The organism is Bradyrhizobium archetypum (genome assembly GCF_013114835.1).
Taxonomy (GTDB): Bacteria; Pseudomonadota; Alphaproteobacteria; order Rhizobiales; family Xanthobacteraceae; genus Bradyrhizobium; species Bradyrhizobium archetypum.
In genome coordinates, this window is the sequence record NZ_JAAVLW010000015.1 from 1 (window position 1) to 57,450 (window position 57,450).

The window sequence follows — 57,450 nt, forward strand, 5'->3', positions numbered from 1 at the left end:
CGATGGCGCGCCGGCTGCAGGCCGCCCGGCAGCAGAAGATGCTCACCGAGCGCGCCGAAGAGCTCACCACGAAAGCCAAATTCGCGCTCGGCGAAGGCCGCGAGGATCTCGCTGAAGCGGCGCTGTCGCGCCAGGTCGATTTCGAGGCGGAGGCCAAGAAGCTCGACGCGGTCCAGCAACAGGCGCGCGAAGAGGAGCAGCGGCTGGATGACGGCCTCGCCGCGCTCAGCGCCCGCAAGCGCCAGATGGAAGATGCGCTGCAAGCCTACCTGATCTCCCGGCGCGAGGCGGCGCTCGGAGGTGACGGTCCGACCCGCCCGGATCGCTCGGTCGAAAAGAGGGTCGACGCGGCCGAGCAGGCTTTTGATCGCGCCATGGCCGGAGCTGGTGGAATAGGCTTCACCCGCGCCGACGGGGACACGATCAATCGCGTCGCGGAAATTGACAGCATGCAGAGAAGCGCCACCATCGCCGAGCGGCTGGCGGCGCTCAAGGCTCAGCAGGCCGCCTGATGATTCACAAGCCGACAGACTGGCACCGGCTGGACGAAGGCGCGGCGGTCCGAACGGCCCGAACCGCCGCCGCGGTCGCCACGGGAACCGCCAAGGTGGCGCGCCGTGGCGGGCAGGCCGTGATCGGCCTAGTTTGTTACTTCTTCGTGGCGATCTGGGGCTTTGCCGCAATCGCCAGCGGCCTTGCCGGAAGTCTGCCGAGCCTCATTGGCATCGGCGCGATGGCAGCCTTCATGTACTGGCTCGGCCGCCGGGCATTCGCGAAGACACGCGCGACGTCGGGTTGACGGAGCGGGCCAACTGCGGCCGCGCCGGCTTGTTGGCATTTCGCGGATCATCCGCCCGCGAGGCGACGGTGATAACGAGCCCGGCCCGCCGGGGAGAGCACGATATAAGCCGTAAAACCATTGCGCAGGGAATGTCGGATGCCTCCGCTGAACCTGTATGCTCGTGTGCGCCTTTTTGCACACTTTTGCACACGAGACCGCGGGTGCAGCGTGCACCCGGCATTCCCTGAAGCTTCTGACTGGAGGGCAAGGAAATTCGATAGCAAGTCTCGGGCAGATCGGGCCACGAGATCGTGAAGTCGCGTCATGCCTCAGCCACTCCACGCAAGACAGCATCCTTATATGACCCTCATCTGCTAAATAGAATGCCGTCAATCAAAAACAGGCGGCGCGAGACCGCTGGACGTGGAGGAGGCTTTGTCCGTTCGTTACTACGATTGGATCGCCCATTTCGGCCGCCGCACGCCGGACAAGATCGCGGCCATCGATCTCGCGACCGACCGCCGGCAGTCCTACGGCCAGTTCGACACGCGGATCTCGCGGCTTGCCACCCATCTGCGCGAGGCGCTCGGCGTCAAGCGCGGCGACCGCGTCGCGGTGCTGGCGCTCAACACGACCGATACGTTGGAAGTGCAGTTCGCCTGCGGCCGGCTCGGCGCAGTGTTCCTGCCGCTGAATACGCGGCTGACGGTTCCCGAATTGCAGTTCATCGTCGGCGACGCTTCGCCGAGCGTGATGATCCATGACTCCGATCTCGCTGAGATCGCGCTGACGGTTGCAAAGCTCTGCAACGTTTCGTGGACACTGCTGCTCGGCGCCGGCGGCAGCTATGAGGCGGCGATCGCAGCCTCCAAGCCACTCGAGACGTTTGAGCTCGTCACCCACGACGACATCTCGACCATCATGTACACCTCGGGCACGACAGGCCTGCCCAAGGGCGCGATCATCACCCACGGCATGACGTTCTGGAATTGCGTCAACCTCGGCGGTCCAGCCTATGTATCGCCGTCGACGGTGCTGCTTACGGTGCTGCCGCTGTTCCACACCGGCGGGCTGAATTGCTACACCAATCCCGTGCTGCATGCCGGCGGCACCGTGCTGATCATGCGCGCATTCGATCCGGGCCTTGCGCTGCAACTGATCAGCGATCCTGCCTATTGCATTACGCACTTCTTCGGGGTGCCGGCGATCTACCAGTTCATGGCGCAGCATCCTTCATTCGCGACGGCCGATTTCAGTCGCCTCGCGATCGGCGGCGTCGGCGGCGCGCCGATGCCGGTGCCGCTCTTGAAAATGTGGGAAGAACGCGGCGTCGCCCTCCAGCAGGGCTATGGCATGACCGAAACGTCGCCGGCCGTGCTGGCGCTCGACCGCGAGGACGCCGCGCGCAAGGCCGGCTCCTCCGGCAAGCCGGTGTTGCATACGGAAGTGCGGATCGTCCGCCCCGATGGCACCGACGCCGATGTCGGCGAGCTCGGCGAACTCTGGGTCAAAGGGCCGAACGTCACGCCGGGCTACTGGAACAGGCCGGACGCCAACAAGTCATCCTTCACTGACGGCTGGCTGCACACCGGCGACGCTACGCGGGTCGATGAAGAGGGCTTCTACTATATCGTCGATCGCTGGAAGGACATGTACATTTCCGGCGGCGAGAACGTCTATCCGGCCGAGGTCGAAAGCGTGCTGCATCAGCTCACCGCGATTGCGGAGGCCGCCGTTATCGGCATTCCCGACGAGCAGTGGGGCGAGGTCGGCATGGCAATCGTTGCCATCAAACCTGGCCACACGCTGACACCCGCCGAAATTCACGCCCATTGCGCGGCCAATCTGGCGCGGTTCAAATGTCCGCGGCTGATCGAGTTCGTCGACGCGCTGCCGCGCAATGCGACGGGGAAGATTCACAAGCCGACACTGCGACGGCAGTTCAACGCGCCGAAAGCGACGGATAAGCTGGCATCGTGACAGTTGCAGGTAAGCAAAGCCGTTGTCATGCCCCGCGAAGGCGGGCATCCAGTAAACACCGGCTGCGGCAATTGAATCGAGGGGCGCGGCGTACTGGATCGTCCGCCTTCGCGGACGATGACAGTTGAGTGGGGCCGAGGGATCGGAGAGAGCTACCCCGGCAGGAACAGCGCGAATGGTTCATCCGTCGTTCGCCGCAGATGCTGGCGGTACTGCGCGTAGTTGGGATCGTCGGCCGAGACGCGGCCGAATGTCGGGTTCGCCACCATCTTGATCGGCAGATAGGCGATTGGCGCTGCGATCGGCGTCAGCATCGAGCCGCGGCCGGCGAGCAGGGTCGTGATAATGCCGTACATCTCGCCCGAGATCGCCAGCCGCGCCACTGTGATCAGGCGATGCTGACCGTGCCGGTTGGTGACGAGATAGATGTGGCCTGATTGATTCGGCACCGCCACTTCACCGAACTGGGTGAAGGCTGCGTCCTGCCGCTCGCTCTCATGAAACACCAGTGAAGAGGCCGCATTGTCCCAGGTTATTTCCGTGCGGTAGGCAAAGATCGCGTCCCTGTCGCCGAACGACGGTCGCACGGTGACGTAGGTTCCCTCGATCCAGGCCACCGCGCGGCGCGAATAGGCGCCAAGGCCATCGGGCGCCACCTCGCCGTTGATGGCGATCGCCGGCGCCGGCACCGCCTCCGGCGCCTTGCGCAAGGAGACGCCGAGCGCCTGTTCGAGGCGGACGGTGGTGGCGAGGGTGAACGGGCGGCGCCCGCCCAGCACCTTTTCGAGCGTCGAAAGGCTGAGCTTGGCCTGTTCGGCCAGCGCCTGCCGCGAGATGCGGCGACGCGCAATTTCCTCACGAATCTTGTCGGCCACCTGCCGGCTTTGCTCGGCGGAAAGCTGCTTGTCCGGCGCTTGCATCGTCACCCCTGCCTAAACCGCGCCAGTCTAGCAGACGCACAATCCATCACAAACCCGCACAAAGCCGTCTCCGCCTTGGCGACGCCCGGTGGCGGGCGACTGAACAATGCCGATCATTCCGCTCGCGCCAAATCGCTGAATTCCACACGCTTCCCACACGGCGAAATCGCCGTTCGGGAGAGAACGACATGACGACATGCGACGAAATTGAGGCTGACAAACGCAGCGAACAGCCCAGCCTGATCCGGCTCGTGCTGTTCTTTGTGATGCAAGGCGCTGCCGTGATCCTGGTCGGGTTTGCGGCATTATTTTTGAGTTTTGAGCCGGTCTGGTCGGCGGAACGCCTGCAATCCAATTTCCTCAAGCCCGGCGATGCGCGTGCCGGCTCGCTGCTCCTCAAGATCGACGAGGGCTATGCCGATGCGTCACGGCTCGGCGCCGATGTCGATCTCACCGTATCCGGCCCCACGGTTCGCGCGCGCGTCACCCAGATTTTCCGCAATCCATCGAAAGATTGGGTCGAGGCGGTCTACGTGTATCCCCTGCCCGCGGGCGGCGCAGTTGATTCGCTGAAAATGGTGATCGGCGATCGCGTCGTGGTTGGCGACATCAAGGAACGGCAGCAGGCGAAGGCGATCTACGAACAGGCGAAACAGAGCGGGCAGAAGGCGGCGCTGACCGAACAGGAACGGCCGAACATTTTCACCAACTCCGTCGCCAATATCGGTCCCGGCGAAACCGTGCTGGTGCAGATCGAATATCAGGAGCCGGTTCAGCAATCCGGCAACGCATTTTCGCTGCGCGTGCCGATGGTGGTCGCCCCGCGCTATAATCCGGCGCCTGTCGTGCAGAGCGTCGACTTCCGGCCGGGCAGCGGTTGGGGTGCAATCAAATCCGATCCTGTGCCGGATCGCGACCGCATCTCGCCCGAGGTGCTTGATCCCGCGATCAATGCGACAGTCAATCCGACGCGCGTCACCGTGCGGCTGCAAGCCGGTTTCCCGCTTGGCGAGGTCAAGAGCCACCATCACGCGATCAAGACCGAAAAGCCCGATGCCAATACGGACATCATCACGCTTGCCGAAGGCCCGGTGCCGGCCGACCGCGATTTCGAGCTGACCTGGAAGCCGGCAGCCGAAATGGCACCGTCGGTTGGGCTGTTCCGCGAGCGTGTCGGCGACAGCGACTACCTGCTCGCCTTCGTCACGCCGCCCTCAGTCGAGCAGGCGCAGCAGAAACCGCTGCCGCGCGAGGTGATCTTTGTGATCGACAATTCCGGCTCGATGGGCGGCGTTTCGATCATCCAGGCCAAGGCGAGCCTCACTTACGCCCTCGGCCGACTACAGCCGAACGACCGTTTCAACGTGATTCGGTTCGACGACACCATGGACGTGCTGTTCCCATCAGCCGTGCCGGCCGACCGCGCTCATATTGGTCGGGCAACTTCCTTTGTCGGTGCGCTGCAGGCCAATGGCGGCACAGAAATGGTGCCGGCGATGCGCGCGGCGCTGTTCGACAAGGCCGGCGATGCCAACTACGTCCGGCAGGTCGTGTTCCTGACCGACGGCGCGATCGGCAACGAGCAGCAATTGTTCGAAACCATCAACGCGCTGCGTGGCCGCTCGCGCATCTTCATGGTCGGCATCGGCTCTGCTCCAAACACCTACCTGATGACGCGCGCCGCCGAACTCGGCCGCGGCACCTTCACCCATATCGGGTCGGTCGAACAGGTCGAGGAGCGCATGCGCAGCCTGTTTGCCAAGCTGGAGAATCCTGCGGTGACCAATCTGGCCGCCAAATTCTCCGACGCCAGTGCCGACATGACGCCGGCCGCACTCCCCGACATCTATCGCGACGAGCCGCTGGTTCTGGCGGCCAAGCTCGACAAGCTTACTGGCTCGGTCGAGATCAAAGGCCGCGCTGGCGACCGCCCCTGGATCGTCACCTTGCCGCTGACGAGTGCCGCCGAAGGCAAAGGCCTCTCCAAGCTCTGGGCGCGGCGCAAGATCGCGGATGCGGAGGTTGCGCGCACCACGCGGCAGGCAACCCCGGAGGAAGCCGACAAAACCATCCTCGCATTGGCGCTGGAGCATCAGCTCGTCACCCGGCTGACCAGCCTGGTGGCAGTTGACAAGACACCGAGCCGTCCTGAAGGAGAGCCGCTCAAATTTTCGGAACTGCCGATCAATCTGCCGGCCGGCTGGGACATCGAAAAGCTGTTCGGCGAGCGCCCGCGCGTTCCGGCAACGCCGACCGAACGGCACGCGGATACGGATGAGGCGCGACTTCAGGTCGCGGCGCTGAAACGCGTACAGCCTATCGCTACGCAAGCGCCCAACGCGATCGCGCTGCCGAAGACGGCCACCGACGCCGAATTGAAGATGATTGCGGGTGTGATCCTGCTCACGGTCGGCCTGATCCTGCTCGTGTTCAATCGGCGTCAGTTCAATCGACGTCAGATGTCATTGCGCTGACGTCGGCCGAAAGGAGGAGGGACCCCCGACCTCCTCCTTCCAGAGCGCGCGCGGCTCCCACCCGTCCCCAAAGGCCGCGCGCGCCGTTTTTTCCCACCCGGCGTCGTTGCGAAGAGCGAAGCGACGAAGCAATCCATCCCTCCGCACATGCGGCCGCAATGGATTGCTTCGCTTCGCTCGCAATGACGGAGGAGCAAGCTGAAATGCCCCGCTTCGTCCTCCCTCTCCTCCTCGCCCTCATTGGCCTGATCCTGTTCAGCCAAGGCACCTACATCCACGCCAAAGCGCTGCTCGCACAGGTCCTGCTCGAACGCGCCTTTGAGCAAACCATCGCAACCGGGCGCGAGAACAAGCCGTGGTCGTGGGCGGACACATGGCCGGTGGCCCGCATCGAAGTGAAGCGGCTTCGTGCCCGCGCTATCGTGCTTGCGGGCAGCAGCGGCCAGGCGCTCGCCTTCGGCCCGGGGCATGTCGAACGGACGGCCAATGCCAGCGAGCGCGGCGTCGCCGTCTATTCGGCGCATCGTGATACGCATTTTGGATTTCTGAAGAACGTCGCGATCGGTGATGAGATCGAGGTAACGCGCAGCGACGGCAAACACTTCCGTTACCGGGTGGATGCCACTTCCGTCGTGCGTTTCGATGCATCCGGCATCGATCCATTCGCGGATGGATATCAACTGGTGTTGTCGACCTGCTGGCCATTTGACGCGCTGACGTCGGGACCGGAACGCTATCTCGTTCACGCCACCATGATTAGGCCTGATCCGGGGCCGCGCTAAAATTCTCCGCCAGCCGGGAAATCGTGCGCGGCGCGAATGGCGCTCATCGCCCAACGCGTGTTGCCACCCCCATCAAGTCTCAATAAAAAGGGCGCAATCAAAAGAAAGACATGTCGCGACGAGGATTCTCGATCGCCATGGCAAGTAGATAACAGAGTTAGGGACATCCATGGACGCTCAGGCAAGCACCGCATCGCACATGGTCGAAAAATGGTCGCCCTCGCCTGACGCCAGCGAAATCGTCAAAAGCATCCATGCGATGCTGCACCCGCGCAATATCGTGCTGGTCGGCGCGACCGACAAGCCCGGCAACTATGCCGAGCGCATCTGGAACAATCTGATCAAGTATAAGTACGAAGGCGGACTGTTTCCGGTCAACGCCAAGCGCGAAACGATCTGGGGCGTGCCCTGCTACAAGGATTTTGCCAGCCTGCCCGAAAAGCCCGATCACGTGCTGGTGCTGGTACCGGCGCGCTTCGCGGTTCAGGTGATCCGCGATGCCGCGGCGGCCGGCGCGCGCTCCGCCACCATCGTCACCTCGGGCTTCAGCGAGTTGCAGGACGAGGAAAGCCAGCGGCTGGCGGTCGAACTGAAGCAGGCCGTGAAGGAGACCGGCCTTGCCGTCACCGGCCCGAACTGCCTCGGCAATTTAAGCGCGGGCGAAAAGCTGTTCACCAATATCGACGACCGCATCGTCACCATGGAAGCCGGTCCGGTCGCAATCGTAGGGCAATCCGGCGCGATCGTGATGGCGATCCGCCAGACGCTCGAGGACCGCGGGGTCGGCGTCGGCTACATGGTGACGACCGGCAATGAGACCGGCCTCGAGACGCCTGATCTGATGACCTATTTCGCGGCCGATCCCTCGATCCGTGTCATCGTGGTCTATCTTGAGGGCGTCCGGAACACGAAAGTGTTCCGCGAGGCCTGCAAGGCCGCGCGCACCGCCGGCAAGCCGGTCATCGCGCTGAAGCTCGGCGCCTCCGAGGGCGGCCGCGCCGCCGCGATGGCGCATACCGGCGCGCTCGCCGGCTCGATCGAAACCTTTGATGCGATCTCGACCCGCGAAGGCGTGATCCGCGTCCGCGGATTGGACGAGCTGATCGAGACCACCGAATGTTTCGTCCATGCCGATCCGCCGAAGGGCAACCGGCTCGCCGCGGTATCGCTCTCCGGCGGCAAGCGTGGCCTCTTGATCGATGCATTCTATTCGGCCGGCCTGAACTTTGCCCCGCTCAGTCCGAATGCGACGGCGCAATTGGCCCAGATGCTCGGTCCCGGCAGCATCGTCGGCAATCCGCTCGATGCAGGGTTTGCCGCCGTGGTCGACCCTTCCGTCTATATCAAGTCGATCAAGATCATGATCGACGATCCCGACACAGACATCGTGATCATCGACGCCGAACTGCCGAAGGCGCCGCACGAAGTGCGCGAGCGCAACCTGCGCCTCGTCAACGAGATGGCGGGCGCCGCCAACAAGCCCGTGGTCTACATCAGCGCGATGTCGATCGGATTTACCGAATTCACCAAGGCCCTGCGCACATCGCTGCCGAACGTTGCAGTCATGCAGGGCCTCGATCGCGCCGTCGGGGCGATCAAATCGCTGATCGAATATGCATCCCTGCGCAAGGAAGTGCCCGATATCGTGTCCAGCTCGAAGGCCTCGGCGCGGGCGATGTTGGAGAAGACGCTCAAGGCGGCCAACGGTGCGGCCGCGCTCGATGAGGTCGCCTCGAAGAAACTGCTCAAGGCCTACGGCATTCCCGTCTCCAAGGAAGAGATCGCGCAGACCGCGGCGGAGGCGGTGAAGATCGCCAAGAAGATCGGCTTTCCCGTCGTGGCAAAAGTCGTCAGTGCCGACATCCTGCACAAATCGGATATCGGTGGCGTCGTGCTGAACCTCAACAGCGCGGCTGAGGTGAAGAAGGCGTTCAACGACATCACGGCGCGCGTGAAGAAGATCAAGGGCAAGCCGAAGCTCGAAGGCATCCTGATTGCGCAGCAAGTCAAGGCCGATCTCGAACTCGTGGTTGGTGCCTCGCTTGACGCCGAGATGGGGCCGGTGGTGCTGTTCGGCACCGGTGGCGTCGATATCGAATTGATGAAGGACGTCGCGCTCGCCGGCGCGCCGCTGGACGAGGCCGAGGCAAAACAGTTGATCGCCAAGACCAAGGCCGGTGTGAAGATGAAGGGCTATCGCGGCAAGCCGGCGCTGCACGAGCCCTCCGCCGTGAAGGCGCTGGTCGGGCTCTCCAACCTGATGGCGGATGCCGATGGCCGCATCGCCTCGATCGACGTCAACCCTTTCCTGATCAACAGCAAAGTCGGCGTCGCCGTTGATGGCCTGATCGTGCTGAATAATGCTGCGGCGAACAAGGCGGCGGGGCATTAGGCTCACTCGTCATGCGCGGGCTTGACCCGCGCATTCCATCTAAAATGAATCTCTTTGAGAAGATGGATTGCCGGTCAACCCGGCAATGACGGGTTGGATATTACAACCCCACGCCCCACTTCTGCGCCGTCTGCAAGATCCAGTCGCGATACAGCGTCAACGGCGTGACGCCGGTCATGCCGCCGCAACCGGCGCTGCCGTTCGGCCCGGTCGACCAGCTCACCAGGCCTATGATCACCGGGCCATTTTGCTTGTCCTCGAACACCGGCGCGCCGGAATCGCCGGTGCACGCGCCGAGCCCCTCGCGCGTGCCCTGACTGACCGGATCGACGAGGCGGATCTGCAGCGTCCCCGGCTTGCCGGTTGCGACCAGGCCGGCAACGCGGACGATACCGCCGCTCTTGCCGTCGCCTCGCACGGTCACGCCGATGCCAGCGATCGTGAAGCGGCTGCCGACATTGATCGGGATTTCGGGCAATCCGAGCGCGGCCGGCATTTTTCCTTTGGGCGATGCGGCCAATCGCAACAGCGCGACGTCTGCGGTCGCCCGGTGCCCCGACATCGCCTGCATATTGAAGCCTGGATGAATAGCGACCGCCTTGACGTCCTGCAGCGACGGCTGCCGGTCGGCGCCATATTCGACGATCTTGTAGTCCGCGCCCGGCTGCACGCAATGCGCCGCTGTCAACACCAGTCTCGGCGCGATCAGCGCGCCAGTGCAGAAATTGCCGCGCGAACCGACGATGGTGATGACCGAGCGCGCCACGCCGTCCGTCGATGGCGCGCCACCGCCGACGATCGCATGCGCGGGAACGGACAGCAGCAGCGCAAGGCCGGCGATCGCACGACGCAGGATTTTCATCGGCGCAGCAATAGCCTGCGGCGCGCATGTCGCCAAGCGCCGTATCGGGCTGGCTCTATGGGGCATTCCGTGTTAGCCGCTCGAAAGACGTTTCTATCAGGCAAGGGAACAATGATCGAGGCAGTGATCTGGGATTTCGGCGGGGTGCTGACCACCTCGCCGTTCGAGGCCTTTACGCGATTCGAGACCGAGCGCGGGCTGCCCACCGACATCATCCGGCGCACCAACGCCGCCAATCACCTGGAGAACGCCTGGGCCAAGTTCGAGCGCGCCGAAGTCGACATCGAGGCCTTCGACGAGTTGTTTGCGGCGGAATCGCTGGCGCTGGGTGCGGCAGTTCGCGGCAAGGACGTGCTGCCGCTATTGTCCGGCGACCTGCGGCCCGAAATGGTCGAGGCACTCAAGCGCGTCAAGGCAAAGTTCAAGACCGGCTGCATCACCAATAATCTTCCAGCCAACGCCATCGGCAGCCAGAGCGGCCGCACGCTTTATGTCGCTGAAGTGATGGCGCTGTTCGACCACGTCATCGAGTCCGCGAAGATCGGCCTTCGGAAGCCCGACCCACGCATCTACCGGATGATGGCCGAGACGCTGCAGGTCGAGCCCAAGAACTGCGTCTATCTCGACGACCTCGGCATCAATTTGAAGCCGGCGCGTGAGATGGGCATGACCACGATCAAGGTGGTCGGTGCGGCGCAGGCGATCGCCGAGCTTGAGGCGGCGACCGGGCTGGCATTGCGCTAGGCGGAAAATACCGCAATTCGCGCTCACGCCATGACCAAACGGCGCTTGTTCTTTGCCGGGAACGCAGGCAGAACACTCCGAAATCTAGCGAATTCGGAGTTGAAACCCCGTGGCTGACATCGGGCCTTCGGCCTCCATCGAGGCAGTGGAAAGCGGTCTTGCGGCGCAAGGCTATATTGCGAGCCGCCAGATCGCCACCGCGGTCTATCTGGCACAGCAGATCGAAAAGCCCATTCTGGTCGAGGGCCCCGCGGGCGTCGGCAAGACGGAACTCGCAAAAGCGATCGCCGCCTGGCGCGGCATGAAGATGATCCGCCTGCAATGCTATGAGGGGCTCGATGAGGCCAAGGCGCTCTACGAGTGGAAATATGCCAAGCAGCTTCTCTATACGCAGATTTTGAAGGACAAGCTCGGCGAGGTGCTTGGCGGCGCGCCAACGCTGGAAGCGGCGCTGAACCAGCTTCACGATTTCGGCGACGTGTTCTTCTCCAAGGAATTCGTCGAGCCGCGGCCGCTGTTGCAGGCGCTGGAGCAGCCGGCCGGCTGCGTGCTGCTGGTCGACGAAATCGACAAGTCGGACGCCGAGTTCGAATCCCTGCTGCTGGAAATTCTCAGCGATTTCCAGGTTACGATTCCGGAACTCGGAACCGTGGTCGCGGTTTCGCCGCCGACCGTGATCCTGACCTCGAACAGCGAGCGCGATCTCGGCGATGCCCTCAAGCGCCGTTGCCTGCATCTGCATATCGGCTTCCCCGAGCAGAAGCTGGAAGAGCGGATCGTCGAAAGCCGCGTGCCCGGGATTTCGCAGACGCTGCGCCGGCAGATGGTGGGCTTCATCAACGAAGTCCGCACGCTCGATCTGAAGAAACTGCCGTCGGTCAGCGAGACGATCGACTGGGCGCGCGTATTGGTGCTGCTGCAGGCCCCCGAACTCGGCCATGGGGTGGTCAAGGACACGCTGAACGTTCTCCTGAAATATGAGGCGGATATCGAGGCCACCATGCCCCAGGTCTCCACCTTCATCGCCAAAGCCTCGCGTCAAGGCGTCTTCGGGTGACGAATGAGAGAGAACCTGCATCGCTTCTTTCGTGCGGCGCGGGGCGCAGGCGTGCGGCTCTCGCCGGCCGAAAGCATCGATGCGATGCGGGCGGTCTCGAAGGTCGGCTTTACCGACCGCGCGATCCTGCGTGACACGTTTCTGCTGACGCTCGCCAAGACGCAGGACGAGAAGAAGGCGCTCGGCGACTGCTTCGATCTGTTCTTCGATCAGCCGGAGCCGGAATCGCCGCCCGACGGCGGCAAGGCGGGCGAGCACGATCGTTCGGGATCCAATTCGGCCTCCGATTCACCTGGTGACGGGGGTGGCAGCGACGCGCAGGCCGAAGGGCTCGGCCAGCTTGCCCAGATGCTGCTGGCGCAGGACCGCAACGCGATTTCGGCGGCTATTGCCAACGCGGCGAGCGCAGCCACGTTGTCGGATATTCGCTACTTCACGCAGCGCGGCATCTTCTCCGGCCGGATCCTCGACCAGATGGGCATCCAGCGCCTGCGCGACGATCTCGACAATCTCGCCGCCACCAACCCGGCGCTGGCCGAGCGGTTGACCAATGCGCTGGACGGACTGCGCGGCACCGTGCGCGACACCGTCTCGCAGGCGCTGATGCTGTACGGGCGCGAGGAAGCGGAAAACCTGCGCAACGAAATTTTGCGCAATGCGCCGCTGTCGCGGATCGAGCCGCGGCAGGTCGAGCAAATGCGCCATCTGATACGCCAGATCGCCCGCCGCCTGCGCGAGCGCTACTCCAAGCCGCGCAAGCGCCAGCGCCGCGGCCATCTCGACGTGCGCCGTACCCTCCGGCGCAACGCTGCCTGGGGCGGCGTGCCGTTTCTCACCGCCTGGAAACGGCGGCACCGCGACAAGCCGAAGATTGTCGCGCTCTGCGACGTCTCCGGTTCGGTGGCGCGGGTTTCGGATTTCTTCCTGCTGTTGATTCACAGCCTGCATGAGGTCGTCGACGACGTCCGCTCGTTCGCCTTTTCGGGGCAGCTGATCGAGGTCAGCGACATCCTGGAATCGAAATCGCCGGAACGGGCAATGGCCGAGATCATGTCCAAGGTCGGCTTCGGCTCGTCCGACTACGGCAGCTCGCTCGCGGATTTCGAGGCTGAATGGATGAGCACGATCACGCCGCAGACCACCGTGATCGTGCTTGGCGATGCCCGCAGCAACAACCTCGATCCGCGCGCCGACATCCTTCGCCGCATCGCCGAGCGGTCGAAGCGGCTGGTCTGGCTCAATCCCGAGGGCCGCATGGCCTGGGGCTGGGGCGATTCGGAAATGCCACGCTATTCGACTTTCTGTACCGTGGTCCGCCAATGCGCCACCGCCAAGCAGCTGGAGCGCGCAGTGTCGGACATCGTGGCGAGCTATCAGTAGCCGCCTTCACGCATCGATTGCTTCCTTGATGCGCTTGCGCGTCAGCTGCAAATTCCGCAGCCGCTTTCCCGTGGCATTGGCAATCGCGTTGGAAATCGAGGCTGCCGCCGGCCCCTGCCCGGTTTCGCCGCTGCCAAGAAACGGCTGCCCCGGCCGGTTGATGATGTGAACCTCGATGCTGTCAGGCACAGCATTGAAACGCAGGATCGGATAGGTCTGCCAGTCGATGCTGGTGATCCTGGTGTCGTCGAACGTCACGCTCTCATACAGCGTCCAGCTCATCGACTGCACGATCGCGCCCTCGATCTGGTTGACCAACCCGTCCGGATTGACCACCTGGCCGCTGTCGACCGCTGCCACCGCGCGCACCAGACGCGGGCGGCCGGTCTCACGATTGACCTCGACTTCGGACGCAATAGCGCAATACGCCGCCAGGTTCTTGTAGCGCGCAAAGGCAAAGCCATAGCCACGATCCTGCGCCGACTTTTGGTCGGCTTTCCACCCGAAGGCTTGCGCGGCCCTTTCGATAACGTCGCGGCCGCGCCGATCGTCGAGATGCCTCAACCTGAATTCGACCGGATCGGCGCCGGCGAGTGCAGCCAGCTCATCCATAAAGCTCTCGATCGAGAACACATTGTGGTAGGCGCCGAGCGCCCGCATCGCCGAAATCCGCACCGGCATTGCGGGGATGAAGTGATGCACCACGCGCGCATTGGCAAAACTGTAGAATGGGATCGCGTTGCGGTCACCGCCGCCTTCCGGCAGCGGCAACGGTTTCGGAGCCGGCACGGCAAAAGGTTGCGTCATGTGCTGCGCGGCCAGCAGCGATCCGGCGCCGCCCGGCCGCATCGAATGCGTATTGCTCCAGACATCGAAATTCCAATCGACAATCCTGCCGTTGCCGTCGAGCGAGGCCTTGAGTTTCGTCACCATCGCCGGGCCGAACGGCTCCCAGGCATGCTCCTGCTCGCGCGTCCATTGTACGCGGACCGGGCGGCCGGGTAGTGCACGGGCAATCAGCGCGGCGTCGGCTGCAGCATCGTCGGCGCCGTTATGGCCGTAGCAGCCCGAGCCTTCGACATGGATCAGGCGAACGCTGGCCGGCGGCAAGCGCAGCATTTCGGCGATCCCCTGACGATCGGGATAGACGCCTTGTGTATGCGTCCACACCGTCATCTCGCCGTCGATGAACTGTGCGACCGCGCAGGACGGCCCGATCGATCCATGCGCCTGATAGGGCCGCGTGTAGATCGCCTCGATGGTCTTGACGCCGGTGGCCGCCGGATCGCCGCGCTCAAAGATAGTCGTGTTCTGCGACGGCAAGCCGGTCAGAACGTTGGGTAGATCATCCTGCTTCGGCAGGCTCGCCGTCTCCTTCCACTTCGCGGCCGCGGCAAGCGCGTTCATCGCCTTGATCGACTGGATTTCCTTTTCCGCGACCACAGCCAGGAAATTGCTGTCCCGCACCACCTTGACAACGCCGGGCATTTTCTCGACAGCGGCGGCGTCGCATTCGGTCAATTGCGCGCCGTAACTTGGCGGCCGTACGACACGGGCATGCACCATCCCCGGCAGCCGCATGTCCTGGACATAGGCCGCGCCGCCGGTCACCTTTGCGGGGATGTCGACGCGGGGTACCGGCTGGCCCACCAGCTTGAATGTCGCAGGGTCTTTCAGTTTGGAACTCGGCTGGGCCTGGACGTGCAACATGTCGGCCGCGACAAGTTCGCCATAGGACAGGCGCTTGCCGTCGGGCGCAATGACCGCACCATTTTCGGTCCGCAGATCAGCCTCGGGCTGATCGAGCCGCCGCGCCGCCTCCGCGATCAAGAGCGCACGGACCTGTGCCGCCGCGTTCTGGATCGCAGTGCCGCTGTCCTTCATGGAGTTGCTGCCTGCCGTGTAGCCCTCGTTGGCGGTCAAGCGGGTGTCGGCCGTCGTTACCTTAAGAGACTCAAATGCAACGTCGAGTTCCTCGGCCGCGATCTGTTGAAACGCGGTCTTGAAGCCCTGGCCGAGCTCGGCCTTGCCGGTGAACACCTCGATGGCGCCATTGGCATCGATCCGGATCCAGGCATCGAGATATGGCGAAGTTTTCAAGCTGCCGGGCGGGTTCGGTGCGGCGGTCGCGGGCGCGTCGTGTTGCTGTGCCAAGGCGCTGCTGAGCGAGAAGCTGACGATCAGCGCGCCGCTGCCTGCAAGCACGCGGCGGCGATCAAGCATCATGGGACCGTTCATCGTGCGCTCCCCTTGGCTGTCGTTGACGCATCGGCCGTATCCATCAACCGCGCCGCCCGGTGTACCGCGCGCAAAATCCGCATGTGGGTGCCGCATCGGCACAGATGCGGCTCGAGTTCGGCGCGAATTTGCTCGTCGGTCGGTTTCGAATTTTTCTGCAGCAAGGCCTGCGCCCGCATCATCATTCCTGGAATGCAATAGCCGCATTGCGCCGCCTGCTCTTCCATGAACGCGCGCTGGATCGGCGCGGGCTCGGCGATCGTGCCGAGACCTTCCAGTGTCGTCACCTGCTTGCCTTCGAGCAGCACCATCGGCGTTACGCAGGACAGCACGGCCTGGCCGTCGACGATCACCGTGCACGAGCCGCATTGGCCCAATCCGCAGCCGAATTTGGCGGCGTTAAGCTTGAGGTCGTCGCGAAGCACGTAGAGCAGCGGCGTATCCGCCTCGGCATCGACCTGGTGCTCGCGGCCGTTGACCTTCAATGTCATCATGGCTTTTCTCGCTGCTGAGGATCGGCCGGCGCGTTGCGCGGCCCGGGCGATGTCTGAAGAAATACGGCCTGCGTGCGTCGGGCGTCGGCGATGGTCTTCTTGAGATCGGTCCATGTCGGTTGCTCGCTGAACCGCGCCCGCAAATAGTTCAGCAAGGCCGAAGCTTGTTCATCGTTCATGCTGGCGGCAAAGCCCGGCATGATCGGGCTGCGCTCGCCTTCCACCGCGTCCACGCCCGACAGCACGATATTGGCTAGATTGCGTGGATCGGGACTTGAGATCGCGGTGCTGAGGCTGAGATTGACACCGCTATAGGGAAGCGGCCTGCGGCCCTCGTGGCATGACGCGCAGGCCGCAGCGTAGATCGACGCGCCAGCGGAATTGGTCTGCGCCGCCCTCCCGGCTCGCGCCAGGGCGGCCTCGTTCGGCTCCGCGCGGGCAGATGCCGGTTTGTCGGACACGCCGGCCATATAGACCGCGATAGCCCGGACGTCGCTTGCCGGCACCGAGGACAGATTGCTGACCACTTTGGCCATCGGTCCGCGCGCAGTGCCGTGATCGGGATGCCAGCCCTCGCGCAAATAGGCGAACAATGCGTCGGCGGTCCAGGGCACGGGTGAGCGGGACTGCTCGTTGATGGCGTAGGCGTGCCAGTCGTCGACATCGCCTCCGGAAAACTGCGCGCTGACGCGCTCCGCGCCGAGCGCATTTCGCGGCGTATGGCAGGCGCCGCAATGCGCGAGCCCTTCGACCAGATACGCGCCGCGGTTCCATTCGGCACTCTGCTTGGGATCAGGCCGATGAGTATCGTGGCGAAGGAAAAGCAATTTCCATCCCGCGATGGCGAGCCGCTGATTGAACGGAAAAGAGAGCTGGTTTTCGGGTGGCGCTGCGCGAACCGGCTGCCGCGTCATCAGGAAGGCATAGAGCGCCCGGTCGTCCTCATCGCTGACATTGGTGAAGTGGTCGTATGGGAATGTCGGATAAAGGTGCTGGCCTTCACGGTTGACGCCGGACCGCATCGCGCGGCGGAATGCCGCTTCCGACCACCGGCCGATCCCGGTGTCCGGGTCCGGGGTGATGTTGGTGGAAAAGATTGTGCCGAACGGGGTCGATACCGGGAGGCCGCCGGCAAAATTCTTGCCCCCGCGCAAGGTGTGACAATCGCTGCAATTGCCGATCGCCGCCAGGTCGCGGCCGCGCTTGACGAGAGCGGTATCGAAGGCTTGCGGTCCGGGAGGATCGATTGTCGCGATTGCCGGGCGCCATGCAATTGCAAAGGCTGTCGCCGCAGTGGCGATCAGCACGACGGCAGCGATGCCCGCGATGATCCGCGCCGATGCCCGCATGCTCTCGCCTCGGTTTTTTGTTGCTTGGGTTGCCTTCTAACACGAATCCATCTGCATCGTCCGCCCCGGGCGCGCCGATCACCGGCTGTTGACTCCCTTTGCTGCTTGCTAAAAGAGCCCGCGGGAACATCAAAATCAGGCATGGACTTGCCACGATGTTTTTGGCCTATTGGAATCTCCTCAATTTCGTGGGTTGCCTGCCCCAAACGGCTGGCGCCGCATGCCCATAACCGGACGATCTCACCTCTATGCATGCTCCCGCAGCCAAGCGCCCTGAATTCGGCAATGCCCCCGACGCGCTGTCGGTGCTCAATTCCGTGTTCGGCCTGCCGGCGTTCCGCGGCGCGCAGGAGGAAATCATCCGGCATGTCACTGATGGCGGCAATTGCCTCGTGCTGATGCCGACCGGCGGCGGCAAGTCGCTGTGCTATCAACTGCCGTCCTTGTTGCGCGAAGGCTGCGGCATCGTAGTGTCGCCGCTGATCGCGCTGATGCGCGACCAGGTCGCGGGGTTGCTCGAAGCCGGCGTCAATGCTGCGGTGCTGAACTCGACGCTGTCGTTTGACGAAGCTTCGGAAGTCGAGCGGCGGCTGCTCGCCGGCGATCTCGACCTGCTCTACGTCGCGCCGGAACGCTTGCTTACCGCTCGCTGCCTCAGCCTGCTCAGCCAGTGCAATATCGCGCTGTTTGCGATCGACGAGGCGCATTGCGTGTCGCAATGGGGGCACGATTTCCGTCCCGAATATATCGGCCTGTCCGTAATCGCGGAACGCTTTCGGAACGTGCCCCGCATCGCGCTGACGGCGACCGCCGACGAGATGACGCGCAAGGAGATCGTGACCCGGCTCGGGCTATCAGGCGCGCCGAGCTTCATCTCGAGCTTCGACCGCCCGAACATCCGCTACGAAATCGTCGAGAAGCAGAACGCGCCGGCGCAACTCAAGGCCTTCATCAGCGAACGCCACGCCGGAGACGCCGGCATCGTCTACTGCCTGTCGCGCGCCAAGGTCGAGGACATCGCTGAAGCCCTGACCAGCGCCGGCATCCCGGCCCTACCCTATCACGCCGGTCTCGACGCCAGCGTTCGTGCCCGCAACCAGGATCGTTTCATCAACGAGGACGGCGTCGTGATCGTCGCCACGATCGCGTTCGGCATGGGCATCGACAAGCCGGACGTGCGCTTCGTCGCGCATCTCGATCTGCCGAAGAGCATCGAAGCCTATTATCAGGAAACCGGCCGCGCCGGGCGCGACGGCAAGCCATCCAGCGCCTGGATGGCCTATGGCCTGACCGACATCGTGCAGCAGCGCCGCATGATCGACGAATCGATCGGCTCCGAGGCGTTCAAGCGCGTATCGATCGGCAAGCTCGACGCGCTGGTGGCGCTCGCGGAAACCGCGGGCTGCCGGCGCAGCCGCCTGCTCGGCTATTTCGGCGAGGAAGTCGCTGGCAACAATTGCGGCAATTGCGACAACTGCCTGTCGCCGCCGCAACTCCGCGACGGCAAGGTCGCCGCGCAAAAACTGTTGTCCTGCGCCTACCGCACCGGGCAACGGTTTGGCGCCATGCACCTGATCGACGTGCTAGTCGGCCGGCTGACCGAGAAGGTCACGCAGTTCGGCCACGAAAAGCTGTCGGTGTTCGGGGTCGGCCGTGACCTCAACGAGAAGCAGTGGCGCGCCGTAATCCGGCAATTGGTCGCGATGGGCCATCTCAAAGCCGACAGCGAAGCCTTCGGCGCACTGAAACTGACGGAGAGTGCGCGCGGCGTCCTGAAGGGCGAGACCGAAGTGATGCTGCGCGAGGCCCCGGCCGGAATACGCATTCGCGCCAGCCGGACCAAATCAAGGCGCGGCGATCTGGCGCCGCGCGCAGAGGCGAAGCCTGCCGACGCCGCGCTGCAGGCGGCGCTGCGCGCATGGCGCTCGGAAATCGCGCGCCAGCGAGGCGTGCCGGCCTATGTCGTGCTGCACGATTCCACCCTCGACGGCATCGCCGCCGTGCGGCCTTCGACGCTGGACGAGCTCCGCAATGTCCCCGGCATCGGCGACAAGAAGCTCGAACATTACGGCGACGAGCTGCTCGCGCTGGTGCGGAAGGCCGGGGCGTAAAGGCGACTCAGCCTTATCCATTACGGAACGTGTAGGCGTAGCCGTTGATTGCCGGCGCGCCGCCGAGATGGGCGTAGAGCACCTTCGATCCCGCCGGGAAATAGCCCTTGTTCACGAGGTCGATCATGCCCTGCATGGATTTGCCCTCATAGACCGGATCGGTGATCATGCCTTCGAGGCGCGCACACAGCCGGATCGCCTCCTTGGTTGCTTCCGAAGGAACACCGTAGGCGGGATAGGCATAATCCTCGATCAGCACGACATCGTCCTCGACAATCTCGCGGCCGAGTTCGACGAGCGCGGCGGTGTTGCGGGCGATGTCGAGTACCTGGGCCTTGGTCTGATCAGGCGTGAACGACGCATCGATACCGATCACCTTGCGCTCGCGGCCGTCCTTGGCAAATCCGACCAGCATGCCGGCATGGGTCGAGCCGGTGACGGTGCAAACCACGATGTAATCGAACGCGAAGCCAAGTTCTTTCTCCTGCGCCCTGACCTCTTCGGCGAACCCGACATAGCCGAGCCCACCATATTTATGCACGGAAGCGCCGGCCGGAATCGCATAGGGCTTGCCGCCCTTGGCCTTCACATCCGCGATCGCTTCCTCCCAGCTCTGGCGAATGCCGATGTCGAAACCTTCATCCACCAACCGCACATCCGCACCCATGACGCGGCTCAGCAGGATATTGCCGACGCGGTCATAGATTGCGTCCTCATGCGGCACCCAGCTTTCCTGCACCAGGCGGCACTTCATGCCGATCTTGGCGGCTACGGCCGCAACCATGCGCGTGTGGTTGGACTGCACGCCGCCGATCGAAACCAGCGTGTCCGCGTTGGAAGCAATCGCATCGGGAACGATGTATTCGAGCTTGCGCAACTTGTTGCCGCCGAAGGCAAGGCCCGAATTGCAGTCCTCCCGCTTGGCATAGAGTTCGACCTTGCCGCCGAGATGCTGCGACAGCCGTTCCAGCTTTTCGATATGGGTGGGCCCGAAGGTGAGCGGATAGCGCTCGAACTTTTCCAGCATCGTCATCCCCGCTGATGTCTGATCTTTGGAGCAAGGCCCTAGCACCCTGATTTGGAAAGGTGCTCTCTAATTTCGTTGTATTGATTGACGATTTACCTAATAGTGACCAGATTGCTTGCCATTCGTTTCACTATTTCGGGGAAACAAGAAAGATTCTTCCATGGCCGGCAGGCTTGACCGGATCGACCTTAAGATATTGCGTTTGCTGCAAAATAGCGGCCGGCTGACCAATGCCGAACTGGCCGAGATGGCCGGCGTCAGTGCCGCAACCTGTCATCGCCGCACCCAGCGCCTGTTTGACGACGGCTATATCGCCCAGGTCAGGGCGATGGTGGCACCGCGCAAGGTCGGCAAGGGGGCGCTGGTGATGGTCGGCGTCGTGCTCGACCGCTCCACACCGGAAAGCTTCGCTGCCTTCGAGCGGGCAATCGCGCAACTCAAGTTCGTGCTGGACTGCCATCTGGTGGCGGGCGATTTCGACTATTTCCTCAAGATCCGGGTCGGCGACATGGAGGATTTCAACCGCATCCATGGCGAGCAGTTGATCGCGCTGCCCGGCGTTCGCCAAACCCGAACCTTCTTCGTCATGAAGGAGGTGGTCGACAACGCGCCGCTCGATTTCTGATGGCGTTCGGCAGCGCAAACGGGAAGTCTTGTCCTGCTGCTATTGCCGGAACCTTGCGAGACACTGGCAACACAGCGCTTGATGTCCTATCAACCTGATATGACCATGAGATTTTTCCGGCTGGCTTTCGCCCTTGCCGTTATGTTCATTGCGATGCCGGCGCGCGCCTCGGACGAGCTTCACCGGCAAGACCCCGATACCATCATCTTCGCGATGATGTCGGGCAAGTGCAGCACGCTCAAGGTGGCGGGGCGGGACTTTGCTTGCCGGGCCGTGGCCTTCTTCCAGACCGAGGAAGGCAGGGCGAACTTCACGGTCGCGCTCGACGATCCCAATGACGACAGCCACATCATCACATTTTCCGGCGACAACGGGCGGCGGCCGGACGCCAATCTGTACGAGCTGCCGATCGACCGGATGCTGCTGAAGTCCAAGCACAGGCCGAAGGCCGACGGTCTGCCTGTGCCGTCAGTCGAAGCGACCGCCGGCCTCTGCAAGCAGATCGGAAATTTCGTGACGCTGGAGCTTTCCAGCATCTCCTGCACCGCCGTCGACAGCAACGGCAAGAAATACGAACTGCAGTACCAGTCCGACGGCACGCCAATGGCAGTGCGCCGCATCAAGCGGATGCGCGTTGGCAGCCCTGCGGTATCGCCATTCGACGACCTGAAATGAAAAGCCAGCGGAGGTCAACCGACGGCGGCCAGTGTCGATCGCGGGCCGCTCGCGATTGCGCGGACAAGTTCAGGCTGGTTTGAAGTTCCCCCTAAGGGGTAGCGCGTGCTTTCACGCGGGTTTTACCGCGAGCCGCTTCGCGCGCGTCCACTCCTCGTTGGCAGGATCGAGCTTGCGATTTCAAACGCAACCGCCCATCGCGGTTTTTCCTCTTCGGCGCCGGGCACGTTGATCTGAACACCGCCGCCGTCGCTGACGGTATAGGAAGCGGCCAGCACGGCGGCTTCAAGGGCGGCACCCCGCGAATCGTAGACGCCGCCGATCTTGATGTTGTCGGCAAACACCGACCAGCCCAACGGTGCCTTCACGACTTCGAATACTGATCGCTCCATTGGGTCTCCTGTATCGCTTCACCTGTACCGTTTGCGTCCCTCACCGACGCGGCGAATCCTGACCGCGGGGGCGTGGCGCGGGGACACTGGCTTGCCGGGGGCCTTCGCCTGCCAGTCGAAAGCCCGCAAGCCCGTCAACGAATGCACCACCGGTGCAGGCGCGACTTCCTTCCGCACGGCGTCAACGATTCGATCGAACTCAGCTTCGCTCATCGCACGCTCCATGGCTCCCGGCATTCTGCCGCCAGGACGATAAGAGGGACCGCGCTGAGCACAGTTCGCCATGCAAGTTTGTTGTTTGAAGGCTCGCCCGCGGTCGCTTCGATGGCAAAAAGGGGTCGAAATCGGGATGCCAGACCCCGGCCATGCGAAACCGGTGGGGTGCGATGACGTCAGTTCGCCACCCCTTGGCCGAACTTGCCCCACGCGTGCTAGATTCGGCCGCGAATCAGGAGGGTTTGCATGCCGGTAGACAGTGACAGCGCCATTGCGTGGCACCGCGCCCAGCTCAAGAAACTTCGCGAGACGTTGAAGAGCATCGAGACCGCCAGGTTCACAGTGGGCGAGCCGGCTCATTCGAGCAGGACCGGCAAGACCGAGAAGACGATTGCCGAGCTCGAGCAGAAAATCCGGCAGTCGCAACACATCATCGCCGCCTATGAGCGGCAGACCCGGCGGCCGCTTGCGACAGACCAGCGAAGCCTCGCCAGCGTGAGCTGGAGTAGCTGGACTGCCCAGGCGGCGCATGGCCGCGGCGGCAGTTCGCGGTAAAGCATCACCGCGCTGAACCCGGCGGGCTATCCCGGCAGGTCTCGCACCCAGGATGTAACCCAGTGAATCGTCTTAGGCGCGTAGCGGATACGAGCCACCAAGCGTTCGGGTGCGAGCTCCAGTGACCGACAGGCAAACGGCAGCGCGGCCCCGTCCCTAGTTCTTTGCGGTCTCTCGTTCTTTGGGTTTGGCCTTGCAGGAGATCAAGAACGTAAACGCCCGCGCATTGCGCGCGATCTCCGCCGTCTTCAATTCAGCCTTGGCGTCGGAAATCTGATACGGCACCACGCTGTTATCGAGGAAATCCCGCAAAGCGCCGGTCTGATGGCGAAATTGATGTTCTCGGGAATGTTGCCGGTTGCCCGCACGAACTTGATGGCATTCAGTTTCGCCGCGACCACGCCCACCACATCGCCGCGTGCGGCCAACAGCGGCCCGCCGCTGTTGCCAGGCTGAACGGCCGCGCTGATCTGCAGGAACCGCGTGTCGTTCAGGGGGCCGCTGAGCGAGCTTACAATCCGGTTGTCACAGTGAAATCGGACGTCAGCAGTCCGTGAAAGGGATAGCCGATCGCCACCACGCTGTCGCCGGATTGGATCGCCTTGTCCCTGATCCTGGCAACCTCCTTGAATGTGCCGGTCGCTTGCAGCAGCGCCAGATCGTTGGTCTCGTCGCTCGACACAAGGCGCAATTTGGCGGGCGCCTCGCCGGTCAGATTACCCTGGATATCGCCGACGCAGCCCTGCACGACATGCGCGTTGGTCACGAGATGTCCATTTGTGCTTACCAGAAAGCCGGTGCCGGTCTGATCTAACAGCCTGTCGGGCTTGGCCGGCGCAGAGTCTGGCGCCGCCGCTGCGGCGACCGGCTTGGCGACGGGCAGGACCGAAAAATCGCCGGCGCCCGCCAGCCCCGCTTGCTTGATCTTGGCGACGCAGTTCACCAGCACCGGCAATAGCTGCCCCGTCTGGTCGAGATTGAACTGGAAGAGTTGTCCCTGGGTATAGGCGGTCATGGTCTTCGCCCGCCGGAACTGGCTGATTAGCGAGGAGTTGCTCGGCATCGGCACGCGAACCAGCTTGTCGCCGATCGGGACGCCGTGGACGTTGAACGGCTGCTGGCCGTCGAATGTCAGGGTCAGCGGAAAAGCCTCTCCGGTCCTCAGCCTCCATTGTTCGTGCATGAAGCCAAGGCTCCATCTGCCACCACCGTCGATCATCACGACAAAATAGATGCCGCTGGCGTATTGGGCGCCTGCCGCGCAATGCGAGAAAGATCCGGTCTGATCGTCGGTGTAGGCCCCGCCCTTCCAGTTGCCGACACTGATCGAGCCATAGGGCCCGCGTGCCACCGCATTCGAATTGGCAAAAAGCGCACACAACAGAACTGCGAGCGCGGCAGCACGGCATTTCATGAGTATTCCCCCACATTCCCAAGGCGAGCATATTAAGCTTTACAACCGAAGTCCATGGACCGGCCCGGCCCGCCAGCTCATGCAACTGCCGGAACGATCGCCTCGATGCCGACGGGAGCGACCAAACGCCCCGGCCCCGCCCCTTGTCCGGCCGATCATTTTAATGGATCAGGCTTGGCATCTTGCATACGGTAGGGCTCCGCTGCCCTGTCCGGGTTACCACGGAGGGCAAAAACAATCGCGCCGCTGACAGCGGACGCCAATCTGCAATAGCCGGAGGAAAATGCCGTGAAGCCAAGAGTTGTCCGGGGCGCACTGCTCACACTACTGGCGGTCGTATCCGCCATAGCCGCCCAGGCCCAAGCCATAGCCCAAGGCCAATCATGGCCGGAGAAGGCGATCACCTTCATCGTGCCGTTCGCGGCCGGTGGCGGCACCGACGCCTTTGCCCGCCCGCTTGCGGCCCAGCTCGATACCCAGTTGGGCAAGCGCGTGCTGATCGAAAACCGCGCGGGCGCCGGTGGCACTGTCGGCGCTTCCGCAGCCTCCAAGGCCGCGCCCGACGGCTACACCTTCTTCATGGGTGCCGCGCATCACGCCATCGCCCCCTCGCTCTATCCGAACCTCGACTACAACATCGAGAAGGATTTCATCGCGGTGGCATTGATCGCGCGGCCGCCGCAGGTGGTCGTCGTCAATCCGGACAAGGTCGCCGCCAAGACACTGGCCGAGTTCATTGCCTACGCCAAGGCCAATCCGGGCAAGTTGAACTACGGCTCCGCCGGGGCCGGCACCACGCACCACCTCGCAGGCGAATTGTTCAAAATCCTGACCAAGACGAACATTCAGCACGTTCCCTATCGCGGCGCAGGCCCCGCGATGCAGGATCTCATCGCCGGTCACGTGCCCGTCGTGTTCGACGGGCTCGGTTCGTCGGCCGGGCCCGTCAGGGCCGGACAATTGCGCGCACTTGCTGTCGCCGCGCCGAAGCGCGTGTCGGCCTTCCCCGATCTTCCGACCGCCGCGGAAGCGGGCCTCCCCGGCTATGAGGTGTCGACCTGGTACGGCCTGTTCGCACCGAAGAACACGCCGCCGGCAATTGTTGCGCAGATGGCCAAGGAGTTGCAGAAGGCCATGCAGACGCCTGCCATCAAGGAGGCCTGGGAGCGCAACGGCTCCGACGTCCCCGATGTCACGGGGCCTGCGTTCGCGAAAATGGTATCCGCGGAAGTCGAGCGCTGGCGCAAGGTCGTGACGGAAGCAAACGTGAAGCTGGATTAGTCTCGGACTGGCAGGCTCGCCATCGCGCGCCGTCCCAGCAACGGCTGGCGGCGCGCGATCGGTTTAACGGCCCTTGGCCGCGGCGGTTTCAGCGCTGTCGCGCGAGGCCTTACTTCGCTTCGCTCGCCTTGATGCCCGAGCTTTCGATGAGCTTTGCGACACGTGGCAGGTCCGCCGCGAACAGGCGCGCATGCGCTTCCGGCGTCAACTCGTTATCCGGGAACGGCAGGGTTCCGAGTTGCTTGAGCTTTTCCAGAAGCTCCGGCTCCGATAGTGCGGCGCGGAGCGCCGAATTCAGCGCGTTGACGGTCTCCTTGGGCGTGCCTTTTGCCACGTAGAGCCCATGCCACATCGAGTAGCTGACCTCGGGCATGCCAAGCTCGGCGGTGGTCGGCACGTCCTTCAACTGTTCGAGACGTTGTGGCGATGTAATAGCGATGCCGTGCAACGTTCCGGCCTGAATCTGCGGCAGCGCGTTGGTCACCTGATCCCACAACAGATCGATCTGCCCAGCCAGGAGATCGGCAATCGCCGGAGCCGACCCGCGATAGGCCACGACCGTCGGCTTGAAGCCAAGCACATTGCCCATCATCACGGCGCACAGGTGGCTATTGGTCCCCAGACCACCATGTGCGAAATTCGCCTTGTCGCGTTGCGCCTTGATCCAGGCCACATGGTCCTTCGGACTTTCGCCGGGAATCGACTTGCGGCCGATCAGAACCATCGGCGCGTTGTTGACGAGGCCGACCGCCTCGAACGCCGTGTTGGTATCGTAGCGCAGGTTGGTGAACAGGCTGGGTGCCGCGAGCAACGCGACATGGTTGATCAGGATTGTCGAACCGTCGGGCGCCGATCGGGCCACGCGATCATTGGCCAGCGTGCTACCGCCTCCGACCACGTTCTCGATGATGATGGTTTGGCCAAGCGTGCGCGACATCCGCTCGCCGATCAGACGAGCGACGGTGTCGGTGCCGCCGCCGGCCGCAAAGGGCACGACCAGCGTCACCGTCTTGGCCGTCGATTGCGCGTGCGCCTGCGGCGAAAGCGCTGCTATCAGCAGGCCAAGGCAAGCAACTGCGCTTCTTAAGGGAAAATTGGTCACGATGGCGTCCTCCCAAGGTCTTTGTCTTTTTTTTGTCATGCCACGTGTCGCGGATGTTTGATCTTTGGCATGGTCCGGGATCATGCTGATTGCGCTTCCGCAAATCAAATGGAAAGCGGGCGTAGCTCGCTGTAGCACCGACGTGATACGATGCCCCCAAGCGCAGATAGCATCGGGACAGACTTGAAATGAGCGAGGCTGCATATGTCGCGGTCGATTGGGGCACGAGCAGTTTCCGGCTTTGGCTGATCGACCGGGCCGGCAACGTGCTGGGGGAACGGCGCAGCCATGAGGGCATGACGGCGGCAGCCAAGCCCGGCTTTGCAGCCGTGCTGCAATCACATCTCGAAGCCGTCGGCGCCGCACATGAGCTACCCGTCATCATCTGCGGCATGGCCGGCGCCCGGCAGGGATGGGTTGAAGCCGGATATGTCGATACGCCCGCGCAACTCGCAGATATCCTCGCGCATGCCGTGCCGGTTCCGGGACAGCACCGTGACATCCGCATCCTTCCCGGAATTGCACAACGGGACCGCAAGGCGCCGGATGTCATGCGCGGCGAGGAGACACAATTGCTCGGCGTCCTGGGCATGGACGCTGCGGGTGAAGCAGTCATCTGCATGCCGGGCACCCACTCGAAGTGGGTCAAGACGAAGGGAGCAACCGTCGAACGCTTCGCCACCTTCATGACCGGCGAATTGTTCGACGCCATATCGCGACAAACCATCCTGTCCCACGCGGTGGCCGGCGCCGATGAATCGGATGATATCGACGCGTTCAAGTCGGCGGTCGCAGCCGCCTTCGAGACGCCGGCGAACGCCGCCAATCTGCTGTTTCAGGTGCGATCGGGCCAACTGCTTTATGGCGACAAACCATCCTCGGCCCGGGAAAAAATATCGGGCACGCTGATCGGTCTCGAATTGGCGGCGGGGCTCGCCGGAGAGATTCCGAAGGCCGGCATCACGCTGGTGGCGTCGGGCAGACTTCAGATGCTTTACCAGTTGGCGTTCGAGACGGTTTCGGTTCCTGTCCGGTCGATCGGCGCCGAGGATGCCGTCCGTCGCGGCCTTTCGATGGCCGCTCAAGCGATTTGGAACGTATGAAGGATCAGACGATGAGCGTTGTCCCATTTCCTCCAATGAAGCGTCCGCTGGTCGCGATCCTGCGCGGCGTGCGGCCCGAGGAAACGGCCGATATCGTCAGTGTGTTGATTGACAGCGGCATGACGGCGATCGAGATTCCGCTCAACTCGCCGGATCCGTTCCGCTCCATCGAGATCGCCGTCAGCAAAGTCCCTGCCGCGATCCTCATCGGCGCCGGCACGGTGTTGACGCTGGAAGATGTCGCGCGGCTGCACGACGTGGGCGGCCGCCTCATGGTCTCTCCCAACGTCGATCCCGAAATCATCGCCGGTGCCCGAGCACGCGGCATGGTTACGATGCCCGGCGTCTTCACCCCGACGGAGGCGCTGCTGGCCGCCAGGGCGGGCGCCTCGAGCCTCAAATTCTTTCCGGCGAGCGTGCTAGGCGCCGCCGGTATCACCGCCATTCGCGCCGTGCTTCCCCCCGACCTGATGATCGCCGCCGTGGGCGGCGTCTCCGATGCGAACTTTGCGGAGTACACCGACGCCGGCATTGTCGCGTTCGGACTTGGCAGCAGCCTCTACAAACCCGGGATGACGGCGGGGCAAGTAGCCGACCGCGCCAGAGCGACGATCGAGGCGTATGACAAGGCCGTTCAGCAGCGGTAGGTGACAGCCTAATCGTTGCGCGCAGGCACACCGCTTACGATGGCCAGATTCGCGGCTCTAATTATACGGTTCAAACCTGGCAACCCGCATTGGCCCTTCCCACAGCTCTACCGGCCTGTCTTGAACTAGCTGTTTCGCCCGCTCTTTGGCATCTTCCAAGCTGTTGCAATGAAGGTCGATACGGGTAATGGCTTCGTCCTGTGACGTCAGCTCGAAGGCGTGATAACATTTTAGCGGCATCGGCGTTCCTCTATCAGGATAGCGTTACCGCCTTTGCGTTGTCTCAGGCCATATACCGATAGACATAGAGTTGGATGCTGGGGCTGCCGACTTCGGTGACTCGCCAGTTGACCGATAAGGCACTTCCTTCAGATGGCGGGCTCAGCCGTGGGGAACGTCTTGAGCGCACGACGTCCTAGTCCTCAGGCGGGCGCTTTGACTTTCCTGCGTTGCAGGAACGCAGTTCTTGCGTGGTCCCCTTAATCGTTCCGAGCATCGCTGCACTAGCCGAGCCAAGCCGGCCGGCTTCTGCGACGTGATCGCAATGGCAAAGTGCGGTGGGCAACGTATGCGCCGGGCGACCTTTTGGGATTGCCGATGTTGACCAAGGGTCTCCACCATCCCCGCCGGTAGCAGATCGTTTTTCGGGTCTGAGCTGATTTGTCGAAGAGTGACGGTGTCGAATATTGTTGGGTGTCAAAAGCCGGCATCGGCCCTGCTGACATCGATATCACCGACGGGTGCTGGGAAAGACGCTGTGAAAAAGAAGCCGCAAGTGGGAGCGGCCTTATTGCTCCTCCAATCGGCGAAGCTGAGCCAGTAACTCTGCCTCTAGTTCCCGAAGGTGAGCTGCCGTCGGTTCACGAAAGTACTCTTTGGCGAGCTGTCTGCAGCGCGCCAACTTTTCATTGATTACCAGCTTCTCCCGCTCGCGATCCATAAACGTAAGATGCGGCAGAGCGGACAACGGTTCAACACCAACATACTATGAGAAGGTTGCCGGCCGCAACTGTGACGTGCAGAACAAGCCATTCTCGCCGGCCTCATCTCATCCACCCCCCACACCGGGGCTTGCGGTGTGGCGCAAAAACGGTTCATTCTGAACGTAAGACCTTTTTCAAGGGGGTTGGATGCGTCTCGCGGCGCACCAAGACGCAAGCAATGGCAGCTAGCTCGCCTTCCTCCCGGAGAACGAGTTATCCGGTTCAGACACTGCGGCGTGTAGCCTGGACTGCCGGCGCCAGAAAATTTGGACTTTGCGTCGGGGCAGCTAGCGGGCTGCCGCGCCGCGCTGGGCAGGCGAGGTCAAGCCCATGCTAGATGTGTCCGCAGACCAGGGAACATTCACGCGCTGCATCCGACTGGCGATCGCAGACCCACAACCGATCGTTCTGCAGGGGTTGAAATCGGTATTTGCAGCACAGCACGACTTCGAGATTGTTGCGTCGTGCGGCACCGGAACAAGCTGCCTCGAAGCAATTCGGAATTTGTCACCCAACGTGGCGCTTGTTGCCGACACGTTGCCTGATGTGACGGTATCCGAGATCCTGGCCATTGCGACAGCCGAGCATCTTCCCACTCGTCTGGTGTTCTTCACCGAATCCGAAAGACACGACGATCTCACCGCAGCAATCGCGGCCGGCGCTTGCAGCGCCATTTCGAAGTACGCGAACACCGACACCATGCTGCGATCCCTGAGGCTGATTACGGAGCACGTCAGTGCGTCACCGGAACACTCCCAAGACCTCTCGCCAAATGAGAAGGGAATAGATGGCGCCAAAATTGAAAAAATGCTGGGGCTGCTGACGCACCGCGAGAGCCAAATTGTGCGATTAGTGTCCGGAGGTTTGTCGAACAAGGAGATTGCGCGCCAGCTGAACATTTCCCAAGGCACAGTCAAAGTACACCTCCATAACATATTTCAGAAGCTTGAAATCAGTAATAGGACCGTGCTCGCCACGATCGCATTGTTGCAGCGACCCGCGAGCTTCGGCACGCTCTCGCTCGCAGCCCTGGCGTTCGCAATTTTGGACGACGTCAAGGCGTCGGACACGAAAAACACCTTGCTGGATGACGACAGCACCGCCTACAAGGATATGGAGCACTCCGCATTTGAGCTCTGGAAGAAGGCGATCCTCCGGCACGTCATCGTTGTGGATCCCGGCGAGACAGTCCCGCTTACCCAGAGAGGCTCCTCAATCAAGGTGAGCCAAGCTGCGAATCCAGCGGCGAGAATGGAAGAGCTGCACGCGGCTGAGCAGGCCGTTCTCGCCAACGCCGGGAGAGGCTATGGCCCGATTGGATCCAGCACGCCCTATCTTTTCATTTCGCCGCTGCTGCAAGCGATTAACAATAGCCAAGCCGGCGGCCCCACGGCGCAGCCGCAGTTCCCGCCGCTGGAGTTTGCCTCGAATCCGATAAAGAATCATGGAGGGTATGGCGCCTTCACCATGACGGCGGTCGGCGCGGTGATCTACACGCTCGACAACTCCAATGCCGCGGTGCCGCCGCCCGATCCGGGCAAAACCCTGATCGACACCTCCACGATCGCCACCACGGATGGCGCCACACAAGTGGCGACAATTGCCATTCATGGCGCCAGCGATGTCGCCAACGATGTCGACAAGCTGGATCCAGGGTCAGCTGTCCAGGTAACACTTGGACACGAGAGCGTCACCGGAGAAGGAAACGCGGGTCAAGTAATCCGTGGCGACGCCGGTGACGACACCCTCAACGGCGGCGCCTTAGCGGATGTTATGTATGGAGGCTCAGGGAACGATACGATCAAGGGTAAAGGTGGAGACGACACGATCTGCGGAGGATCCGGTAGCGACACCATCACTGGCGACAACGGCAACGATATCATCATCGGCGGACATGGCCGTCACCAGCTGGCGGACAGCAACGGTGATGACACCTTTGTCTATGTTTCAGCGATCGACACCAACTCTGCCCAGTTCGATACCTTTGTCGATTTCACATCGGGGGCGGACAAGATCAACCTGGCAGCTTTGGGCGCGCTGGCGTTCCTGCACATGACGTCAATAAACACGTCAGTGCCGCCGCATACCCTCGCCTGGATCTACAATCCCACAAGCAATGAAACGATCATCTATGTGAATCCGACGGATCGCAGCCTTGATATCGGCGATCGGCGTCTGCTGGAGATCCACTTGCAGGGAGTTGTGTCCGTTGCAGAGTCGGATTTCGTCTACGAGCCGGACGCAGCGGCTGTCGCGGCGGCTTTGGAGGGAATCGATCCTGCGCTGCTGCTGGCGAGCGCGAGCGATGGGACCGTTCTGACGACGGGCAGCGCCGATGCCTCCATCGAAGCGGAGGCAAACGATAGCACGCCCGTGATGGGTGGTTTCTGGACCAGGCCAGCCGAGGACGGCTTCAGGTTCCATTTCGCGCGGGACCGTATCGGTTCTATCGATTCGACCAGGCTCACCAGCTTCGGCGACGATGCGCCTTATGCAACGGAAGCGAGCGACGATGGTGCGGTTACTATGCCTGTGCACGTATCATCAATCGGGGCTGCTCAGAGCCACGCACCCGTCCTGATCGAGGAAAATCTCGCATTCCAGAACGAGCCGGCCCACGCGAATACCGGCGCTGTGACGACCGGGCATGGCAAGGCGCACGTGGCAGCCGGACTTGAACTTTTCGAGTTTGTGACCCCGGTACCAGTCGCCGAGCCCGTCGAACCTAGCGTCGCACCTGGCAACAGCGGGGGCCACGGCAACTCGCAGCACGCTGCGCAGTCCTCCTCGGCAAAAGCATCAGAAGCCGCCGAGCTGGCCGAACCTGGTATCACATCGGGTAACGATATTAGCCACGGCAACGCGCAGCATGCGTCGAACTCGGCCACGGCGAAGGCTGCAGCGGCCGCCGAGCCGGCAGAACCCGGCGTGACAACCGGGAACAGCAAGTCGGAGCACCCTTCGCACTCGGCCTCTGCAAGCGCTATGGGAGCGGCCGAGCCGATCGAAACTAGCGTCGCCCCAGGTAATAGCGCGGGTCACGGTAACTCGCAGCACGCTTCGCAATCCGCCGCCGCGAAAGCATCAGCAGCCGCCGAGCTGGCGGAACCTGGTATCACATCGGGTAACGGTATTAGCCACGGCAACGCGCAGCATGCGTCGAACTCGGCCACGGCGAAGGCTGCAGTGGCCGCCGAGCCGACAGAACCGGGCGTCACATCCGGGCACAGCAAGTCGGAGCACCCTTCACACACGGCCTCTGCAAGCGCGATGGGAGCGGCCGAGCTGATCGAAACCAGCGTCGCCGCCGGTAATAGCGCGGGTCACGGTAACTCGCAGCACGCTTCGCAATCCGCCGCTGCGAACGCATCAGCAGCCGCCCACCCGGCTGAACTTGCGTCCGGGACCGGCGGCGCCGGCCACGAAGCGGCATTCCATTTCAATAACCAGGCCGCCCCTTCCACGCCCACGGCGACCTTGGAGCTGGAAGATCTTAACGATTCGCCCGTTCTGCTCGGTCAGCGCGCCGAGCTCGCGGCAATCCTTGAGGTAGGCCCGGCTGCTATGGAGGAACACGCGGCCAGCCACGTTAATAACGGTCAGCACCATGCCGTAGCACATTCGCCCCACGAACTGCTCACTTGAAGAGTTTTGCTGTGGACTCCGCGAGGATAAATGGGACGCCTGTTGGCCATCAAGCTGGCCACGAGGCCGCGTCACGCGAAAGCCGGTCCAGCTTGGCGACGACCACCCTGCATCTCGCAGCTCTTGCCGCGGCCAGCGCTGCTCTCGGCGCGCCCAAGTACGGAGAAGGCGGGTGGCGGAGAGAGTGGGATTCGAACCCACGGTACGGTTTCCCGCACACACGCTTTCCAAGCGTGCGCCTTAAGCCACTCGGCCATCTCTCCGGAGGCCCCTCTCTTGAAGGGGCAGCACTGATTTTGCAAGGGGGCTGCGCCCAGCGGCCAAAATTTCCCCAATCCATTGGAGTTGTTTGAAAATTTGGATCGTCTAACCCCGGATAATTGGCGCTTTGCCGGGCGGTGAACCGGAATCCGGCCACGATCGACGACGATAGATGGCAACCCATTGGTTGAGGACGGCATAATGATCACGCGGGCGCTTCGATTCTCCCTCCTGGTATTGGCGCTGGCGATCGGCGCCGCCGGCCCGGCGCTGGCGCAGTCCTGCACCCGCCAGGGGGTGGACGTGACCTGCGACGACGGCCGCCGCGGCGTCTTCTCGGGCGATGCCATCGTGTGGGCCGACGGCTCGCAATCGAGGCTGGCCTCGCCGCATCCGAGCGTCATCATCGGCAACAAGTCGTCCGTCGTCATCGGCCCCGGTGTGTTCGCCGGCACCGGCAAGGGCGGTTACGTGCCGATGGACAATCCGAGCGCGCCGAACAAGGCGCGCTGCCCGGTGCTGGATGGGGTGTCGTATTGCTATTGAGTGCGGCTATCGGTCCACCGTCGTGGTAAGGAGCGCGTCTCGAGCCATAACGCCCGGCCGGTGGCTTCATCCTTCGAGGCGCCGCGCAACTGCGCGGCTCCACAGGATGAGGTCAAGGCTGCAGCTCTTTTGAGGGCGCGACTTCCGGATTAGTGGTACCGCGGCGCGTTGTTGTTGGCGGAGCGAAGCGGCCAGCGCGCGGGCTCGGCGATGACAGGTGCCAGCGCGTCCCTGTCGAGCTGGCATTCGCGCAGCGCGTCGGTGAAGTCGGCGAACCATTGCTGAATGGTGTGGCCACGCAGCTTCGCCATCATCGCTTCCCAGCGCATCCGCCGCTCGGTCAGCGGCATCGACAGCGCCATGGCGATGATGCGCGCCATGCCGTCGATATCGTGCGGGTTGACCAATAGCGCGGTATCGAGCTCGTTGGCGGCGCCGGCAAATTTCGACAGCACGAGCACGCCGGGGTCGACCGGATTCTGTGCCGCGACATATTCCTTGGCGACGAGATTCATGCCGTCCTGCAGTGGCGTCACCACGCCGACCTGCGCAGTGCGATAGAGTCCGGCCAGCACGGCCTGGCCGTAACCCTTGTTGAGATAGCGGATCGGCGTCCAGTCGACCTCGCCGTGCACGCCGTTGACGTCGCTGACAAGCTTGGCGACGTCGCTCTGCAGGTTGCCGTAGGCCTCGATCGCGCCGCGCGAGGGCGTTGCGATCTGCAGCAGCGACACGGTGCGCGCCAGCGATGGGTGCAGCGTCCACATCCGGTCGAAAGCCTTGATGCGGTTGATCAGACCCTTGGAGTAATCCAGCCGGTCGACGCCGATCGCGAGCTTCTCGCCGTTCAGGCTGCGCCGCAGCCTCGAGACGTCCGGATGGGTCGACGCCTTCGTCGCGAGCTGCGCGAATTGCTGGGGATCGATGCCGATCGGGAATACCGCGGCGCGCGTCCGGCCATGGCGGGAAAGGATGACGCCGTCATGCACGGCGAGGCCGAGGTCGGCCTGCGCGTAAGACAGGAAATTCTCGCAATCTTCCTCGGTCTGGAAGCCGATCAGATCATAGGCCAGCATCGCCTCGATCAGCTCGCGATGATGCGGCACGCCGCCAATCACCGAACGTGCCGGCCACGGCGTGTGCAGGAAGAAGCCGATCGGCTCGGTGACGCCGAGGTCACGCAGTTCAGCGCCGAGCGCCAGGAAATGGTAGTCCTGGATCCAGAACGCGGAATCGGATTTGCGGAATCGCAACAGCGCACGCGCCATGAAGGCGTTCACCTCGCGATAGCTGAGATAGTCCTCGTGCGAGGCACGGATCAGGTCGGCGCGCGAGTGCAGCGCCGGCCACAGCGCCGAATTCGCAAAGCCTTCATAATAGCCGCCATAATGCGCGGCCGGCAGGTCCAGCATCGCCAGCGCCCCGGCGCCGAGGGCTTCAATTTCGGCAAATGGTTCCTTCTGGTTCCCGTCGCGGACCCTTCCGCTGGAACCGACCCAGATGGCGCCTGACTTCTCGACGATTGGCAGCAATGCGGCTGCAAGTCCCCCCGTCATGGGTTCATTGGGTTTTCCGCGCGAAACGCGGTTAGAAACGACGACGAGGTTCACAGGTCCCCTCCCGTTGGTACGCTCGCGTTAACAACCGTTCATCAATATGGTTCCTGACCACCCTTTCAACGAATTGAAACCAAATTCGGGCTGTGGCGTGCCGGAACTCACCGGAACTCACGAAAAATAAAAATTGCCGCGAACCTTGGCGCCAAGCGCGAGAATCTATGTTCGAAACTCGTCGGGACGAAAAACATTATGGCAGGGATGCGTCCCTTTCGTCGTCAAGCAGGTGCGCAAGGAACTCGCGTACGTCGCTCGGCGCATCGAAGTGCCCGGCCACACCCTTGGCGCGGCGGCCGACCGAGAAGGCCAAGCCATCGAGATCCGGCATGATCGCAAAGACGCTCTCATCGGTGACGTCATCGCCGATGAAGAACGGGCGACGGCCCTTGAAGGGCTCGCGCGTCATCAATTCGCGCACGCCGCTCGCCTTGGTGAAGCCGGAATGCTTGATTTCGCAGACGCATTTGCCGGGCAGAACTTCGATCGGCGCATTGGGAAGGTCGGCCCGGATCAGCGACACCGCGGCATAGATCGCCTTCTCGGCATGCGGCGCCAGGCGATAGTGCAGCGCCAGCGAATAGCCCTTGTCTTCCAGCAATATCCCCGGGCTCAATTTCGCGATCGCAGCCAGCCGGCGCTTCAATTCCTTGTCCATCGGCGGCGCATGCGCAGCCACCGCCTCGCTGTCCACCTCGATCCGCATCTCGGCGCCATGGCCGCCGACGGCTGGAAACACGTCCGGCGCAAAAATGAGGTCGATGTCGTTGAGGGAGCGGCCGCTGACCAGCGCCAGCGCCCCATCGGTTCGCTCCAGCAGGCGCTTCAACGTCTTCGCCAACCCCGGCGGCACCCAGACTTCGCGCGGCGTGGGCATCAGATCGAGCAGCGTGCCGTCGATGTCGAGCAGAATGGCGGATTCGCTTAGGTGCGGCACCAGCGAGCGCGGCACCGGCACCGTTTCCGGCGCGGCCTCGTCCTCGCGGATAATATCGTCTTCCAACGGCATTTCGGCCAGATCCTGATTCATGTCGTCCATTTTATCCTACTCCACACATGCGAGCGGCCGTGCGACAGATTCGAGCGATTTGCGCTCGGCCGCGATGGCATACCGCCACGCAACGGCGGCGGCGGCGATCATCAATGCCGACCCAAACAGGTAGCCGGCGAAAACGCTGTTGCGCGATCCGGTATCGACCAGCGCTCCGAACAGCGCCGGTCCTACCACGCCGCCAATGCCTGTTCCGATCGCATAGAACAGCGCAATCGCGAGCGCCCGCACCTCCAGCGGAAACGTCTCACTGACGGTCAGATAGGCGGCACTCGCTGCCGGCGAAGCAAAGAAGAAGATCACCATCCAGGCGATGGTCTGGGTCTGCGCGCTCAAGGCACCGATCGAGAACAGATAGCCCGACAGCGCGAGCAACACACCGGACACGCCATAGGTGGTCGCGATCATGGCGCGACGGCCCAGCGTGTCGAACAGCCGGCCGAGCAACAGCGGCCCAAGGAAATTGCCCGCCGCAAAGGGCAGGATGTACCAGCCCACGTCGTTCGACGGGATGCCGAAGAAGTCGGTCAGCACCAGCGCGAAGGTGAAGAAGATCGCGTTGTAGAAGAATGCCTGCGACGCCATCAGCACCAGCCCGACCAGCGAGCGCTGCCGGTAGGTCGTAAACAGCGTGTGCGCCACTTCTCCAAGCGGCGTATGGCTGCGCATCCGTAAGCGGATCTTCGGAAATACCTCATCGGCCGCATGATCCGGATGGCGCATCGAGGAGCGTTCGATGTCGTCGACGATCGCATGCGCCTCGTCGGGGCGGCCATGGATCATCAACCAGCGCGGACTTTCCGGAATCCACATCCGCATCACGAAGACGATCAGGCCCAGCGCGGCGCCGATGAAATAAGCCAGCCGCCAGCCGAGGTCCGGCGCCAGCACCTTGGGATCGAGCAGCACGATAGCGGCGACCGCGCCGATCGCAGCCCCGATCCAGAAGCTGCCGTTGATCACGAGATCGGTCCAGCCGCGATAGCGCGCCGGCACCAGCTCCTGGATCGTCGAATTGATCGCGGTGTATTCGCCGCCGATCCCCGCTCCAGTCAGGAAGCGAAACAGCGCGTAACTTGCGACGTTCCAGGACAGCGCACTAGCCGCGGTCGCGCTAAGATAAAGCGCGAGCGTGATGAAGAACAGTTTCTTGCGCCCGATCCGATCGGTCAGCCAGCCAAACCCCAGTGCGCCGAGCACCGCACCGGCGAGATAGGCGCTGTTGGCGAGGCCAACATCGAAATTCGAAAATTGCAGGGTCGGGCTCTCCTTCAGTGCACCCGACAAGGCGCCCGCCAGCGTGACTTCCAGCCCGTCCAGAATCCAGGTGATGCCGAGTGCGGCCACGACGCGGGTATGAAAGCCGCCCCATCGCAGGCAGTCGAGCCGCGCGGGTATGCTGGTCTCGATGACGCGGTCGTTGTTTAGGCTCAGCGGCGCAATGGACGTACTTTCAGCCACTGCCACACCTTGCCGTATCGCTTTCGCATCCATCGGATTTAGCCAATGAAAAAACACCCCGGAACGCCCCAGCCCCAGGGTTGTCACGCTTAATTGCGGCAAACATGATGCCCGCCGCGAGAATAACGCCCTGGGACGGGCAGGGTTCCGAGGGCTTCCGGGTTGCGAAATTGCATAGCTATTGCCTGGGAGGATGTCAGTGCGCAACGACAAGGAAGAGCGACGCACATCACAGGTCATCCCCGCCATCCGAATGCATGCGACGTCGATCACTTACATGGTCCGCTGCAACTGACGGGTAGGAACCGAACAATTGGACGACCGTTCTCGGCAAACAGCAAAAGGAGCCGACCATGGCCGAACGTCGGAAAACCGCACGCCCGCGAAAAACCGCGGCCCGAAAGCGCAGCCGCAGGACGACTGCGAAGAAATCATCGCCGAAGCGCTGGTCGCAACGGGTAACCCGGGAAAGCGACGCACTTGATCTGAAACGCGGTGTCTTCAAGCAGACCAGCGCAAAGAAGATCGCAGCGTCACTCAAGCGCTCCGCCGAGCAGAGTTCTCGCCGCAAGTCAGGCGCGTATCGATCGGCTTTGTCGATGCTGACGTTTTATATCAACCGTGCCGGCAAGACCCTGCCCAAGACGCAGCGCACGCGGCTCGAGCGCGCAAAGGTGGAATTGAAGCATCAATTCGGAAGGGAGTGAGAGGCCTCGTGCTGCTGGCACGTGCGAGCCAAATCACTCCGATCGTCAAACCCCGCGAAGGCGGGGTATCCAGTAGGCCGCGGCCTCTCGGCTAACGCGCAACCGTCTCTGGAATACTGGATCGTCCGGACAAGCCGGACGATGACAGCGGAGGTTTGGTGCGGCTACGACACCGATGGTCGGTGCGCTCAAGCCGCCCGGATGTTCGCCATGAAGCGATCGAGCTCTTCGCGTAGGCGGGTGCTTTCGCTCGACAACGTGCGGGCCGAGTTCAACACTTCCTCGGAAGCCGAGCCGGTTTCGGTCGCGCCGCGGTTGACCTGCATGACGTTGGCAGCGGCCTCCTGCGTGCCCTGCGCGACGTTCTGGACGCTGCGCGCAATTTCCTGCGTCGCCAGGCTTTGCTGCTCGACGGCGCTCGCGATCGTCGCAGCGATATCGGAGATCTTGCCGATGGTGCCGCCGATCGCCTTGATCGCGGCGACCGATTCCTGCGTCGCACCCTGCATGCCCGCGATGTGATTGGAAATCTCGTCGGTGGCTTTGGCGGTCTGGCTGGCCAGCGACTTGACTTCGGACGCGACCACGGCAAAGCCACGGCCGGCATCGCCCGCGCGGGCGGCCTCGATGGTGGCGTTCAGCGCCAAAAGGTTGGTTTGCTCGGCGATCGCCGTGATCAGCTTGACCACATCGCCGATCTCCTGCGCGGCACGCGACAGCTTGCCGATCCGTCCATCGGTCTGTTCGGCCTGACGCACGGCTGCTTCCGCAATCTGGCTGGATTCCTTGACGCGCCGCCCGATCTCGTCAATGGAGGTCGACAATTCCTCGGTCGCCGACGCTACCGACTGCATGTTGCCGGAAGCGTCTTCCGAGGCGCCGGCGACTTGGCTCGAAAGGCTCTGGGTGGTTTCCGCGGTCCGCGTCAGCGTGTCCGCGGCAGCTTCGAGCTGCACGGCGGAAGATGAAACGTTGGCGACGATGGCGCCGACCGCCGTTTCGAATTCGTCCGCGAAACGAATGAGTTCGGCGCGCCGCGCCGCACTCGCCGCCTTGTTCTGCGCTTCCTGGGTGGCGGCGTCGCGCTCGGCGCGGGCGATGGCCTGCACCTTGAACTCCTCAACCGCGCTTGCCATCTCGCCGAGTTCGTCCTTGCGGCCGAGGCCGGGCAGCACGACTTCGAAATTGCCGGCGGCGAGCTTGCGCATCGCACTGCACATCGCAACCATCGGCCGGGAAATACCCGCACCCAGCAGGAACGCCCAGGCGCAGCCGAGCAGGAAGCCGCCGGCCGCAAGGATCAGGATCAACTGCTCGGTCTCGCCGATGGTCGCATCCGATTCGGCCTCGAGCCGCTTCTGGTCGGCCAGCAGGTCCGACTTCATCGCACCCGAGCCCTTGTTGATGGCGGCGGCCGAGTCAGCCATTTCCTGGGTCAGCTCATCGATCTCCTTGGAGTTGTCGACCAGCTTGGAAAGCGCCTGCCGGTACTCCTCCAGCATGCCGGAAATTTCCTTGATCCCCTCGCGGATCTTTTCGTTGGTCGACGAAATGGCCTTCAGCGCATTCTCGACGAATTTCAGGCGCGCCAGCGCGCTTGTCGCGACCGTCTTGTCCGAATTGACCACGAACGTATTGGCAAGCGCCGTGGCCGCCTGAAACTGCTCGGTCACCTTCTTTGCGCCGAGCGTGATGACAGGCATTTCGTCATCGTCGGCATTGCTCGGCAGGTCGTCGAGCTTGTAGCGCAGCGAGTTGCCGGTGCGGGCGAGCTGATTTTGCGCGACGCGCGCGCTCTCGTCCTTGACCTTGAGGATGTCGGCGAAAATCTTGGTGAAGGCACGGAATTCCCGTTCCAGTTTCGCGACCTGCTCGAGTCGCGTCGGGTTGGTGGTCCCCTTCATCGAGGCAATGATCGCGTCCTTCAGGCCGGCTTCGGCCGCCAGCGCCGCCTTGCCGTCCTCTTCCTTCCCGGTCGCCACGAAATAGCGGGCGAGCGAGCGATAGGAGATCAGTTCGCGATCGATGTCCCGCGACAGGTCCGCCTCCTGCACGCTGCGCCGATAGGAATCGACTCCGGCCGAAACGCGTTCGAATCCGAGATAGGCAAATCCCATGCTGGCGGCCGAAATCGCCAGCACCACGGCAAAGCCGAGCATGATCTTGGCGCGGAACCGCAGGGTCGGGAGCCTGAAGAACGAGCCGCTACGTTTCGAAAATCGCACGTCACCCCCCGTTTTCGTTCTGAAAAACAGGCATCGGAGGCCCCGGCCCCCAATCCGGTGCGCAAAGTTAAGGCAGAATGGATAAAGGTGCGTAAATCCGGGCAAAAGCTGCAAAGGGGTAGCTCTTAGACGCTCACATAGGGAGCGACGGGGTGGGGTAATCTCTCCAATCGGGCACTGTTGGATGTGGAGAGACCTTCAACTTACCCCCTCACGCATCTTGCGATGCGCGACGGGTCCTCCCTCTCCAGGGAAGGGTAAGAAAGATTCGTGCCGAGACTTCCTACGCACTTCCCCGAATGTCGTCACAATGACACGCGCCGCCAAAATCCTAGTTGCAAGTTCCTGCTCTGCTGTTTCTAATTGGAATAATTACAAAACATCGGGAGGAACCACGCGTGTCTACAGTCAAGCTGACGGTAAACGGCAAGGCCGTCTCGGCGGAGGTCGAAGACCGGACCCTTCTCGTCCATCTCCTTCGCGATCATCTGAACCTGACGGGCACGCATGTCGGCTGCGACACCAGCCAATGCGGTGCCTGTGTCGTCCATATCGACGGCCGGGCGGTCAAATCCTGCACCGTGCTGGCAGGCCAGGCGGCCGGCTCGAACGTCACCACAATCGAGGGCATCGCCAAGGGCGACGAACTGCACCCGATGCAGGCGGCGTTCCGCGACAATCACGGCCTGCAGTGCGGTTACTGCACCCCAGGCATGATCATGTCGGCGATCGATATTGTGCACCGCCATAGCGGCCAGCTCGACGAGGAAACCGTCCGGCACGAGCTGGAAGGCAATATCTGCCGCTGCACCGGCTACCACAACATCGTCAAGGCGGTGCTCGACGCGGCGGGGCGCATGAAGGTGGCGCAGGCCGCGGAGTAGAGCCGCGGACGGCCAATTCAGATTTCAAGACCGCGTTTCGAAAAGAAACTGCGGAAACAACAATTCCGGTTGGGAGGACAGACATGGGCGTTGAAGGCATTGGCGCAAGCGTCGTGCGCAAGGAAGACCGCCGTTTTATCACCGGCAAGGGCCGCTACGTCGACGATATCAAGCTGGTGGGCATGACCCACGCACACTTCATCCGCAGCCCGCATGCACATGCGAAGATCAAGAGCATCGACACCTCGGAGGCGATGAAGATGCCGGGCGTGGTCGGCGTGCTGACCGGTCAGCAACTCGTAGACGACAAGATCGGCAATCTGATCTGCGGTTGGGCCATCACCTCCAAGGACGGCACCGGCATGAAGATGGGCGCCTGGCCGGCCATGGCGCCGGAGACCGTGCGCTTCGTCGGCCAGGCGGTCGCGGTGGTGATCGCCGAGACCAAGAACCAGGCCCGCGACGCGGCCGAGGCCGTGGTCGTCAACTACGAGGAATTGCCTGCCGTTCCTGACATTCGCGCCGCGATCGCGCCGGGCGCGCCACAATTGCACCCGGAAGCGCCGGGCAACGTGATCTACGACTGGACCATCGGCGATGAAGGCGCAACCGATGCCGCCTTCAAGGCGGCGGCCAATGTCGTCTCGCTTGACATCACCAACAACCGCCTGGTGCCGAACGCGATGGAGCCGCGCGCGGCGATTGCCGAATATAACGAGCCGGAAGAGCATTTTACGCTCTACACGACGTCACAGAATCCGCATGTCGCCCGCCTCGTGCTGTCGGCCTTCTACAACATCGCGCAGGAACACAAGCTGCGCGTCGTCGCTCCCGACGTCGGCGGCGGCTTCGGCTCCAAGATCTTCATCTACCCCGAGGAGATGGTGGCGCTGTGGGCCTCCAAGAAAGTCGGCCGGCCGGTGAAATGGACCGGCGACCGCACCGAAGCCTTCCTGACCGATGCGCACGGCCGCGATCACCTGACCAAGGCGGAGATGGCGTTCGACAAGGACAACAAGATCACCGGCCTGCGGGTCAAGACCTACGCCAATCTCGGCGGCTACATGTCGCTGTTCTCGTCCTCGGTCCCGACCTATCTCTATGCGACGCTGCTGTCGGGCCAGTACAACATTCCCAACATCTTCGCCGAGGTGATCAGCGTCTATACCAACACCGTGCCGGTCGACGCCTATCGCGGCGCGGGCCGGCCCGAAGCAAGCTTTGTGGTGGAACGGCTGATGGAGACGGCGGCGCGGCAACTCAAGGTCGATCCGGCGGAGTTGCGGAAGAAGAACTTCATCACGCAATTCCCGCACCAGACGCCGGTCATCATGGCCTATGACATCGGCGACTTCCACGCTTCGCTGGACGCCGCGATGAAGGCGATCGACTACGCAGGCTTCCCCGCGCGCAAGGCGAAAGCGAAGTCGGAAGGCAAGCTGCGCGGCATCGGCATCTCCTGCTACATCGAAGCCTGCGGCATCGCGCCGTCAAAGGCGGTCGGCAGCCTGGGTGCCGGCGTAGGCCTATGGGAATCGGCGGAAGTGCGCGTCAATCCGGTCGGCACCATCGAGATCCTCACGGGATCGCACAGCCACGGCCAGGGCCATGAGACGACGTTCTGTCAGCTCATCGCCGATCGCCTCGGCGTTCCCATCAGCCAGGTCTCGATCGTCCATGGCGACACCGACAAGGTGCAGTTCGGCATGGGCACCTATGGTTCGCGCTCGGCGGCCGTCGGCCTCACCGCGATCCTGAAGGCGATGGAAAAAGTCGAGGCCAAGGCCAAGAAGATCGCGGCCCATCAGCTCGAGGCATCCGAAAACGACATCGTCATCGAGAATGGCGAGTTCAAGGTCGCCGGCACCGACAAGTCGTTGGCGCTGCCGATGGTCGCGCTCGCCGCCTACACCGCGCACAATTTGCCTGACGGCATGGAGCCCGGCCTGAAGGAGGGCGCGTTCTACGATCCGACCAACTTCACCTTCCCGGCCGGCGCCTATATCTGCGAAATGGAGGTCGATGCCGGCACGGGAAAAAGCACCTTCGTCAACTTCGTGGCGGCTGACGATTTCGGGCGGCTGATCAATCCGATGATCGTCGAAGGCCAGGTCCATGGCGGCCTCGCCCAGGGCATCGGCCAGGCGCTGCTTGAAAACGCCGCCTACGACGCATCAGGCCAGCTTCTGACAGCCTCGTTCATGGATTACGCCATGCCGCGGGCAGATGATTTGCCCTCCTTCAAGCTGTCGCACACGACGACGCTGTGTCCGGGCAATCCGCTCGGCGTCAAGGGCTGCGGTGAAGCCGGTGCGATCGGCGCATCGGCCGCCGTCATCAACGCCATCACCGATGCGATCGGCAATAACAAATTGGAAATGCCCGCGACGCCCGATCGCGTCTGGCATGCGATTCACGGCTAACGAGGGAGGACACATTATGTACCAGACGACCTACCACCGCCCCTCCTCGGTCGATGAAGCGGCAAGCCTATTCGCCAAGGGATCGGACGCGAAGTATCTGGCCGGCGGCCATACACTCATCCCTGTGATGAAGCAGCGGCTAGCCGCACCGTCCGACGTGATCGATCTTGGCAAGATCAAGGAATTGGTCGGCATAGAGGCGTCCGCCGACACGCTGACCATCAAGGCCGCGACGACCTACTACGACATCATGCAAAATGCCGATGTCAAAAAGTCAATTCCCGCGATCTCCTATCTCACCTCGATGCTCGGCGACCCTGCGGTGCGTCACCGCGGCACGATCGGCGGCTCGATCGCTAACAACGATCCGGCGGCAGATTTTCCCGCAGCGCTGGTTTCGCTTGATGCGACGGTCAAGACCAACAAGCGCTCGATCGCGGCGGACGACTTCTTTAAAGGCCTATTCACGACGGCGCTCGAGGACGGTGAGATCATCACCGCGATCGCGTTTCCGATCCCCGCAAAGGCGGGCTACGCCAAGATGCGGCATCCGGCTTCGCGTTTCGCGCTGACTGGCGTGTTCGTCACTCAGACCAAGACGGGTGACGTCCGCGTCGCGGCGACAGGCGCGTCGCAGGATGGCGTGATGCGGGTGCCGGCAATCGAGGCGGCGTTGAAAGCGAACTGGTCGGCGGGTGCGATCGACGGCGTTACGATTTCCGCCGACGGCATGATCAGCGATATCCACGGCACCTCGGACTATCGCGCCAATCTCGTGAAGGTGATGGCGCAGCGCGCGGTGGACGCCGCGGGCTGACAGAACACAACTTTCATGCGAGCGGCGCGCAGTCATGCGCGCCGCTCTGCTTTTGGCCAGATTCTCAGCAAAAGAAGCTTGCCACGCTCTCGCTTCGGCAGGACAATTTAGCTAACCAACTAATTAAGACGCCCGGTCGGCATTTCCCTTGGGAGAGAAAACAAGTGCTCGATAAACCAGCCACCCAATCCGCTATCAGCACCTCCGGCCCGCTCGCCGGTTTCCGCATCGTCGAATTCGCCGGCATCGGCCCGGGCCCGTTCGCCTGCATGATGCTGGCCGACATGGGCGCGGAAGTCGTCACGCTTGATCGCATCGGCGCGAAGAAGAATTTGAAATCGGTGGCGGGACGCGGCCGGAAAGTCGTCGAGCTCGATCTGAAGGACAAGGCTGCCGTCGCGCAGGTGCTTGACCTGCTTGCCAACGCGGATGCGCTGATCGAAGGCTTTCGGCCCGGCGTGATGGAGCGGCTCGGCCTCGGACCCGATGTGGTGCTGGCGCGCAACCCGCGCCTGGTGTTCGGCCGCATGACCGGCTGGGGCCAGGAAGGTCCGCTGGCGCATGCCGCCGGCCATGACATCAACTACATCTCGGTCACCGGCGCGCTTGCCGCGATCGGCACGAAGGAGAAGCCGGTGCCGCCGCTCAACCTCGTCGGCGATTTCGGCGGCGGCGCGCTCTATCTCGTGGTCGGCGTGCTCGCCGCGCTGCTAGAGGCATCGAAATCCGGCAAGGGCCAGGTGGTGGACGCTGCGATGTGCGACGGCGCGGCGTCGCTGATGTCGATGTTCTTCGACATGACCGCGATTGGCCGCTGGGTGGAAGGCCGCGAGCAGAATTTCCTCGACGGCGGCGCGCATTTCTACGGCATCTATGAATGCGCCTGCGGCAACTTCATTTCGATCGGCTCGATCGAACCGCAGTTCTACGCGCTCTTGCGCCAGCATGCCGGCCTGACCGATGCCGATTTCGACGCCCAAATGGACCGCAAGGCCTGGCCGGACTTGAGGGAAAAGCTGACGAAAGTATTCAAGAGCAAAACCCGCGAAGACTGGTGCAAGATCATGGAAGGCACCGACATCTGCTTCGCGCCGATCCTGACCATGGCGGAAGCGCCGAAGCACCCGCACATGGCCGCGCGAAAAGTATTCGTCGAGCGCCACGGCGTGACCCAGCCCGCGCCCGCGCCGCGGTTTTCGCGGACACCATCGGCGATCCGGGATGCGGAGAGGGCGGAGCTGGCTGCGCTGACGAGCGCTTGGAAGAGATAGCCGTCATTCCGGGCGCTCGTGAAACGAGCGAACCCGGAATCCAGAGGTTGCCTTGTCGAGATTCCGGGTTCGCCCTAACGCGCGCCCCGGAATGACAGGTCAGGCTGCATTCCCCACCTTCAACACACCCCGCCTGATCTGATCCTCCTCGATCGATTCGAACAGCGCCTTGAAATTGCCCTCGCCGAATCCATCGTCGCCCTTGCGCTGGATGAACTCGAAGAAGATCGGCCCGATCGCGTTCGCCGAGAAAATCTGCAGCAGCACCTTGGTGTGGCCGCCATCGACCACGCCCTCTCCGTCAATGAGGATGCCGTTCTTCTGCAGCCGCGCGACGTCCTCGCCATGTCCGGGCAGGCGCGTTCCGATCTTCTCGAAATACGTGTCCGGCGGTGACGGCATGAACGGCAGGCCGGACGCACGCAGCGTCTCGACGGTGCGGTAGATGTCGCGTGCGCCGCAGGCGATGTGCTGGATGCCCTCGCCGCGATAGATGTTGAGATACTCTTCGATCTGGCCGGAATCGCCGGCGTCCTCGTTGATCGGAATCCGGATCTTGCCGTCCGGGCTGGTCAGCGCTCGTGAGAACAGGCCGGACGCGCGGCCTTCGATGTCGAAGAAGCGGATCTGGCGGAAGTTGAACAGTCTCTCGTAGAAGCCGGTCCACACATCCATGCGGCCGCGATGGACGTTGTGGGTGAGGTGATCGATGTAGTAGAGCCCGGCGCCGGCAGGACGCGGATCGCGCGCGCCGAGCCATTCGAATTCGCTGTCATAGGCCGAGCCCTTGGCGCCGTAGCGATCGACGAAATAGAGCAGGCTGCCGCCGATGCCCCTGATGGCGGGAACGTCGAGCGTCTTGTGCGCCGAAGGGATATCGGCAGCCTCCGCGCCGAGCGAGAGCGCCCGCTCATACGCCTGTTTGGCATCGACCACGCGAAACGCCATCGACGGCGCGCAAGGTCCATGCGCGGCAACGAAGCCGTGGCCATGAGTACCGGGCTGCTCGTTGACGAGATAGTTGATGTCTCCCTGGCGATAGACCGTGATCTTCTTGGTCTTGTGCCGGGCCACAGGGACGTAGCCCATCAGGCGGAACAGCGTGTGCAGTTCCTCCGGCCTTGGGTGCGCGTATTCGACGAACTCAAATCCGTCGGTGCCCATCGGATTGTCGGCGCTGATGGTGGCAGCCGGCGCGTCGTGCGGAAACGGACCCATGGCGAAATCTCCCGAAAATTGATCCGGATCAATCTCGGTCAAAACGGGCGCAAAGTGTATGCAAACGGGGTCGCTGTCGGCTATCATGCCGCACAATTCGTGCATCAAGCTGGCAATTTGCGCATGATCTCCGTAGACACCTTCGACCTCAAAATGCTCGCCGCGCTGCAGAACGATGGCCGGCTGACCAACCAAGAGCTCGCCGACCTCGTCGGGCTATCAGCTTCGCAATGCTCGCGGCGGCGGATGCGGCTGGAGGAAGAAAAGGTGATCGCCGGCTACCACGCCGACCTGGCCGGTGAGGCGCTCGGCTTCCATCTGATCGCCTTCGTCCACATCACGCTGGCGACGCACTCGCCCGACAATGCCAAGAAATTCCGCGCGCTGGTCAATCGAGTCGACGACATCCAGGAAGCCTATTCGCTCACCGGCGACGCCGATTATGTGCTGAAAGTGGTGTTGCGCGACCTGAAGGACCTCTCCGACCTTGTCAACAATGTGCTGATGCCGCACCAGAGCGTCGCGCATGTCCGCTCCTCGATCGTGCTCGATCGGCTGAAGGAGAGCGCGAAGCTGCCGCTCAAGACCTAGATGGCGCAATTCGAGGGAAATTCGCCATTCGACTTTTTCGGCCGATTTGCAATCATCCGCCCGGAATCATCTCACGAGAAAACCATGGCGCTACAACTCCGGCCAAACTGCGAATATTGCGACAAGGACCTGCCGCCGAACGCAACCGATGCGCGGATCTGTTCCTACGAATGCACGTTCTGCGCCGATTGCGCCGAGAACAAGCTGCACAATGTCTGCCCGAACTGCGGCGGCGGATTTGAGCGGCGGCCGATCCGCCCCGCCACCGAGCGGCGGCCGGGCGTATGCGTGGCGAAGCAGTTGCCGTCGGACAAGCGGGTGCATTTGAAATATCCGCTGGAAGATATCGCCGCCCACTGCGCGCGACTGCGGGATATTCCGCCGCAGGAGCGGTGAACTACCCCCGTCATTGCGAGGAGCGTTAGCGACGAAGCAATCCATGCTTCCGCTTGCGGCGCGATGGATTGCTTCGCTTCGCTCGCAATGATGGGTAGAGGGCGTTGCCACGCGCCCCCAAAAATCACCCCGCCGCCAGAATAGTCCCCTCGACCTCGCCGAAACCGACACGATAGCCGTCGCCCTGGCACCAGCCGCGCATCACCAGCGAATCGCCGTCTTCCAGGAACGAGCGCTTGACGCCCTCGGCGAGCTCGACCGGCTCGGTGCCGTTCCAGCTTATCTCGAGCAGGCTGCCGCGCTGGTCCTTTTCCGGGCCGGAGATGGTGCCGCTGCCCAGGAGGTCGCCGACATTCATCGCGCAGCCGCAGGCCGCATGGTGCACAAGCTGCTGCACCGATGACCAATACATATACTTGAAATTGGTGCGGCTGATATTCTTCGGCGCGTTCATCGGCGCGGCGCGCAGGTCCACCTCCAGCGCCAGGTCGTAATTGTTCGGCTGCACCTGCTGCAGATATGGCAGCGGCTTTGGGTCCTGGACGGGACCATGAAGGCGGAACGGCTCCAGCGCCTCGCGCGTCACCACCCAGGGGCTGATCGAGGTCGCGAACACCTTGGCCTGAAACGGCCCGAGCGGCACATATTCCCACTGCTGGATGTCGCGCGCGCTCCAGTCGTTCAGGATCACAAAGCCGAAGATCATCTCCTCGGCCTGCTTTTCGGTGAGCATTTCACCCATTGTTGATGGTTGGCCGACGACGACGCCCATCTCAAGTTCGAAATCGAGCCGCTTGCATGGCCCGAAGCTCGGCACCTCGGCCGTCGGCGGCTTCAACTGTCCGCGCGGGCGGCGCACCGGCGTGCCGCTCACGACGACGGTCGAGGCGCGGCCGTTATAGCCGATCGGCATATGTAGCCAGTTCGGCTGCAGCGCATTGTCCTTGCCGCGGAACATCACGCCGACATTGGTGGCGTGCTCCTTGGATGAATAGAAATCGGTATAGCCGGAGACCGCGAACGGCATGTGCAGCTTCACGTCGGCCATCGGCACCAGCACCCGCTTGCGAAGTCTCTCATTGTCGCGCAGCTCAGGATGATCGTGCCGCAACAGCTCGCTGATCCGCGCCCGCGTACTCGACCAGGCCTTTGGTCCCAGTGCCATGAACGGATTGAGCTGCGAGGCAGCGAATACCGCGGGCTCGACGACGTCGAACCGGCAATCCTGCGCGAGCTGCCAGAGATCGAGCACGTAATCGCCGACCGCGACCCCAATGCGCGGGGCGAGCCCGTCCTTGGCCGAGAACACGCCATAGGGGAGATTCTGGATCGGAAAATGAGAATCGGGCGCGACGTCGATGAAGGAGCGGAGTTTGGGATCGTTGGGATGGGGCACAGTGTTGTCCTGCTGGTATCGCTACAACTCTACCTGCCGTCGGGATGGTCCGAAGGACCAGACCCGGAATCTCGAGATTCCGGGTTCATCGCTGCGCGATGCCCCGGAATGACGCGCAGATCGTCACGGCTTGCTCGGATCGAACCGCTTTTCCAGGCCCTTCCAGCAATCGGCGTAGTCGTCCTGCAGCGTCGCCGTCGTCGCTGCATGCTGCGTGACCCGCTGCGGAAAGCGCGTTTCGAACATGAACGCCATGGTGCCGGTCAGCTTCACCGGCTTGAGCTCGCTAGTGCTGGCGTGATCGAATGCCTCTCGGTCGGGGCCGTGCGGCAGCATGCAGTTGTGCAGACTGATGCCGCCGGGGACGAAGCCCTGCGGCTTGGCGTCATAGACGCCATAGATCAGTCCCATGAACTCGCTCATGATGTTCATGTGGTACCAAGGCGGACGGAAAGTATTCTCCGCAACTGCCCAGCGTTCCGGGAAAATCACAAAATCGATATTCGCGGTGCCGGCGGTTTCCGACGGCGAGGTCAGCACCGTGAAGATCGAGGGATCGGGATGGTCGAAGCTGATGGCGCCGACCGGCGAGAAGGTGCGCAGGTCGTATTTGTAGGGCGCGTAGTTGCCGTGCCAGGCCACCACGTCGATCGGCGAATGCGGCAGCGTGGTCTTGAACAGCGAGCCGCCCCATTTGACGTAAAGCTCGGTCGGCGTGTCCTTGTCCTCATAGCTGGCGACCGGTGTGAGGAAGTCGCGCGAATTGGCGAGGCAGTTGGCGCCGATCGGCCCGCGCTCCGGCAGCGTGAAGGCACCGCCGTAGTTTTCGCAGAGATAGCCGCGCGCCGGCCCGTTCGGAATCTCGATGCGGAATTTCACGCCGCGCGGGATCACCGCGATCTCGCCCGGCTCGATATCGATGCGGCCGAACTCGGTGACGAGGCGCAGATTGCCCTGCTGCGCCACGAACATCATCTCGCCATCGGCATTGTAGAAATGCTGATCGACCATCGATTTGGTGATGAGATAGACATGGGCGGCCATGCCCGCTTGCGTGTTGGCGTCGCCCGCGGTCGTCATGGTCTGCACGCCCTGCAGGAAGGTCACCTCCTCCTTCGGGATCGGGGCTGGATCCCAGCGGAGCTGCGCGATCGGCAAGTCATACTCGTGGCACGGCGCGGTGCGCCACAGCCCGGCATCGACCTTTTCAAACCGACCGGAATGTTTCACCGAGGGGCGGATGCGATAGAGCCAGGAGCGCTCGTTGCTGCCGCGCGGCGCAGTGAAGGGCGAGCCGGACAATTGCTCGGCATAGAGCCCGTAGGCGCAGCGCTGCGGCGAGTTGCGTCCGATCGGCAGCGCGCCGGGCAGTGCCTCGGTCTCAAAGCTGTTGCCGAAACCGGACATGTAGCCCGGGGTAATCTGCGCGGTGCTGCGAACGATCTGATCAGGCGAGGTATTGATATTCATGGTCATCCTCCTCCTTGCAGCGCGGCCCACATTTCCTGGTCGCGCTTGTCGGTCCAGATCACGGGATCGTCGATCCCCGATGCTTCATCGTAGGCGCGCGAGACGTTGAACGGCAGGCAGTGCTCATAGATGGCGAAGTTGGAAAACTTGGGATCCATCACCTCGCGGGTTGCGGCAAACGTCTCTTTCAACGTGCGGCCCTTGGCGACCGAGCTTTCCGCTGCGCCATAAAGCGTGGTGACGAAGTCGCGCGTCATCGCGATGGCGTCGCGCCCGGTCGAAAGACCCTTAAGCGCATCGCCACGGCCCGGCGCGATTGCCTTCGGATTGAAGGCGCGGATTTCATTCAGCGTGGCCGGCCATTCGCGCAAATGCGCATCACCGCAATAGCAGGCCGAGTGATATTCGATGAGATCGCCGGAGAACATGACTTCGGCATCCGGCACCCAGGCGACGATGTCGCCGGACGTATGGCCCGCGCCGAGCTGCATCAGCCGCACCTCGCGCTTGCCCAGAAAAATCGACATCTCGCCTTCGAAGGTCAGCGTCGGCCAGGTCAGGCCGGGAATGCTCTCGGCATCCTGGAACAGGCGCGGGAACCGGCCGTATTCGGAATCCCAATCCTGCTGGCCGCGTTCCTCGATCAGCCGATAGGTTTCGGATGACGCCACGATACCTTGCGCCTTGTAGGCAGAGGCGCCGAGCACGCGCACCGCGTGGTAATGCGACAGCACGACATATTTGATCGGCTTGTCAGTGACGGTCCGAACGCGCTCGATCACCTTGTTCGCCATTGCCGGCGTTGCCTGGGCATCGAACACCAGGCAGCCGTCGTCACCGACGATGACGGCAGAGTTCGGATCGCCTTCGGCAGTGAACGCGTAGAGATCAGTGCCGATTTCGGAGAAGGTGATCTTTTTCTCCGCCAGATCGGTGCTGGACGCGAAACCTTTAGCCATCAATTCGATTCCTGACTTCGTTCGAGAAGTGAACTATTGCTGCTGTTGTTGCTGTTGCCGCTGGCTCGTATCGAGCATGCGCCGGGCAGCAAGGGCAATCGCTTCCTTCAGCACATCGAGGTCGCCGATGTGATTGGCAAGAATGAGAACCAGCGCCGCATCAAGATCGGCACTTTGTTCGTCGTTCAGCCCACGATGCGCCTCGACGATGGCGCGAAACGCGTCGTCAGGCTTGGCAAAATTCGAACGTGTCGATAGCGCCATGACGAAACCTCAGTTGTGGCCGGCAGCACGCGCGAGCGCGGCGTCGAGCGCCGCCCGGGTCGGGTGGCGGAAGCGCGCCGCGACATAGCCGTCGGGACGCAACAAATAGGCGGCGCCGGGTTCGGCGTCGTAACGCCTGGCAGCAAGACCGGTAGGATCGGCAAACCCGCCCTCAAGGCCACCCTTGCCGCCGATCCGGATCGTGCCCAATCCGTCCGGCAGCTCCGGCGCAGCACCATTGCTAAACTCCAGCAAGGCGAAGCTCGTTCCGGCGCCGATGAAGGCATCGGTGAGATACATCGGTTCGCCGCGCGCGCCCGCCACCGGCGCGTCCGGCATCGAGGCGCCGGGGCGCGGGCCGCCGTGCCAGGAATCGGCATCAGCGGTCGAAAGTGGCGTGTCGTAGACCGAGGGCGTCGAGAGGCGCCCGCCATTCACCATGCGTTTGCCGAACTCGGTTTCCCTGGCGAGCGACAGCACCGCCTTGCGCAGCCGCGCCTCCTGGTGCGAGTTCGGCGCCATGAAGTCGGTCGAGCGGGTGGATTCGCGGATGTTCTCGTCGGCCGCGGCGCTGCGCTCGATGTGATAGCTTTCGAGCAGCGCTTGGGGCGAGGTTCCCCGCAGCACGCGATCGAGCTTCCATGCCAGATTCTCGGCATCCTCGAGCCCGGAATTGGCACCACGCGCGCCGAACGGCGAGACCTGATGCGCGGCATCGCCGGCAAAGATCACCCGGCCGTGGATGAACTTGTTCATCCGCCGGCACTGGAATTTGTACAGCGAAATCCATTCGAAATCGAACTTGTCATGCCCGAGCATGCGGGCGATGCGCGGCCGCACGTTCTCCGGCAGCTTTTCGACCGCGGGATCGGCGAGGCGATTGAGCTGCAGATCGATCCGCCAGATATCGTCGGGCTGCTTATGCAGAAGCGCGGAGCGTCCGGCATGGAACGGCGGATCGAACCAGAACCAGCGCTCGGTCGGAAATGCCGCCGTCATCTTGACGTCGGCGATCAGGAACTGGTCCTCGAACACCTGGCCCGTAAATTCCGCGCCGACCATTTGCCGGAGTGAGGAGCGGGCGCCGTCGCAGGCGACGACATATTGCGCGGCCAGCCGATAGGGACCATCAGGCGTCTGGATCGTCAGCACCACGTGGTCGTTGTGCGGCTCAAGGCCGGTCACCTTGTTGCGCCAGCGCAGGTCCACGGCGGGCAGTTCCTCGACGCGATCGACCAGATAGGCTTCCGCATAGAATTGCTGCAGGTTGATGAAGGCCGGCCGCTTGTGGCCCTCCTCCGGCAACAGGTTGAACTGATAGAGCAGGGAATCGCCGTGAAAGATCTTGCCGACGCTCCACACCACGCCCTTGTCGACCATGCGCTGACCGATGCCGAGCCGATCCCAGAATTCGAGCGAGCGTTTGGAGAAGCAGATCGCCCGCGATCCCTCGCCGATCCGGTCGGCGTCATCGAGCAGCACCACCGACTGCCCGCGCTGCGCCAGATCGATCGCCAGCGAAAGCCCCACCGGTCCGGCGCCGACCACGACAATCGCATGCTCCGCAATGTTCGCAGCGCCCCGATCCTGGTCGGGGTGGCGGCGATAGCCGAACTGGGTTTTAGTCAGCGCCATGCGGCTTAACCGGTGACTAGCCAAGGGCTCGGGGCCCTGCTAAATTAGTCTCACTTGCAACTATCTTAACCCCCGGGCCGGGTCGAGTGCAACTCAAATCGAGGCGATTCTTGCCAAAGGCGACGTCAGGCGAAATAGCTGCCCTTCCGCGGGAAGAGAGTGCGCCGAAGAAAGCGGCGCGGCTCGACCTCTTCAGATTCATGCCATTTCGGCTGAACCGGCTGGCGGCGGAAGTCAGTTCCGCGCTCTCGGCCGAATATGCGACCCGCTACGGGCTCGACATTCCGGAATGGCGTGTGCTGGCGACCCTCGGCTTCCGCCATGAGCCCTGCAGTGCGCAATACGTCGCCGATTGCACGCGCACCCACAAATCCACCATCAGCCGCGCCGTCACCTCGCTGATGAAGCGGCAGATCATCGAGCGCGTCGAGAACGAGGACGATCGCCGCGAATTCCGCCTGCGCCTCACCGGCGAGGGCGCCGCGCTCTATGAGGAGCTGATCCCGCGTCTGTTGCGCCGGGAGCAGGAGATATTGTCCTGTCTTTCCGCGCAGGAGCGCAGGGATCTTGGACGGCTGCTCGGCAAGATCGAGGCAAGCCTTGAACTGGTGCAGACCAGCGAAGAGGCCGACGCGAAGGAGGCGTATTAGTTTCGTTGTCGTTCCGGGGCGATGCGAAGCATCGAACTATGTGCGCAATTGCGCACCTGAGAATCTCGAGATTTCCCGATGCGCAATTGCGCATCTGAGGTCTGGTCCTTCGGACCATCCCGGAATGACGACGTTCACAACCGATCAATATGCTTTGCGATGACGGGGAAATAACTATCGCCCGATCCGGCATCGATCGCTTCCTGCAGAATCGTTGCGACCAGCTCAGCGCCGCGGATTTTCAACCCGGCATCGGCCGCGAGCTCCAGCGCGTATGATAGATCCTTCAGCGCATATTTGGTCGAGAACGCGCGCTCCGGAAAATTGCCCGGCACGATCGCCTTCATGCCGTGATTGCGCAGCGCAAAACTGTCGGCCGAGCCTTTTGAAAGCGTATCGAGCAGCAGCTTGGGATCAACGGCATTGTGTTTGGCGACGGCAACCGCTTCGGCCAGCGCATTGACGGTTTCGAACAGCACCATGTTGTTGAGAATCTTCGTCACCTGCCCGGCCCCGACCTCGCCACAATGGGTGACGTCGGTCGCAAAGCAGCGGATCAACGGCTCGATCTCAGCGTAAAGCGCCGGCGTTCCCCCGACCATGACGCTGAGCGTGCCGTCCTGTGCCGCCTGCCGCGTGCGCGCGATCGGCGCGTCGGCCCAGGCTGCGCCTTTTTCCTGCAACTGTTCGGCAAAGTCGCGGGTCTGGCTGACCGAGGATGTGCCGAGATCGACGACGACCTGGCCGCTCCGGACGTTATTGAGAATGCCGTCGCCTTCGAACACCGCGCGAACATGCTTGGCGCTCGGCAGGCAGAGAAACAGCAGATCGCTCTGCTTGATCACATCGGCAACCGAGGCTGCGACGCCAGCGCCTTCCGCGCGCAGCCGCGCCAACGGCTCGGGCGACAGATCGAAGGCAAGCACGCGCTTGCCGCTCTTCTTCACGAGATTGCGGCAGATTGGCTCGCCCATCACGCCGAGGCCGATAAAGCCGATTGTCTTGTATTCCGACATATCCGGCTGCGCCTATTTTGCGAAGGAGCGTGACGGCGCCAGATGCAGCGCGAACGCATCGACCTTGTCGCTGGCGCGCGGATAGATCTCGCTCACGATTGGATCGTGGCCGGGGATGAAACGGTCGGGATGGCCGGCCAGGCGCTCGACGGTTTCCCAGCCCTGCGCCATGTCGCCGACATTGTAGACGATTGGGAACGGGCTGCGCTTGTGCAGATTGGCGTAATAATGTGCGGCGTCCGATGCCAGCACCACCGGCCCGCGTGCGGTTTCCACACGCACCACCTGCAGGCCGTCCGAATGGCCGCCAACGCGATGCACCGTCACGCCGGGGGCGACCTCGCCTTCTCCGGAATGGAAGGTGACGCGCTCGCCATAGACATGGCGCACCATGGTTGTGACGTGCTCGACCGAAAACGGATGCCGCAGCAGGCCGTTGCACATGCAGCGCCCGGTCGCGTAGCTCATTTCGCGCTCCTGCAGATGAAACCGCGCATTCGGGAAGCGATCGAGATTGCCGGCGTGGTCATAGTGCAGATGGGTGACGATCACGTCGCGAATCGCTTCGACGCCAACGCCAAAACCCGCCAGCGCGTCTACCGGATTGAGCGTGAGCTTGCGCGAACGCGCTTTCGCCTCCTCGGCGTTGAAGCCGGTATCGACCAAGATGTCGCGGCCGCCGCCCCGGATCAGCCAGACGAAATAATCGAGGTCCTGCGCTGTCGTCTCGTGCGGATCGGGCACCAGAAAATTCAGATGAGGGGTGCGGGGCGACATCGTCGCATAGCGCAGCGCATAGATTTCGTAGGCGTTTCCCATTGGTGTCACTTTGTTCTTTGTTGAATGCTGGATTGGCCGATCCCGGCACCAAGCCATTGTCATCCGCAAAGGTCAAACGCACTGCGCGAATGACAGCCGTGTGGCAGTGCCGGGCAGTATGTGAGAGGCGTCACATTCTGATTCGGTGGTCGTCACCCCCTTGAGCCTGATGATTTTCTGGTTGGATGAGTTGGTCGCAGACCCGTTTTACCTCTCCCGATTGCGGGGCGGCCATGGGCCGCCTATGCCTCCCTCAACCGGAAGAGGGAGCGGGAACCGCTGCGCCGGACCCAACCACGGGGCAAGATTCGGCCGCGGGCCGAGGTTGGTTATTCCCCCTCCATCCGCGCGGCCTGGTCGCGGTGAATTGTCGCAATTAATGACGAGATCGCAATCAGTTGACGGGGGTGCAGAGCGGGTTTGATAATGCCGATACCGTAGAGTAAGGTCCCCCGCCGCGCGAGCTAGCATCGCTGCGATTTTGGCTGGTTTGCCGTGATCTGGACTGCCATCATTATGAAAATCCGCCTTGCATTGCTCCTCACATT

49 protein-coding genes, 1 tRNA gene and 1 pseudogene (1 of these 51 only partly in view) are annotated in these 57,450 nt (G+C 62.8%); 27 read left to right on the forward strand and 24 right to left on the reverse strand.

The window, feature by feature from the left end; genetic code table 11:
- The 3 genes from HCN50_RS31575 to HCN50_RS31585 form a co-directional block, all read left to right on the forward strand.
- On the forward strand, positions 1-512 hold a 512-nt coding region (locus tag HCN50_RS31575), incomplete at its 5' end, for a PspA/IM30 family protein (RefSeq protein WP_171713791.1).
- Entirely contained in the window at positions 512-799 is a 288-nt protein-coding gene (locus HCN50_RS31580) for a hypothetical protein (protein ID WP_171713792.1), read from the forward strand. The genes HCN50_RS31575 and HCN50_RS31580, both read left to right, overlap by 1 nt.
- A gap of 417 nt (positions 800-1,216) precedes the next feature.
- Positions 1,217-2,761, forward strand: a complete 1,545-nt coding sequence (locus HCN50_RS31585) for an acyl-CoA synthetase (RefSeq protein ID WP_171713793.1) — start codon at positions 1,217-1,219, stop codon at positions 2,759-2,761.
- Positions 2,762-2,913: 152 nt separating this feature from the next.
- Here HCN50_RS31585 and HCN50_RS31590 read toward each other — a convergent pair whose 3' ends face one another.
- Complete coding sequence (locus HCN50_RS31590; protein WP_171713794.1) at positions 2,914-3,681, reverse strand: helix-turn-helix domain-containing protein; 768 nt, start codon at positions 3,679-3,681, stop codon at positions 2,914-2,916.
- 188 nt (positions 3,682-3,869) lie between these two features.
- On the opposite strand from HCN50_RS31590, the gene HCN50_RS31595 reads away from it, so the two are divergent.
- The 3 genes from HCN50_RS31595 (at position 3,870) to HCN50_RS31605 (ending at position 9,329) form a co-directional block, all read left to right on the forward strand.
- Positions 3,870-6,155: a marine proteobacterial sortase target protein gene (locus HCN50_RS31595; RefSeq protein ID WP_171713795.1), complete on the forward strand. Its 2,286-nt coding sequence runs from the start codon at positions 3,870-3,872 to the stop codon at positions 6,153-6,155.
- Between the two features lie 203 nt (positions 6,156-6,358).
- Positions 6,359-6,937 (forward strand): class GN sortase, encoded by a 579-nt coding sequence (locus HCN50_RS31600; protein ID WP_171713796.1) that lies wholly within the window; start codon positions 6,359-6,361, stop codon positions 6,935-6,937.
- Between the two features lie 169 nt (positions 6,938-7,106).
- A complete protein-coding gene (locus tag HCN50_RS31605) occupies positions 7,107-9,329 on the forward strand; it encodes an acetate--CoA ligase family protein (protein ID WP_171713797.1) in 2,223 nt (740 codons plus the stop codon).
- 100 nt (positions 9,330-9,429) lie between these two features.
- On the opposite strand, the gene HCN50_RS31610 is transcribed toward HCN50_RS31605, so the two are convergent.
- Entirely contained in the window at positions 9,430-10,191 is a 762-nt protein-coding gene (locus tag HCN50_RS31610) for a S1 family peptidase (protein ID WP_171713798.1), read from the reverse strand.
- A 111-nt stretch (positions 10,192-10,302) separates the two neighbouring features.
- On the opposite strand from HCN50_RS31610, the gene HCN50_RS31615 reads away from it, so the two are divergent.
- From HCN50_RS31615 to HCN50_RS31625, 3 genes are all read left to right on the forward strand, one after another.
- Positions 10,303-10,935: an HAD-IA family hydrolase gene (locus HCN50_RS31615; RefSeq protein WP_171713799.1), complete on the forward strand. Its 633-nt coding sequence runs from the start codon at positions 10,303-10,305 to the stop codon at positions 10,933-10,935.
- Between the two features lie 109 nt (positions 10,936-11,044).
- Positions 11,045-11,992 carry an AAA family ATPase gene (locus HCN50_RS31620; RefSeq protein WP_171713800.1) on the forward strand — a complete coding sequence of 316 codons (948 nt, stop codon included), beginning with the start codon at positions 11,045-11,047 and terminating at the stop codon, positions 11,990-11,992.
- 3 nt (positions 11,993-11,995) lie between these two features.
- Positions 11,996-13,372 (forward strand): vWA domain-containing protein, encoded by a 1,377-nt coding sequence (locus tag HCN50_RS31625; protein WP_171713801.1) that lies wholly within the window; start codon positions 11,996-11,998, stop codon positions 13,370-13,372.
- Between the two features lie 6 nt (positions 13,373-13,378).
- Here the strand turns inward: HCN50_RS31625 and HCN50_RS31630 are convergent, their stop codons facing one another.
- Genes HCN50_RS31630 through HCN50_RS31640 form a run of 3 tightly spaced genes read right to left on the reverse strand, consistent with a single transcriptional unit; the run spans position 13,379 to position 17,453 of the window.
- Complete coding sequence (locus tag HCN50_RS31630; protein WP_171713802.1) at positions 13,379-15,610, reverse strand: xanthine dehydrogenase family protein molybdopterin-binding subunit; 2,232 nt, start codon at positions 15,608-15,610, stop codon at positions 13,379-13,381.
- Positions 15,607-16,104 carry a (2Fe-2S)-binding protein gene (locus HCN50_RS31635; RefSeq protein ID WP_171713803.1) on the reverse strand — a complete coding sequence of 166 codons (498 nt, stop codon included), beginning with the start codon at positions 16,102-16,104 and terminating at the stop codon, positions 15,607-15,609. Before HCN50_RS31635 ends, HCN50_RS31630 begins: the two co-directional genes overlap by 4 nt.
- Complete coding sequence (locus HCN50_RS31640; RefSeq protein ID WP_171713804.1) at positions 16,101-17,453, reverse strand: cytochrome c; 1,353 nt, start codon at positions 17,451-17,453, stop codon at positions 16,101-16,103. Before HCN50_RS31640 ends, HCN50_RS31635 begins: the two co-directional genes overlap by 4 nt.
- 248 nt (positions 17,454-17,701) lie before the next feature.
- Between HCN50_RS31640 and recQ the strand changes: the two genes are divergently transcribed.
- A complete protein-coding gene (gene recQ / locus HCN50_RS31645) occupies positions 17,702-19,564 on the forward strand; it encodes a DNA helicase RecQ (RefSeq protein ID WP_171713805.1) in 1,863 nt (620 codons plus the stop codon).
- 13 nt (positions 19,565-19,577) lie between these two features.
- Here recQ and HCN50_RS31650 read toward each other — a convergent pair whose 3' ends face one another.
- On the reverse strand, positions 19,578-20,591 hold the full coding sequence (locus HCN50_RS31650; RefSeq protein WP_171713806.1) for a 1-aminocyclopropane-1-carboxylate deaminase: 1,014 nt from the start codon (positions 20,589-20,591) through the stop codon (positions 19,578-19,580).
- A 160-nt stretch (positions 20,592-20,751) separates the two neighbouring features.
- On the opposite strand from HCN50_RS31650, the gene HCN50_RS31655 reads away from it, so the two are divergent.
- Positions 20,752-21,216 carry an Lrp/AsnC family transcriptional regulator gene (locus tag HCN50_RS31655; RefSeq protein WP_171713807.1) on the forward strand — a complete coding sequence of 155 codons (465 nt, stop codon included), beginning with the start codon at positions 20,752-20,754 and terminating at the stop codon, positions 21,214-21,216.
- Between the two features lie 105 nt (positions 21,217-21,321).
- Positions 21,322-21,891 carry a hypothetical protein gene (locus HCN50_RS31660; RefSeq protein WP_235977340.1) on the forward strand — a complete coding sequence of 190 codons (570 nt, stop codon included), beginning with the start codon at positions 21,322-21,324 and terminating at the stop codon, positions 21,889-21,891.
- Positions 21,892-22,013: 122 nt separating this feature from the next.
- Here HCN50_RS31660 and HCN50_RS31665 read toward each other — a convergent pair whose 3' ends face one another.
- A complete protein-coding gene (locus HCN50_RS31665; RefSeq protein ID WP_171713808.1) occupies positions 22,014-22,283 on the reverse strand; it encodes a hypothetical protein in 270 nt (89 codons plus the stop codon).
- Between the two features lie 462 nt (positions 22,284-22,745).
- Between HCN50_RS31665 and HCN50_RS31670 the strand changes: the two genes are divergently transcribed.
- Positions 22,746-23,054 (forward strand): hypothetical protein, encoded by a 309-nt coding sequence (locus HCN50_RS31670; protein ID WP_171713809.1) that lies wholly within the window; start codon positions 22,746-22,748, stop codon positions 23,052-23,054.
- A gap of 248 nt (positions 23,055-23,302) precedes the next feature.
- Here HCN50_RS31670 and HCN50_RS34565 read toward each other — a convergent pair whose 3' ends face one another.
- The 3 genes and pseudogenes from HCN50_RS34565 to HCN50_RS31675 all read right to left on the reverse strand — a co-directional run bounded on the left by HCN50_RS34565 (position 23,303) and on the right by HCN50_RS31675 (position 24,468).
- Positions 23,303-23,482, reverse strand: a complete 180-nt coding sequence (locus tag HCN50_RS34565; RefSeq protein ID WP_311968253.1) for a hypothetical protein — start codon at positions 23,480-23,482, stop codon at positions 23,303-23,305.
- 18 nt (positions 23,483-23,500) lie between these two features.
- Positions 23,501-23,572 (reverse strand): annotated as a pseudogene (locus HCN50_RS34570) (hypothetical protein); the annotation flags it as partial.
- Entirely contained in the window at positions 23,566-24,468 is a 903-nt protein-coding gene (locus tag HCN50_RS31675) for a trypsin-like peptidase domain-containing protein (RefSeq protein ID WP_311968254.1), read from the reverse strand. The pseudogene HCN50_RS34570 and the gene HCN50_RS31675, both read right to left, overlap by 7 nt.
- A 288-nt stretch (positions 24,469-24,756) precedes the next feature.
- Between HCN50_RS31675 and HCN50_RS31680 the strand changes: the two genes are divergently transcribed.
- On the forward strand, positions 24,757-25,749 hold the full coding sequence (locus HCN50_RS31680) for a Bug family tripartite tricarboxylate transporter substrate binding protein (protein ID WP_171713810.1): 993 nt from the start codon (positions 24,757-24,759) through the stop codon (positions 25,747-25,749).
- Positions 25,750-25,858: 109 nt separating this feature from the next.
- Here HCN50_RS31680 and HCN50_RS31685 read toward each other — a convergent pair whose 3' ends face one another.
- The gene (locus HCN50_RS31685) at positions 25,859-26,851 is read right to left on the reverse strand and encodes a Bug family tripartite tricarboxylate transporter substrate binding protein (protein ID WP_171713811.1); all 993 of its coding nucleotides are present in this window, start codon (positions 26,849-26,851) and stop codon (positions 25,859-25,861) included.
- 188 nt (positions 26,852-27,039) lie between these two features.
- On the opposite strand from HCN50_RS31685, the gene HCN50_RS31690 reads away from it, so the two are divergent.
- From HCN50_RS31690 to HCN50_RS31700, 3 genes are all read left to right on the forward strand, one after another.
- Entirely contained in the window at positions 27,040-27,954 is a 915-nt protein-coding gene (locus HCN50_RS31690; protein ID WP_171713812.1) for a 2-dehydro-3-deoxygalactonokinase, read from the forward strand.
- Positions 27,955-27,965: 11 nt separating this feature from the next.
- A complete protein-coding gene (locus tag HCN50_RS31695) occupies positions 27,966-28,601 on the forward strand; it encodes a 2-dehydro-3-deoxy-6-phosphogalactonate aldolase (protein ID WP_171713813.1) in 636 nt (211 codons plus the stop codon).
- A 1,313-nt stretch (positions 28,602-29,914) separates the two neighbouring features.
- Positions 29,915-33,229 (forward strand): LuxR C-terminal-related transcriptional regulator, encoded by a 3,315-nt coding sequence (locus tag HCN50_RS31700; protein WP_171713814.1) that lies wholly within the window; start codon positions 29,915-29,917, stop codon positions 33,227-33,229.
- A 173-nt stretch (positions 33,230-33,402) separates the two neighbouring features.
- On the opposite strand, the gene HCN50_RS31705 is transcribed toward HCN50_RS31700, so the two are convergent.
- Positions 33,403-33,492: transfer RNA gene (locus HCN50_RS31705), tRNA-Ser, on the reverse strand.
- Between the two features lie 199 nt (positions 33,493-33,691).
- Between HCN50_RS31705 and HCN50_RS31710 the strand changes: the two genes are divergently transcribed.
- The gene (locus HCN50_RS31710; protein WP_171713815.1) at positions 33,692-34,036 is read left to right on the forward strand and encodes a hypothetical protein; all 345 of its coding nucleotides are present in this window, start codon (positions 33,692-33,694) and stop codon (positions 34,034-34,036) included.
- A 149-nt stretch (positions 34,037-34,185) separates the two neighbouring features.
- Here HCN50_RS31710 and HCN50_RS31715 read toward each other — a convergent pair whose 3' ends face one another.
- The 3 genes from HCN50_RS31715 to HCN50_RS31725 all read right to left on the reverse strand — a co-directional run bounded on the left by HCN50_RS31715 (position 34,186) and on the right by HCN50_RS31725 (position 38,194).
- Complete coding sequence (locus HCN50_RS31715) at positions 34,186-35,646, reverse strand: trehalose-6-phosphate synthase (protein ID WP_171713816.1); 1,461 nt, start codon at positions 35,644-35,646, stop codon at positions 34,186-34,188.
- Between the two features lie 196 nt (positions 35,647-35,842).
- On the reverse strand, positions 35,843-36,679 hold the full coding sequence (otsB, locus tag HCN50_RS31720; RefSeq protein ID WP_171713834.1) for a trehalose-phosphatase: 837 nt from the start codon (positions 36,677-36,679) through the stop codon (positions 35,843-35,845).
- Positions 36,680-36,694: 15 nt separating this feature from the next.
- Positions 36,695-38,194, reverse strand: coding sequence for an MFS transporter (locus tag HCN50_RS31725; RefSeq protein WP_171713817.1), 1,500 nt, complete (start codon positions 38,192-38,194; stop codon positions 36,695-36,697).
- A gap of 320 nt (positions 38,195-38,514) precedes the next feature.
- Between HCN50_RS31725 and HCN50_RS31730 the strand changes: the two genes are divergently transcribed.
- On the forward strand, positions 38,515-38,868 hold the full coding sequence (locus tag HCN50_RS31730) for a DUF3175 domain-containing protein (RefSeq protein ID WP_171713818.1): 354 nt from the start codon (positions 38,515-38,517) through the stop codon (positions 38,866-38,868).
- 188 nt (positions 38,869-39,056) lie between these two features.
- On the opposite strand, the gene HCN50_RS31735 is transcribed toward HCN50_RS31730, so the two are convergent.
- The gene (locus tag HCN50_RS31735; RefSeq protein WP_171713835.1) at positions 39,057-41,027 is read right to left on the reverse strand and encodes a methyl-accepting chemotaxis protein; all 1,971 of its coding nucleotides are present in this window, start codon (positions 41,025-41,027) and stop codon (positions 39,057-39,059) included.
- 464 nt (positions 41,028-41,491) lie between these two features.
- Between HCN50_RS31735 and HCN50_RS31740 the strand changes: the two genes are divergently transcribed.
- The 4 genes from HCN50_RS31740 to HCN50_RS31755 all read left to right on the forward strand — a co-directional run bounded on the left by HCN50_RS31740 (position 41,492) and on the right by HCN50_RS31755 (position 46,488).
- The gene (locus tag HCN50_RS31740) at positions 41,492-41,977 is read left to right on the forward strand and encodes a (2Fe-2S)-binding protein (RefSeq protein WP_057848416.1); all 486 of its coding nucleotides are present in this window, start codon (positions 41,492-41,494) and stop codon (positions 41,975-41,977) included.
- A gap of 83 nt (positions 41,978-42,060) precedes the next feature.
- Positions 42,061-44,400 (forward strand): xanthine dehydrogenase family protein molybdopterin-binding subunit, encoded by a 2,340-nt coding sequence (locus tag HCN50_RS31745; RefSeq protein WP_171713819.1) that lies wholly within the window; start codon positions 42,061-42,063, stop codon positions 44,398-44,400.
- Between the two features lie 16 nt (positions 44,401-44,416).
- Positions 44,417-45,217, forward strand: a complete 801-nt coding sequence (locus HCN50_RS31750; RefSeq protein ID WP_171713820.1) for an FAD binding domain-containing protein — start codon at positions 44,417-44,419, stop codon at positions 45,215-45,217.
- A gap of 164 nt (positions 45,218-45,381) precedes the next feature.
- A complete protein-coding gene (locus HCN50_RS31755; RefSeq protein ID WP_171713821.1) occupies positions 45,382-46,488 on the forward strand; it encodes a CaiB/BaiF CoA transferase family protein in 1,107 nt (368 codons plus the stop codon).
- A 99-nt stretch (positions 46,489-46,587) separates the two neighbouring features.
- Here HCN50_RS31755 and hppD read toward each other — a convergent pair whose 3' ends face one another.
- Complete coding sequence (hppD, locus tag HCN50_RS31760; RefSeq protein WP_171713822.1) at positions 46,588-47,706, reverse strand: 4-hydroxyphenylpyruvate dioxygenase; 1,119 nt, start codon at positions 47,704-47,706, stop codon at positions 46,588-46,590.
- Positions 47,707-47,829: 123 nt separating this feature from the next.
- Here hppD and HCN50_RS31765 point away from each other — a divergent pair, with 123 nt between their 5' ends.
- Positions 47,830-48,297 (forward strand): Lrp/AsnC family transcriptional regulator, encoded by a 468-nt coding sequence (locus HCN50_RS31765; RefSeq protein ID WP_171713823.1) that lies wholly within the window; start codon positions 47,830-47,832, stop codon positions 48,295-48,297.
- A gap of 84 nt (positions 48,298-48,381) precedes the next feature.
- Positions 48,382-48,693, forward strand: coding sequence for a DUF1272 domain-containing protein (locus HCN50_RS31770; RefSeq protein ID WP_171713824.1), 312 nt, complete (start codon positions 48,382-48,384; stop codon positions 48,691-48,693).
- Between the two features lie 124 nt (positions 48,694-48,817).
- Here HCN50_RS31770 and fahA read toward each other — a convergent pair whose 3' ends face one another.
- From fahA to HCN50_RS31795, 5 genes are all read right to left on the reverse strand, one after another.
- Complete coding sequence (gene fahA / locus HCN50_RS31775) at positions 48,818-50,089, reverse strand: fumarylacetoacetase (RefSeq protein ID WP_171713825.1); 1,272 nt, start codon at positions 50,087-50,089, stop codon at positions 48,818-48,820.
- A 123-nt stretch (positions 50,090-50,212) separates the two neighbouring features.
- Positions 50,213-51,559, reverse strand: coding sequence for a homogentisate 1,2-dioxygenase (hmgA, locus tag HCN50_RS31780; protein WP_171713826.1), 1,347 nt, complete (start codon positions 51,557-51,559; stop codon positions 50,213-50,215).
- A gap of 2 nt (positions 51,560-51,561) precedes the next feature.
- Positions 51,562-52,518 carry an MBL fold metallo-hydrolase gene (locus HCN50_RS31785; RefSeq protein ID WP_171713827.1) on the reverse strand — a complete coding sequence of 319 codons (957 nt, stop codon included), beginning with the start codon at positions 52,516-52,518 and terminating at the stop codon, positions 51,562-51,564.
- Between the two features lie 33 nt (positions 52,519-52,551).
- Entirely contained in the window at positions 52,552-52,782 is a 231-nt protein-coding gene (locus HCN50_RS31790) for a DUF2783 domain-containing protein (protein ID WP_171713828.1), read from the reverse strand.
- 9 nt (positions 52,783-52,791) lie between these two features.
- Positions 52,792-54,417, reverse strand: coding sequence for an FAD-dependent oxidoreductase (locus tag HCN50_RS31795; RefSeq protein ID WP_171713829.1), 1,626 nt, complete (start codon positions 54,415-54,417; stop codon positions 52,792-52,794).
- Positions 54,418-54,617: 200 nt separating this feature from the next.
- On the opposite strand from HCN50_RS31795, the gene HCN50_RS31800 reads away from it, so the two are divergent.
- Positions 54,618-55,067, forward strand: a complete 450-nt coding sequence (locus tag HCN50_RS31800) for a MarR family winged helix-turn-helix transcriptional regulator (protein WP_235977345.1) — start codon at positions 54,618-54,620, stop codon at positions 55,065-55,067.
- Between the two features lie 134 nt (positions 55,068-55,201).
- Here HCN50_RS31800 and HCN50_RS31805 read toward each other — a convergent pair whose 3' ends face one another.
- Positions 55,202-56,083 carry an NAD(P)-dependent oxidoreductase gene (locus tag HCN50_RS31805; RefSeq protein WP_171713830.1) on the reverse strand — a complete coding sequence of 294 codons (882 nt, stop codon included), beginning with the start codon at positions 56,081-56,083 and terminating at the stop codon, positions 55,202-55,204.
- Between the two features lie 12 nt (positions 56,084-56,095).
- Positions 56,096-56,902, reverse strand: a complete 807-nt coding sequence (locus HCN50_RS31810; protein WP_171713831.1) for an N-acyl homoserine lactonase family protein — start codon at positions 56,900-56,902, stop codon at positions 56,096-56,098.
- 516 nt (positions 56,903-57,418) lie between these two features.
- Here HCN50_RS31810 and HCN50_RS31815 point away from each other — a divergent pair.
- Positions 57,419-57,450 carry part of the coding region annotated (locus tag HCN50_RS31815; protein ID WP_171713832.1) for a caspase family protein on the forward strand (this coding region is incomplete at its 3' end). The annotated region continues 851 nt past the right edge of the window, so 32 of the 883 annotated nt are shown.

What these genes read in the sequence shown, in the direction of transcription:
- HCN50_RS31580 (WP_171713792.1), top strand. Translation starts at nt 512, where the DNA reads ATGATTCACAAGCCGACAGACTGGCACCGGCTGGACGAAGGCGCGGCG.
- HCN50_RS31590 (WP_171713794.1), bottom strand. Translation starts at nt 3,681, where the DNA reads ATGCAAGCGCCGGACAAGCAGCTTTCCGCCGAGCAAAGCCGGCAGGTG.
- HCN50_RS31595 (WP_171713795.1), top strand. Translation starts at nt 3,870, where the DNA reads ATGACGACATGCGACGAAATTGAGGCTGACAAACGCAGCGAACAGCCC.
- HCN50_RS31600 (WP_171713796.1), top strand. Translation starts at nt 6,359, where the DNA reads ATGCCCCGCTTCGTCCTCCCTCTCCTCCTCGCCCTCATTGGCCTGATC.
- HCN50_RS31605 (WP_171713797.1), top strand. Translation starts at nt 7,107, where the DNA reads ATGGACGCTCAGGCAAGCACCGCATCGCACATGGTCGAAAAATGGTCG.
- HCN50_RS31610 (WP_171713798.1), bottom strand. Translation starts at nt 10,191, where the DNA reads ATGAAAATCCTGCGTCGTGCGATCGCCGGCCTTGCGCTGCTGCTGTCC.
- HCN50_RS31615 (WP_171713799.1), top strand. Translation starts at nt 10,303, where the DNA reads ATGATCGAGGCAGTGATCTGGGATTTCGGCGGGGTGCTGACCACCTCG.
- HCN50_RS31625 (WP_171713801.1), top strand. Translation starts at nt 11,996, where the DNA reads ATGAGAGAGAACCTGCATCGCTTCTTTCGTGCGGCGCGGGGCGCAGGC.
- HCN50_RS31630 (WP_171713802.1), bottom strand. Translation starts at nt 15,610, where the DNA reads ATGAACGGTCCCATGATGCTTGATCGCCGCCGCGTGCTTGCAGGCAGC.
- HCN50_RS31635 (WP_171713803.1), bottom strand. Translation starts at nt 16,104, where the DNA reads ATGATGACATTGAAGGTCAACGGCCGCGAGCACCAGGTCGATGCCGAG.
- HCN50_RS31640 (WP_171713804.1), bottom strand. Translation starts at nt 17,453, where the DNA reads ATGCGGGCATCGGCGCGGATCATCGCGGGCATCGCTGCCGTCGTGCTG.
- recQ (WP_171713805.1), top strand. Translation starts at nt 17,702, where the DNA reads ATGCATGCTCCCGCAGCCAAGCGCCCTGAATTCGGCAATGCCCCCGAC.
- HCN50_RS31650 (WP_171713806.1), bottom strand. Translation starts at nt 20,591, where the DNA reads ATGCTGGAAAAGTTCGAGCGCTATCCGCTCACCTTCGGGCCCACCCAT.
- HCN50_RS31655 (WP_171713807.1), top strand. Translation starts at nt 20,752, where the DNA reads ATGGCCGGCAGGCTTGACCGGATCGACCTTAAGATATTGCGTTTGCTG.
- HCN50_RS31660 (WP_235977340.1), top strand. Translation starts at nt 21,322, where the DNA reads ATGAGATTTTTCCGGCTGGCTTTCGCCCTTGCCGTTATGTTCATTGCG.
- HCN50_RS31665 (WP_171713808.1), bottom strand. Translation starts at nt 22,283, where the DNA reads ATGGAGCGATCAGTATTCGAAGTCGTGAAGGCACCGTTGGGCTGGTCG.
- HCN50_RS31670 (WP_171713809.1), top strand. Translation starts at nt 22,746, where the DNA reads ATGCCGGTAGACAGTGACAGCGCCATTGCGTGGCACCGCGCCCAGCTC.
- HCN50_RS31675 (WP_311968254.1), bottom strand. Translation starts at nt 24,468, where the DNA reads ATGAAATGCCGTGCTGCCGCGCTCGCAGTTCTGTTGTGTGCGCTTTTT.
- HCN50_RS31690 (WP_171713812.1), top strand. Translation starts at nt 27,040, where the DNA reads ATGAGCGAGGCTGCATATGTCGCGGTCGATTGGGGCACGAGCAGTTTC.
- HCN50_RS31695 (WP_171713813.1), top strand. Translation starts at nt 27,966, where the DNA reads ATGAGCGTTGTCCCATTTCCTCCAATGAAGCGTCCGCTGGTCGCGATC.
- HCN50_RS31700 (WP_171713814.1), top strand. Translation starts at nt 29,915, where the DNA reads ATGCTAGATGTGTCCGCAGACCAGGGAACATTCACGCGCTGCATCCGA.
- HCN50_RS31710 (WP_171713815.1), top strand. Translation starts at nt 33,692, where the DNA reads ATGATCACGCGGGCGCTTCGATTCTCCCTCCTGGTATTGGCGCTGGCG.
- otsB (WP_171713834.1), bottom strand. Translation starts at nt 36,679, where the DNA reads ATGAATCAGGATCTGGCCGAAATGCCGTTGGAAGACGATATTATCCGC.
- HCN50_RS31725 (WP_171713817.1), bottom strand. Translation starts at nt 38,194, where the DNA reads ATGGATGCGAAAGCGATACGGCAAGGTGTGGCAGTGGCTGAAAGTACG.
- HCN50_RS31730 (WP_171713818.1), top strand. Translation starts at nt 38,515, where the DNA reads ATGGCCGAACGTCGGAAAACCGCACGCCCGCGAAAAACCGCGGCCCGA.
- HCN50_RS31735 (WP_171713835.1), bottom strand. Translation starts at nt 41,027, where the DNA reads ATGCTCGGCTTTGCCGTGGTGCTGGCGATTTCGGCCGCCAGCATGGGA.
- HCN50_RS31745 (WP_171713819.1), top strand. Translation starts at nt 42,061, where the DNA reads ATGGGCGTTGAAGGCATTGGCGCAAGCGTCGTGCGCAAGGAAGACCGC.
- HCN50_RS31750 (WP_171713820.1), top strand. Translation starts at nt 44,417, where the DNA reads ATGTACCAGACGACCTACCACCGCCCCTCCTCGGTCGATGAAGCGGCA.
- hppD (WP_171713822.1), bottom strand. Translation starts at nt 47,706, where the DNA reads ATGGGTCCGTTTCCGCACGACGCGCCGGCTGCCACCATCAGCGCCGAC.
- HCN50_RS31765 (WP_171713823.1), top strand. Translation starts at nt 47,830, where the DNA reads ATGATCTCCGTAGACACCTTCGACCTCAAAATGCTCGCCGCGCTGCAG.
- HCN50_RS31770 (WP_171713824.1), top strand. Translation starts at nt 48,382, where the DNA reads ATGGCGCTACAACTCCGGCCAAACTGCGAATATTGCGACAAGGACCTG.
- hmgA (WP_171713826.1), bottom strand. Translation starts at nt 51,559, where the DNA reads ATGAATATCAATACCTCGCCTGATCAGATCGTTCGCAGCACCGCGCAG.
- HCN50_RS31785 (WP_171713827.1), bottom strand. Translation starts at nt 52,518, where the DNA reads ATGGCTAAAGGTTTCGCGTCCAGCACCGATCTGGCGGAGAAAAAGATC.
- HCN50_RS31790 (WP_171713828.1), bottom strand. Translation starts at nt 52,782, where the DNA reads ATGGCGCTATCGACACGTTCGAATTTTGCCAAGCCTGACGACGCGTTT.
- HCN50_RS31795 (WP_171713829.1), bottom strand. Translation starts at nt 54,417, where the DNA reads ATGGCGCTGACTAAAACCCAGTTCGGCTATCGCCGCCACCCCGACCAG.
- HCN50_RS31800 (WP_235977345.1), top strand. Translation starts at nt 54,618, where the DNA reads ATGCCATTTCGGCTGAACCGGCTGGCGGCGGAAGTCAGTTCCGCGCTC.
- HCN50_RS31805 (WP_171713830.1), bottom strand. Translation starts at nt 56,083, where the DNA reads ATGTCGGAATACAAGACAATCGGCTTTATCGGCCTCGGCGTGATGGGC.
- HCN50_RS31810 (WP_171713831.1), bottom strand. Translation starts at nt 56,902, where the DNA reads ATGGGAAACGCCTACGAAATCTATGCGCTGCGCTATGCGACGATGTCG.